The following is a 49,659-nucleotide window of genomic DNA, read 5'->3' as shown; positions in this document are numbered from 1 at the left end:
CGGTCTGAGCCCCCTCCACCCCTCCCCCCCCCCCCCCCTCCCCCCTCCCCCCCCCCCCCCCACCCCCCCCCCCCCCTTCCCCCCCCCCCCCCCCCCCCCCCCCCCCCCCCCCCGCGGCTCTGCTCGCGTCAAACGCGCTCTTCAGCGCGCCTACGCGGACTTTCGGCTGTCGCGCGGATGCACCGCGATGTTCATGGCGCCGGAGCGAAGGACCGCCAGCCTCTCGGCCAGCACCTCCTCGAGCTCCTCGCGGGTGCGCCGCTCCATGAGCATGTCCCAGTGCGTACGCGCAGGCTTGCCCTTCTTTTCCTCGGGGCCGTCCCCGTCAACAAGGAGTGCCTGGCTTCCGCAGACCTTGCACTCCCACTCCGGCGGAATTTCCGCCTCGACCGAGAACGGCATCTCGAAACGATGCCCCTTCTCGCATGCGTACTCCACCGCCTGGCGCGGGGCCAGATCGATGCCGCGGTCGGTCTCGTAGCTGGTCACCACGAGGCGCGTGCCGCGAAGAGCTCGCTCACTCATGAATCGTGCCTCCCGGGCTTGTCGCCCACAGGACAGGTGTCGCTGTCGTCGTCATCCGGTCAACGTCCGGTCGGCGGTAAAGATTCCCGTTGCGGGTCATGCGTCGCCCGTCGTGCCGCCCCTTGTTCTACCCACCAGTGCCCGGTTTGTCACATCTGGCAGCAGATGTCACCCAGCGTCTTAGCTATTTGAGCACGCAGTAACGGTCCGCCTGGCAGGCCAAAGGCGTACACTACCGGCCTTTCACTTCCGCGTCTAAATCCGGTCCGGTACGGGGTTGCCCGCGGCGGCCACCGCGCGCCGGACGGGAACCCTCGCGAGCAGGACGAATCCCAGCACGAAGAAGATCACCAAAGAGATGATGGCATCCCGATAGCTGCCGGTCAGCTGATACGCGAGTCCGAACACCAGTGGCCCCAGCCAGCTCAGCCCCCGGTCGCTCATCTCGTACGCGGAGAAGTACTCCGCCTCCTTGCCCCGAGGCACCAGATGGGAGAACAGCGAACGCGACAGCGCCTGGCTGCCGCCCAGGACCAGCCCGATCGCCGCGGCGAGGACGAAGAACCACGCAGGCGCACCGGCCGGCAGGAAGTAGCCCGCCGCCAGGATCGCCGTCCACACGGCGAGCGAGCCGAGGATCGTGCGCTTCGCTCCGTGTGTCCTCGCCAGCCTGCCCATGCCGAGCGCGCCTGCCACCGCGAGCACCTGGACCAGCAGCACCGCGGTGATCAACGTGGTCTGGTCCAGCCCGAGCTCCTCGGAACCGTAGACCGATGCCTGCGAGATGACCGTCTGCACCCCGTCGTTGTAGACGAGGTACGCGAGCAGGAACGAGAGCGTCAGAGGGTGCCGGCGCATGTCCTTGAGCGTGGCGATCAGCTGGCCCCAGCCCGAGCCGACCGCTCCCTCACCGCTCGCGGAGACGCGCCGGTCCCGCAGCCGGCGCAGCGGTACGAGCGTGAAGGCTCCCCACCACAGGCCCGCGGACGCGAGGCAGATGCGTACCGCCTCGCCCTCGGACAGACCGAACGACTCGTGGCCGGAATACACGACCAGGTTCAGCAGCAGCACGAGGGCGCCCGAGGTGTAGCCGAAGGCCCACCCCCGGGAGGAGACCGCGTCGCGTTCGTCCGGCTCGGCGATCTGCGGGAGATACGCGTTGTAAAGGACCATCGACACGGCCAGCGCGGCGTTCGCGACGATCAGCAGGAACGCGCCGAGGAGATAGCGGTCGCCGTCCAGGAAGAACATCCCCGCCGTCGCCGCCGAGCCCACGTACGCGGACACCGCGAGCAGCGGCTTCTTGCGTCCGCTGCGGTCGGCCGCCGCTCCCGCGAACGGCATCAGCAGCACCGCGAGCACCACCGACACCGACACCGCGTACGGGAAGACGGAGCCTGCCCGCACCGGAATCCCCAGGGGATGAACGAATCCCTCCGCGTCCGCGGCCGCCTTCGCCACCGAGGTGAGGTAGGGGCCGAGGAACACGGTGAGCACGCTCGTCGAGTACACCGAGCATGCGAAGTCGTAGAAGTACCAGCCGCGTTGCTCGCGTCTGCGCTCTTCGGTGCCGCCCGTGCCCTCCGTGCGGTCCGCGGTGCCGGCGGTCATCCGCGCCCCCTCGTTCGTCCTGTTCACAGGCGCGCGCCGGGTCAGACCCACACTCCCCGGTCGGTCAGTACCGTGCGCAACGTCTCCAGATGATCGGTCATGATGCCATCCACGCCAAGGTCCAGGAGCGCGGCCATCCGCTCGGCGTCATTGACGGTCCAGACATGGACCTGGAGCCCCCGTGCGTGGGCGGTCCGGACGAACCGGCGGTCGACCAGGCGGATGCCGCCCTGGGACTCCGGTACCTGGGCGCACACCGCGCCGCTGCGGACCACGGCCGGGATGCCGAACGAGGCGAGCCGGAGGCCGAGCACACCCCGCACCCCGTAGGAGGTGGCAAGGCGCGGACCGGTCAGACGTGCTGCCCGTGACACCCGCCCCTCGGAGAACGAACCGACGCACACCCTGTCCCAGGCGTCGGTCCTGCGGATCAGATCCACCAGTGGTACCAGCGCGGACTCCGCCTTCAGGTCCACGTTCCAGCGGGCGTCCGGGAATTCCTCCAGGAGTTCCTCGAACAGGGCCAGTGGCTCACGGCCCGCGACCCGGGCCCGGCGCACCTCGCTCCAGGGCAGTGCCGCGATCTTCCCCCGGGCGTCGGTCACCCTGTCCAGCGTGCTGTCGTGGAAGGCGACCAGGCGCCCGTCCGCGGTGGTGTGCACATCGGTCTCGAAGTAGCGGAAGCCGAGGCCGGCTGCCCGGCGGAAGGCGGCCGCGGTGTTCTCGATGCCGTCGGCGGTCCCGCCGCGGTGGGCGAACGCGAGCGTGGCCGGGTGGTCCAGATAGGGGTGGCGTATGCGGGTCACTGCCGCAGTATCGCCCGTTCGGGTGAAGCGCCGGCGACCACGGTGCTGCCACCGGCAGCCCCGGGGATGGCGAAGACCCGCAGGAACAGCTGCGCCAGCGGCCCGATCGCCAGCGCGTAGGCCACCGTGCCCACCCCCACCGAACCGCCGAGCGCGAATCCGGTGGCCACGACCGCCACCTCCAGCCCGGTGCGCACCAGCCGGATCGACCGGCCGGTGAGACGGTGCAGACCCGTCATCAGGCCATCGCGGGGGCCGGGACCGAACCGCGCCGAGATGTAGAGGCCCGTCGCCGCGCCGTTCAGCACCACACCGGCGACCAGCAGGGGAATCCGCACCGCCAAGTGCCGCAGATCCGGTACGACGGCCAGCGTCGCGTCCATCGCGATGCCGATGACGAACACATTGGAGACAGTCCCGAGCCCAGGGCGCTGGCGGATCGGGATCCACAGCAGCAGCACCACCGCACCCACGGCGATCGACACCATGCCGATGGAGATCCCGGTCCGCTCGGACAGCCCCTGGTGCAGCACGCCCCACGGTTCGAGCCCGAGTCCGGCGCGCACCAGGAGCGCGGAGCTCACCCCGTAGAGGGCCAGGCCGATGTACAGCTGCAGCAGTCTGCGGGTGAGTTGCGCGGACACGATGGCGTCCCCCTGTAGTGGTAGTGGACCGATGCATGACACTCTGTGGCTACGGAACAATCCGCAACCATGGCCAATTCGAGGAAGGTGGACTGACTTCCATGTCGCAGTGGACCTCGGCAGTGGGGGCGGCGCAGCTCGCCCGGCAGCTCACTTCCCAGCAGCCGCGCCCGGCCGGCCCCGGCACCCGCAAGCCGCCCGCGTATCGTGCGCTCGCCGACGGCATCCGGCTGCTCGTCCTCGAAGGCCGGGTGCCCGTCGCCGCCCGGCTGCCCGCCGAACGCGAACTGGCGCTCTCGCTCGCCGTGAGCCGCACGACCGTGGCCGCCGCCTACGAGGCACTGCGCACCGAGGGATTCCTCGAGTCACGCAGAGGAGCCGGCAGCTGGACCGCTGTGCCCGCGGGCAATCCGCTCCCGGCCCGCGGACTCGAACCCCTGCCCCCGGAATCGCTCGGCTCCATGATCGATCTGGGCTGCGCGGCGCTTCCGGCCCCCGAGCCATGGCTGACCAGGGGGTTCCAGGGAGCACTCGAGGAACTGCCGCCGTACGCCCACACCCACGGCGACTACCCCGCGGGTCTGCCCGCGCTGCGTCAGATGCTCGCCGACCGCTACACCGAGCGCGGCATCCCGACCATGCCCGAACAGATCATGGTGACCACCGGTGCGATGGGCGCGATCGACGCCATCTGCCACCTCTTCGCCGGCCGTGGCGAGCGCATCGCCGTCGAATCCCCCTCGTACGCCAACATCCTCCAGCTGATGCGCGAGGCCGGTGCGCGCCTGGTGCCCGTGGCCATGGCCGAGGGCCTGAGCGGCTGGGACCTGGCCCGTTGGCGCCAGGTGCTGCGCGACGCCGCGCCCCGGCTCGCCTACGTCGTCGCCGACTTCCACAACCCGACCGGCGCGCTCGCCGACGAGGAACAGCGCCGCGGACTGGTCGAGGCGGCCAAGTCCGCGGGCACCGTCCTCGTCGTCGACGAGACGATGTCCGAGCTGTTCCTGGACCCGGACGTCGAGATGCCCCGGCCGGTCTGCGCCTTCGATCCGGCGGGCTCGACGGTGCTGACCGTCGGTTCCGCCAGCAAGGCGTTCTGGGCGGGCATGCGGATCGGCTGGGTGCGGGCCGCCCCGGACGTCATCCGTTCCCTCGTCGCGGCCCGCGCGTACGCCGACCTCGGCACACCCGTGCTGGAGCAGCTGGGAGTCAACTGGCTGATGCGCACCGGCGGTTGGGACAGCGCAGTCGCCGTGCGCCGAGAGCAGGCCCGCGACAACCGCGACGCTCTCGTCGCCGCCGTCCGCAGGGAGCTGCCGGACTGGGAGTTCGACGTGCCGCGCGGCGGTCTGACGCTGTGGGTGCGCACGGGCGGTCTCTCCGGCTCCCGCCTCGCGGAGGTCGGCGAACGGGTCGGCGTCCGCGTGCCGTCCGGTCCGCGCTTCGGCGTGGACGGCGCGTTCGAGGGCTATGTGCGGCTGCCGTTCACCGTGGGAGGTCCGGTGGCGGACGAGGCGGCCGCCCGCCTGGCATCGGCGGCGCGGCTGGTGCGCACGGGCGCGTCGACGGGCACGGAGGCGCCCCGCACTTTCGTGGCGTAGGGCCTCTCCTGCCGATCGGGCCGGGCCCGTGGCGCACACGGTGCGCACGGACCCGGCCCGAGGGGAGCAGGGGAGGGTCAGCCTTCGGCAGGGACCACCATGGCGGACTTCGCGGTCGAGGACACCGGTTCGTCGGCGGGCGCCTGCTCGTTCTCGTCCAGCCGGGCGGGCAGCAGGTCCAGCACCGCCTGCCGGTGTGCCGCGCTCGTCGCGTCGTCGAACGGGTCCGGCGTCGCCGGCACCTGGAGCCTGAGGACGGGACCGGTGCCCAGACGGGCGTACCCGCGGCCGGGCGGGACATCAGGTGTCGGTGTGGTGGGCGGCTTCGTGCCGAGGACGGTCTCGATCCGGTCGTAGTCGACGGGGCCGAGGACGACCCGGGCCCGGGTGTGCGTCCGTACCGTCTCGGTAAGGGCGTCGATGCTGTCGAACTGCTCGGCCACGACGACCGTGACGTGTGCCGCGCGACCGTGTCGCAGCGGCACCTGGAGCATTTCCTGCGGGTCCATGTGCCCGTCCGCTGCAGCCAGATGGCCGAGGACGCTCGGCCGGTCCACCAGGATCCACAGCGGCCGTTTGGTGTCGTCGGGTGCCGGGTGTCCGGACTGGCGGGCCCGGTTGGCCGCGATCAGCCGCCGCTCCGTCTCGTGCGCCGCCCACTCCAGGCTCGACAGTGCGCCGGTGAGCCCGGACTCCACGGCCAGCACGCCGGCCCGCCCGGTGAGGAAGGCGAACTCGCCTGCGCCGCCGCCCTCCACGACCAGCACGTCGCCGTGCCGGAGTGCCTGCACTGCGATGGAGCGGAGAAGTGTCGAGGTGCCGCTGCCGGGCTCGCCGACGGCGAGCAGATGCGGCTCGGTGGAACGGGGACCGGTGCGCCAGACGACCGGCGGCACCTGCTCCGTCTCCTCCGCGGCGGTGACGGGAACCGTGAGCCGCACGGTGTCCTCGTCGGTGAATCCCAGCACGGTCTCACCGGGGGAGGTGACGAACTGCTGGGCGGCGATGGCCGTCGACAGGGCGGGCAGGACGCTCATGACGAGCTGGTTGCCCTCCTCGTCCCAGCGGAACCGGTATTCGCGGCCACGCCCCGTCTTGGCGTGCAGCAGCTGCTCGATACGGTCGCGGGACGCGGCATCCGAGTCGGTGAACCAGGCCGGATACTTCACGAGCAGCCGGGTGAGCCGGCCGTCGCCGTCGAATTCGTACTCGCTGAAGACCTTGCTCCACTCCCCGCCGTGGGCGAAGAGCGGAGCCGGGTCGCCGTCCGCCGTGAAGTACGACACGAGAGCGTCGTACAAGGCCTGCAGCCGGGCGGTCTCCGCGTCGTTCGGGCCGGTCTTGACCGGCTCCCTGGCGCGGCCCGTCCAGGCGGCCGCGGCCATCACCGTGATCAGGGCCAGGAGCGGCCCGTACGGAATGAGCGCGACCGCGAGGACGCAGGCCGCCACGGAGAACAGGGTGGGACCACGCCGTTCCTTGGGAGTGGCGGCCCACTTGCTCCGGGCCATGGCGGCCAGCTTCCGCAGACCACGGGTGATCGTGATCAGCGGATGGAGGACATCCGTGGCGCTGTCGGCGGCCGTGCGCGCGATCTCGCGGCTGCGAGCGATCTGTGCGCTGCCGCTGGTCAGAATGCGGGGGAGTGGTCGCCGGGCCACATCTGTCTCCTGAAGTGCTCGTCGGTTTCGAGGGGCGTCAGAACTTGATCCCGCCCAGCAGCCCGGCGAGGCTCGTGGTGCCTGCCGTGATGCTCGGCGCGATCGCGGTGCCCGCGAGGAAGAAGCCGAAGAGCGCGGAGACGAACGCGTGGGACGCCTTCAGCCCGTCTTTTCGGCAGAAGAGGAAGACGATGATGGCGAGCAGGACGACGCCTGAGATGGACAGGATCATGAGGTTCTCCTGGGTGAGGGGACATTCACCTTGAGTTATCCCATCCTTACTGATGGTATCTATACGACAAAAGGTGCAAAAGAGTGAATTATCGTTGATTTCACTGCACTGGCCGACAGTTGTGCACCGTTCGGCGGGCAGAGACGGTGTCGGCGCCGCACAGTGCCTCCGGCCACCGGCCCGACAGTGCATCCGTTGCCTCTGCGCGGTCCCGGCATGCCAGGCACCTGGCAGTAACCTGTCGGTTCACTCGTACGGCTGCTCCTGCCGTGCGGCCCAGGTCAACGTGGTGAAAGGCGGTCCGTCCGATGAGCGAAGTCCCGGACTCCGAAGTGATCGAGCTCGCGACCAAGGTCTTCGACCTGGCGCGTCAGGGGGAGACCGAGACGCTCGCCGCGTACCTCGACGCCGGCGTCCCGGCGAACCTCACCAATGACAAGGGGGACACCCTTGTCATGCTTGCCGCCTACCACGGCCACGCCGCCACGGTCGAAGCCCTGCTCGCCCGCGGCGCCGAGGCGGACCGGGCCAACGACCGCGGCCAGACGCCTCTTGCCGGCGCGGTCTTCAAGGGCGAGGACGCCGTCATCCGCGCGCTGCTCGCCGGCGGCGCCGACCCGCAGGCCGGAACTCCCTCCGCTGCGGATACCGCGCGGATGTTTGGGAAGACAGACCTCTTGGAGCTGTTCGACGGCCGCTGAGCGGCCGTCGAACACACTGCGACCAGCCACGACGACGTCGCCGGCCGATGGGGCACCCGCCCGCGGGCGGTGATGCGGCCCCCGCCTCCCGGCCCGCCGGGCCGAAGCGGAGGAGGGAGCCGTAAATGTGGTCGCGGTGGCGAAATGCGTGGGTCATCATGACGTCAGCCCTGTCCCGGACCTCATCACACCGGGAATTCCCCTGGGGCCACCGAAGAGAGGCAGAGGAAGATGCTCACCAACAAGCAGAAGACGCGTAAGACGACGGGCGGCCCGACATGCTGCTGCGCGGCCTAGGCATTCCAGTCCCCGGTCGCGTCGACAGCTTGATGTGAGGCTCTCCCCATGTTCGATCCAGTCATAGCGCCGAGCGGCACACTGCTCGGCCTGCTGCAGAGGGGCCGCGGCGACGGCACGCTCCACGCGCTCGCCGCTCCGCGCGCCGAAGCGCTCGCCGCCCTCAACCACTGCGTGCTGAACGACCCCCGCCACGACTGGCAGGTCGAGAACCGCTCCCTCTACTACGCACGCCTGTACCTCGACCTCCACGGCTCCCTCGTGGAGATCGAACGGCACCTGTGCGACACCGACGACCACCTCGACGCCGACGAGGCCAGGACCGGCCTCGCCCTCGCGGTGCTCGGGCACCTCGCCTCCTACGGGCGCGGCGACGCCCTCGCCCTGCTGCGGCGCTACGCCGCGAGCGGCGCCAACTGGGCATGGGCGCTCGACGAACTCGCCCTGCGCGACGACGACGCCGGCCTGCGCTCCCTCGCGACCCCGATCCTCGCCAGATTCCCCATTACCGCCGAAGGCGACGCGGAACTGGCCGTCGCCGTGCGCGACGCCTTCGAACCCCGGCCGTGGCGGCTGTGGGCGGAGGACGAGCGCGCATCCGTCGGCGGGCGGGTCCGCGCCGCACAGGAAGCCGGCTCCTTCGACCGCTGGCAGCGCCAGATGAGGCCGTCCGGCCCCCGGCCGGGCTGGAGCGTCCAAGCCGTCCTCGACTGGGCCGAACAGGGCCTGGAGCGCGGCAGCGCACTGCACGTCCCCGCGGCCCGTTGCCTCAGCGCCGTCGCCGGACCGGAGGACCGCGCCGAGATCGTCGGCGCCGCCCGCTCCGGTCCCGACGGAGCCCGTTGCGCCGCCCTGCACTATCTCGCCGAAGCCAAGGACCCCGTCGTCCTCGACCTGATCGAAGCGGCCGTGGCGGACGGCTCGCGCACCGTCGCCGACGCCGCGATCGCCTCGTTCGAGCGGATGTGCGGCGAGGAAGCCGTCGAACGGGCGCGGGGCTGGGTGCACCGGCCGGACGCCCTCGGCGCCTCCGCCGCAGGCGTCCTCGCCTGCCGAGGCATCGCGAAGGACGCCCCGCTCGTCCTCGGTGCGCTCCGCGAGACCGTTCGCGCCGACGGCCCGGACGCGCCCTTGCTCTGGACACTCGTCGACGGCGCCGGACGACTCGGCATCGCCTGCGCCGCACCCGTACTGCGCCACGTCTACCGTGAGACGGCCTCCTCACATCTGAGGGGCCGGGCCGCCCGGGCGCTCGCCGCCACCGACCCCTCCTTCGCCAACGGCTTCGCCGTCGAATGCCTCTGGGACTGCGAGGAGACGACCAGAGAAGTCGCCGCACGCCACGCCGAGACCGGCGATGTGCGCGTGGCCGACCGACTGCGCAGGCTCGCCGCCGATCCCGCCGAGGAGGCGGAGGTGCAGACCGCCGTACGCAGCAGGATCGGGCCCGACATGCCCGCTGTGTGACGACTCGGAGCGATCGGGCCGGGCGTGGCAACAAAACGCTCATGGGACGTTCCCCGGAGGGAAAGATCCTCGTTGGCGCAGCCACCCCGGGCCCGACGACAACACGGGTATGCGTGTCGTCATCGTCACCGAATCCTTTCCGCCCGACGTCAATGGTGTGGCGCACTGCGCCCTGCAGACCGCCCGGCATCTCGCCGCCCGCGGTCATGAGCCGCTCGTCATCGCCCCGGCCGCGGCCGGGGCCGACAGCGCCGACCTCCACGCGCCCTGCCCGGTGGTGCGCGTGCCTTCACTCCCGTTGCCCGGCTATCCGCAGGTACGGGTAGCCCTCCCCAGCCGGCGGGTGGCGGCGGCGATCACGGCGCACCGCGCCGACATCGTGCATCTCGCCAGCCCCTTCGTCCTCGGGGTGCGCGGGATGGCGGCCGCCGCCCGTCTCGGCCTGCCCGCCGTCGCCGTCTACCAGACGGACCTGGCGGGATACGCCCGTACCTATGTCGGAGCGGGCGAGGGCACCGCCTGGCGGCGGATCAAGGCCGTGCACGGGGCCGCCGACCGTACGCTCGCACCGTCCACCGCCGCCCGGCGGGACCTCGAGGAGCACGGTGTGGAGCGCGTGCGCCTGTGGCCGCGCGGGGTGGACACCGCCCGCTTCCGGCCCGCTCTGCGCGACGACGCACTGCGCCGGGAACTCGCCCCCGGCGGCGAACTGATCGTCGGCTACGTCGGCCGCCTCGCCCCCGAGAAACATGTCGAACTGCTCGCCGGAGCCTGCGCACTGCCGGGGGTGCGAGTGGTCGTCGTCGGCGACGGCCCCAGCGAGACCTCCCTGCGCGGCGCCCTGCCCGGTGCCGTCTTCCTCGGCCGCCGGACCGGGGACGACCTCGCCCGGATCTTCGCCTCGCTCGACGTCTTCGCCCACACCGGACCGTACGAGACGTTCTGCCAGACCGTGCAGGAAGCCATGGCCAGCGGCGTCCCCGTCATCGCGCCCGCCGCCGGCGGGCCGCTCGACCTCGTCGACCACGGGCGCACCGGACTGCTCGTCGAGCCGCACCGCACCGACACCGTGCGCGACGCCGTCGCGGCACTGGCCGCCGACCCCGCCCTGTGGTCCTCGTTCGCGCACGCCGGGCGCGCCGCGGTGGAAGGCCGCACCTGGGCCGCGGTCGGCGACATGCTCCTCGACCACTACGCCGATGTCCTCGGCGCGCGGACGGTGGTGGCGGCATGAGCGGGCTGCGCATCGTACGACTCGCCAACTTCGTCACCCCGTCGTCCGGCGGACTGCGCACAGCCCTCGACCAGCTGGGCCGCGGCTACCTGGCTGCCGGGCACGAGCCCGTACTGGTCGTGCCCGGCGACCGGCACACCGACGGGCACACCCCGCAGGGCCGCGTCATCACGCTGCCGGGACCGGAGATCGTCGGAACCGGCGGATACCGGGTGCTCGCCGGACGGCGAGGCCTGCGCCGGCTGCTGGAGGACCTCGCGCCCGACCGGCTCGAGGTCTCCGACCGCACCACCCTGCGCTGGACCGGCGAATGGGCACGGCGGCACCGCATCCCGTCGATGATGGTCTCCCACGAGACCGCCGACGGAGTGCTGCGCACCTGGGGAATGTCCGAGAGCGTCGCCGCCCGCGCCGCCGACCGGCTCAACCGCCGCAGCGCCTGGGCCTATTCGAGGATCGTGTGCACCACCGAGTGGGCGGAACGCGAGTTCGTGCGCATCGGCGCGCGCAACGTGGTGCGCGCTCCGCTCGGCGTCGACCTCCAACGGTGCCGGCCGGGTCGGCGCAGTCTGGTGCTGCGCGCCCGGTACGCCGCCGGAGCACGCACCCTGCTGCTGCTCTGCTCCCGCCTGTCCGTGGAGAAGCGCCCCGGGACGGCCCTGGACGCGCTCGCCGCACTGCGCGAACGGGGTGTGCCGGCGACCCTGGTCGTCGCCGGCGACGGTCCGCTGAAGGCGTCGCTCGTGCGCAGGGCGGCGGCGGAGCGGCTGCCCGTCCAGTTCCTCGGCCACGTCGGCGACCGCGAGTCCGTCGCCGACCTCCAGGCCGCGGCGGACATCTGCCTGGCACCCGGCCCGGCGGAAACGTTTGGCCTCTCCGCACTGGAAGCCCTCGCCTGCGGCACCCCGGTCGTGGGCAGCGCATCGTCGGCGCTGCCCGAGGTGATCGGCGATGCGGGCATGGCAGCGGCGGACTCGGGGCCGGACTTCGCCGAGGCGGTCCTCGACCTGCTCGGCCGGCCGGAGTCCGACCGCCGAGAGGCGGCCAGGGCGAGGGCCGAACTCTTCGACTGGCAGAGCTCGGTGACGGCCTTCCTGGCCGCCCATGAGGCACTGCCCGTGCGGGAGAGAGCGCCGGAACCGGGGGTCCAGGCATGACACCGACGCACCCCGTCGCCGTACCGGCCACGTCCACGGACGACGACACGGGGACGAGGCCCACTGGCGGCACGGGCTCGCCGCGTCCCGCGGCGCGGGCACTCGGAGGTGCGCAGGGGCCCGTGCGTTCGCCCGACGCCGACGCCGACGCCGACGCCGACGCCGGGGCGACCGCGGCCCCCTGCGTCGGCGGGGACACGGCTGACACGAGCACCACCCCGTGCTCGGGCGACCGTGGCGTGCCGGTCGGCAGGGAGCACGGAGGCGGGGCGCCAAGCCCGTCGCGCCCCGTGCGCCGCCTGCCCGCGCAAGCGCGGCCGGCCGCGGCGTCGCGCCCCGCTCCCCTCCGCTTCGCCGCGCTCGGGGACTCGCTCACCGAGGGCGTCGGCGACCCCGTCGACGGCCGATGGCGTGGCTGGGCCGCGTTGCTCGCCGAGGGGGTCGGGAGCGCGGAGCAGCCCGCCGTGTTCCTCAACCTCGCCACCAGCGGCGCGCTGAGCCATGACGTCGCCGAGACCCAGGCTCCCCGGGCCCTCGGCTTCGGGCCCGACATCGCGTCCGTCGTCGTCGGCGTCAACGACACCCTCCGGCGCACCTTCGACATCGGCGTACTCACGCGGCGGCTCGACGACGTCTGCGCGCAGCTCACCGCACGCGCCACCGTGCTGCTCACTGCCTGTCTGCCCGATCCCGGTGCCATGTTCGCCCTGCCCGCGCCGCTCGCCCGACCGCTTGCCAGACGGCAGCGCGCCGTGAACGCCGTCGTCCACGCACTCTCCGACCGCTACGGCGCCGTCCACCTGCACGCCGCCGATCCGGCGTGGGTCGCCGACCGCTCCATGTGGAGCGCCGACCGGCTCCACCCCGGCGAGCGCGGACACCGCATGCTCGCCCGCTCCTTCCACGAACTGCTGGCCGCCCGCGGCCTCGTCCTCGGCGCGCCGCCGTCCGCCGAACCCGACCGTCCGCGCCCCACCCGGACCGAGGCACTGATGTGGCTCGCCACGGCAGGCACTGCCTGGGTGGCACGCCGCTGCACCGACCTCGTCCCCCAGCTCGTGCGGCTCGCGGGCGACGAGGTGCAGCACTGGGCCCGCGGCACCAGCGCCCGGCTCGACCGCTCGGCCGAGACCGCGCTGTCCGCCGCGCTCGCCGCCGTGTCGCTCGACCCTCCGCTCGCCCGCATCGGGGCAAGAATGGGGGAATGAGCGGGCGCTGGGAGTTCTGGATCGACCGTGGCGGTACCTTCACCGACATCGTGGGCAGACGCCCCGACGGTCGGCTGGTGACCCGCAAACTGCTCTCGCACAACCCCGAGCGGTACCGTGACGCGGCCGTCGCGGGCATCCGGCTGCTGCTCGGCACGCCGTCGGACGCACCTGTTCCGGCCGACCGGGTCGCCTCGGTGAAGATGGGCACCACCGTCGCCACCAACGCACTGCTGGAGCGCCGCGGCGAGCCGACCGTACTCGTCATCACCGAAGGGTTCGGGGACGCGCTGCGCATCGCGTACCAGAACCGGCCGCGGCTCTTCGACCGGCGCATCCTCCTCCCCGAGGCGGTGTACGACCGGGTCGTCGAGGTCCCCGAGCGGGTCGACGCGCACGGCGGCATCGTCCGGCCGCTCGATCTCGCCGCTGTCACCGACCAGTTGGCCGCGGCACGTGCGGAAGGCTTCTCCAGCGCCGCCGTCGTCCTGATGCACGGCTACCGCCACCCCGAGCACGAGCGGCGCATCGCCCGCGCCGCCCGCGACCTCGGCTACACACAGGTCAGTTGCTCGCACGAGGTCAGCCCGCTGATCAAGCTCGTGCCCCGCGGCGACACCACCGTCGTCGACGCCTATCTCTCACCGATCCTGCGCCGGTACGTGGACGAGGTCGCCACCGAACTCGACGGCATCCGGCTGATGTTCATGCAGTCCAACGGCGGGCTGCGGGAAGCCACCCACTTCCGCGGCAAGGACGCCGTGCTGTCCGGTCCCGCGGGCGGAGTCGTCGGCATGGCCCGTACGTCCGAGCAGGCAGGACACGGGCGCGTCATCGGCTTCGACATGGGCGGCACATCCACCGATGTGTCGCACTACGCCGGCGAGTTCGAGCGCGAGCTCGGCACACAGGTCGCGGGGGTGCGGATGCGGGCGCCCATGATGAGCATCCACACCGTCGCCGCGGGCGGCGGCTCCGTCCTCCACTTCGACGGCCGCCGCTACCGCGTCGGTCCCGACTCCGCCGGTGCCGTGCCCGGCCCCGCCTGCTACCGCCGCGGCGGACCGCTCACCGTCACCGACGCCAACGTGATGCTCGGCCGCATCCAGCCCGACCACTTCCCGGCCGTGTTCGGTCCTGACGGCGACCAGCCCCTCGACGCCGCCACCGTACGGGAACGCTTCACGGCACTGGCCGAGGAGGTCTCCCGGGAGAGCGGCGCACGGCGCACCCCCGAGCAGGTCGCCGCGGGGTTCCTGGAGATCGCCGTCCTCAACATGGCGAACGCGGTGAAGAAGATCTCCGTCCAGCGGGGCCATGACGTCACCCGCTATGCGCTGACGTCCTTCGGAGGCGCCGGCGGCCAGCACGCGTGCGCCGTCGCCGATGCACTCGGCATCGACACGGTGATCGTCCCGCCGCTGGCCGGCGTGCTGTCCGCCTACGGGATCGGCCTCGCCGATGCCACCGCCATGCGGGAACAGTCTGTCGAAGCCCGCCTCGACGAGGACACCGTTGCCCGCGTCCGCGCCCTGTGCGACGAACTCGCTGCCCGTACCCGCGCGGAACTGCGCGCGGACGCCGTCCCCGACGCGGCGATCACCACCCGTTCCTGGGTGCTGCTGCGCTACGCCGGTACCGACGCGAGCCTGCCCGTACCGCTGGAGGGGGCCGAGGCGATGCGGGCGGCCTTCGAGCGGGTCCACCGCACGCGGTACGCGTTCACGATGGACAAGCCGCTGGTCGTGGAAGCCGTGTCCGTCGAGGCGGTGGGCACGGCCGGGGAGCACGGGGACACGGTCGTCGAGGAGGGCCGTGCCCAAAAGGAGTCGGGGCCGCGGGCACATGTGGAGATGTTCGTCGACGGCGGGCGGCGCGACGTCCCTCTGCACCGGCGCGCCGGTCTGCGCGCCGGGGACGAGGTGACGGGTCCGGCGGTCGTCGCCGAGGCGGACGCCACGACGGTGGTCGACCCGGGGTGGCGGGCCACCACGGGCGACGCGGGCCACCTGCTGCTGGCCCGCGTACTGCCGAGGCCCGGACGGGTCGCGGTCGGCACCGACGTGGACCCCGTGCTCCTGGAGGTCTTCAACAACCTCTTCATGGCGATCGCCGAGCAGATGGGCGTCCGTCTGGAGAACACCGCCCACTCCGTCAACATCAAGGAACGGCTCGACTTCTCCTGCGCGCTGTTCGACGCGGACGGCAACCTGATCGCCAACGCCCCCCACATCCCCGTCCACCTCGGTTCGATGGGCGAGTCGATCAAGGAGGTGCTGCGCCGTAACAAGGACGGGATGCGGTCCGGGGATGTGTACGCGATCAACGATCCGTACCACGGCGGGACCCACCTGCCCGATGTGACCGTCGTGACACCGGTGTTCGACGCGGACGACCTGCGTTTTCTCGTCGCCTCACGCGGGCACCACGCGGAGATCGGCGGGATCAGCCCCGGTTCCATGCCCGCCTTCAGCCGCACGATCGACGAGGAGGGCGTCCTCTTCGACAACTGGCTTCTTGTACGGGACGGTCGGCTGCGCGAGACCGAGACACGCGCCCTGCTCACCGGCGCACGCCACCCGTCCCGGGCACCCGACACCAACCTCGCCGATCTGCGCGCCCAGATCGCCGCCAACGAGAAGGGCATCACCGAACTCCGCCGGATGGTCGACCAGTTCGGACTCGACGTCGTCCAGGCCTACATGCGGCATGTGAGGGACAACGCCGAGGAGTCCGTGCGCCGCATCGTCGCGGAGCTCGACGACGGGGAATTCCGCTACGAGACCGACAGCGGCGCGGTCATCCGGGTCGCGGTCTGTGTCGACCGCGAACAGCGCAGCGCCGTCATCGACTTCACCGGCACGTCCGCTCAGCAGCCCGGCAACTTCAACGCGCCCACATCGGTCGTCATGGCCGCGGTGCTGTACGTCTTCCGGACGCTCGTCGGCGAGGACATCCCCCTCAACAGCGGCTGCCTCGAACCGCTCGAGGTACGCGTGCCCGAGGGCTCCATGCTCGCCCCCTCGTACCCTGCGGCCACCGTCGCGGGCAACGTGGAGACCTCCCAGGCCGTCACAGGGGCGCTGTACGCGGCACTGGGTGTGCAGGCGGAGGGCTCGGGCACGATGAACAACCTCACCTTCGGGAACGACCGCGTGCAGTACTACGAGACCGTGGCGAGCGGTTCGGGCGCGGGCGACGGCTTCGACGGCGCGGACGCCGTGCAGACACATATGACCAACTCGCGGCTCACCGACCCCGAGGTACTGGAGTGGCGCTACCCCGTACGTGTGGACTCGTTCGCCGTACGCGACGGCAGCGGGGGAGCGGGACGGTGGCGCGGGGGTTGCGGGGTGGTGCGGAAGATCCGTTTCCTTGAGCCGATGACGGTGGCGCTGCTGACGGGACACCGGCGGGTCGCGCCGTACGGGATGGCGGGCGGCGGGCCGGGCGCACTCGGCGAGAACAGGGTGGAGCGCGCCGACGGCAGCACGGAGCCGCTGGCGGGCGTCGACTCCGTCGACGTCGGCCCCGGGGACGCCCTCGTGGTGCTCACCCCGGGAGGCGGCGGCTACGGCACACCCGGGGAACGAGGGACGTCCGCGACCGGGTGACTGAGGGCGGCGGGGACGGAACGGGGGAGGCCGGCGCAGCCGGCGCTCAGCCCACCGGGACGAAACGCACAGGTGTGCCGGGCACCGCCTGCGCCGCGGCTGCGAGATCGCGCCCGTCGACCACTCCCACCACCGGATAGCCACCGGTCGTGGGGTGGTCCGCGAGAAACACGACCGGCCTGCCGTCCGGCGGCACCTGCACGGCACCCAGCACCATGCCCTCACTGGGCAGTTCGCCGGGCACTGCCCGATCCAACGCCGGTCCGTCCGTCCGCAGGCCGATACGGTTGCTCGCGGACGAAACGCGGTAGCCGGGCGCGGCCAGCGTGCCGAGAGCGGCGGCGGTGAACCAGTCGTGGCGTGGTCCGAGCCGGATCCGCAGGACCAGTTCCGCGGGCGGCGCGGGCCACGGCACCTGGACATCCACTCGGCCCGGCCGACCCGCGGCCGCACCCAGCGGCAGCACGGCACCGTCCGTCAGCGGGTCGGGCCCGAGACCCGAGAGAAGGTCGGTGGACCGGCTGCCGAGGACCGCTTCGACGGCGATGCCGCCGCCGAAGGCGACATAGCTGCGCAGGCCACGGACCGCGGGACCCAGCTCCAGTACAGCGCCGGCCGGCATCCGCACCGGAGAACCCCACGCCGCCGGTCGGCCGTCGACGGTGACCGCGCACGGCGCACCACCGACCGCGACCGTGACCGGACACCGCGGCCGCACCGCACACCCGTTGAGCGTCGTCTCCAGCACGGCCGCGCCCGAGGGATTGCCCACGAGACGGTTGACGAGCCGGGCGGCCGGCGCGTCGAGGGCGCCGGAACGTGGCACCCCCAGATGCGCATGGCCGGGCCGGCCCGCGTCCTGCACCGTGGTCAGCGCACCGGACCGCACGACCGCGAAGGCCCGGTCGGTCATCGTTCCTCCGGTACGAAGCGCACCCGCGTCCCGGGGGCCAGCAGCGCCGCGGGCTCGCGTGCCGGGTCCCACAGCACGGCGTCCGTGGTGCCGATGAGCTGCCAGCCACCCGGGGAGGAGCGCGGGTACACCCCGCAGTAGCTCCCTGCCAGGGCGAGGGATCCGGCCGGGACCGCCGTGCGAGGAGTGGCGCGACGGGGCACCGACAGCTCCTTCGGCAGCCCGGTCAGATAGCCGAAGCCGGGCGCGAACCCGCAGAACGCCACGCGGAATTCGGCCGCCGCATGCAGACGCACCGCCTCGTCCGGTGTCACGCCCCACAGTTCGGCGACCTCCGCGAGATCGGGACCGTCGTAGCGGACCGGGATCTCGATCTCGTTCCCGCTGCGCGCGTCGGGGTCCCGTATCTCCCAGCCGGCGAGTTCGCGTGCCAAACCGTGGGGATCGTCGATGCCGTCGAGCAGCACCGTCCGCGCGGCGGGCACGATCTCCCGGACCCGAGGCAGCAGGCCGGCGGCCCGTCTGCGCAGCAGCTCGGCGTGGAACGCGCCGGTCTCCTCGCCATCGTTCAGTTCGACCAGCAGTGCCTGCTCGCCCACCGGCAGGGCACGAAGTGCCGGCCTGAGCGACCGCCGGCCGGCGGCCGGGGATGCGGAGGTCATACGAAGGCCTCCACACGGACCCCGGCGGTCTCCAGCTGCTGCCGTACCTGACGGGCGAGCGCCACGGCACCCGGGGTGTCTCCGTGCAGGCAGAGCGAACGGGCGCGGACCGGGACCGAGCGGCCGCACCTCGCGGTGATCACCCCGAACCGGGCCATGCTCACCGACCGCTCCACCACGGCCGCCGCGTCGCTGATCACCGCGCCGTCCTGCCCGCGCGGCACCAAGGTGCCCTCGGCGGTGTACGCGCGGTCCGCGAACGCCTCGGTGACCACGGGCAGTTGTGCCTTCTCCGCGTGGGAGTGCAGCTTCGATCCGGGCAGTCCGAGCAGCGGCAGCCGCTCGCCCGAAAGCAGCACGCCCTCGACGACGGCGGCGGCCTGCTCCTCGTCATGCACGACGCGGTTGTACAGCGCGCCGTGCGGTTTGACGTAGGAGACCCGGGTCCCGGCCGCCCGGGCGAAAATCTCCAAGGCACCTATCTGGTAGGCGATCTCAGCCGCCAGCTCATCGGGCGGGACGTCCATGGAACGCCGTCCGAAGCCGGCGAGATCGCGGTACGAGACCTGGGCGCCGATCCGCACCCCGCGAGCGGCGGCGAGCTCGCACACCCGACGCATGGTGGACGCGTCCCCCGCGTGGAATCCGCAGGCCACATTGGCGCTGGTGACGACGGAGAGCAGCTGCTCGTCGTCGGTCAGCCGCCAGCGGCCGAATCCCTCGCCCAGATCGGCGTTGAGGTCGATGGACGCCCAGGTCACTGTCTTCTCCTGTCCGGTCAGGCCACTCGGTACTGCTCGTCGCGGGTGTCCGTGAGGAACATCCGGCCGGGCGCATGGGTGAGGGCGAACGGCGGACGCGAGGCCATCACGGCCGCCTGCGGAGTCACTCCGCAGGCCCAGAAGACGGGAACGTCCCCCGGCTCGGCATCCACCGGATCGCCGAAGTCGGGCCGGCCGAGGTCCCGGATCCCGAGTCCCGCCGGGTCCCCTATGTGCACCGGATCGCCGTGCACCGAAGGCATCATGGCACTGCGGGTGATCGCCGCAGGAAGATGCCCGGCCGGAACGGGACGCATGGACACCACCATCGGGCCGTGCAGCCGTCCGGCGGTCCGGCAGAGCCTGTCCGTCGTGTACATCGGGACATTGCGGTCCTGTTCCACATGGCGCAGTGGAACGCCGGCCGCCCGCAGCGACCACTCGAAGGTGAAGCTGCACCCGAGGAGGAACGTCACCAGATCCGCGCGCCAGTGGGCGGTGACGTCGGTCGGCTCGGCGACCAGCTCACCGTGCTCCCAGACGCGGTAGAGCGGCAGATCGGTGCGCAGATCCGCGCCCTCGGCCAGCACTGTCGTCCAGGACCCGGCGTCGGTGACGTCCAGCACAGGACAGGGCTTCGGATTGCGCTGGCAGAAGAGGAGCATGTCGTAAGCCCAGTCGGCCGGCAGGGAGACCAGGTTGGCCTGGGTGTGACCCGCGGCCATCCCCGACGTCGGCACCGACAGTCCGTTGCGGAACCGCATCCGTGCCTCGGCCGCCGTCCACCTGTGCGGCTCCGTGTCCACCTCGGCCGGCGGTCCGGCGCCGACAGCAGCCGGCGGTCGGACGGCCGTCCCGCTCACACCAGCTCCTTGCCGCGCGTCTCGGGCAGCCCGACCAGGGCGAGCACCGCGATGCCGTAGCCCGCCGCACCGAGGACGAGTGCTCCGCCCACGCCCCAGCTGTCGGACAGGAAGCCGACCAGCGTGGGCAGGAAGGCCCCCACGGCCCGGCCGCTGTTGTAGGTGAATCCCTGGCCCGTGCCGCGGACCGCGGTCGGATAGAGCTCGCTGAGGTACGAGCCGAATCCGCTGAAGATCGCGGACATGCAGAAGCCGAGCGGGAAGCCGAGGACGAGCAGCAGGCCGTTGGCCCCCGAGGGGATGTTGGTGTAGGCGAGGATTCCGGCCGCCGACAGGATGGCGAACAGCGTGATGTTGCTCTTCCGGCCGATGCGGTCGGTCAGATACCCGCCGGTGAGATAGCCGATGAAGGCGCCCGATATCAGGAACGTCAGATAGCCGCCCGTACCGACGACGGTGAGCCCGCGCTCGGTCTTGAGATACGTCGGGACCCAGGTCGCGAGGGTGTAGTACCCGCCCTGCACACCGGTCGACAGCAGCGTGGCGAAGAGCGTCGTGCGGAGCAGATCCTTCTGGAAGATCGCCGAGAACGAACCGCGCTCGGTGCTGGTCCGGCGCTGTTCCGCGGCCTCGGGCGCATCGCTCACATTGCGCCGCACATAGATCACCAGCAGCGCCGGCAGTGCGCCCGTCCAGAACATCACGCGCCATGCGGTGTCGGCGTCGAGGAACTGGAACACGAGGGTGTACACGATGACGGCCAGCGCCCAGCCGGCCGCCCATGCGCTCTGCACCGCGCCCAGCGTGCGTCCGCGGTGCTTCGCCGTCGCGTACTCGGCGACCAGGATCGCGCCGACCGCCCACTCGCCGCCGAAGCCGAGGCCCTGCAGCGCGCGGAAGACCAGCAGCGTCTCGTAGTTGGGCGCGAAACCGCACAGGACGGTGAACACGGCATAGGTGATGACCGTGATCATCAGCGCCTTCACCCGGCCGATGCGATCGGCGAGGATGCCGGCGAGCGCGCCGCCTATCGCCGAGACGACCAGCGTGACCGTGGTGAGAAGTCCGGTCTGTCCGTTGTCGAGGCTGAAGTACGCCGAGATCGCCACCATGCTCAACGGCAGGGTGAAGTAGTCGTACGAGTCGAGGGCGTACCCCCCGAACGCGCCGCCGAACGCTCGGCGGCCGCGCGGGCCGAGGGAACGCAGCCATGCGAACGCGCCGGTGTCCTGCGGCAGTTCGTCGTGGACCTGCTGTGCCTGGGTCGTCATCTGCACCTCGCTGAGGGGAGGGAGTGCCTTGGGGTGTGGGGGGAGAAGCGGATGTGCGGGCCGAGCGGTGAAGCCAACGTAGGGGATTGTTGAACGATCCGACAAGGGGCGCGTTGAGTCGTTCCTGCTTCTACGATGGATTCCGCGCGCCGGTGTGAGCGGACCGGCGAGGGAGAGAGGGTGTTGTGGGGATGACGGAGCCCGTGGCCGGTGGACTGGCCGACGACCGCCCGCTGTTGGGGCGCACGAGCACGGCCGAGCGGGTCGCGGACATCCTGCGCACCCGGATCGCCGAGGGCTACTTCCCGCCGGGCGAACGGTTGTCGGAGGACAGCATCGGCAAGGCGCTCGGCGTCTCGCGCAACACTCTGCGCGAGGCCTTCCGCCTGCTCACCCACGAACGCCTGCTCGTCCACCAGCTCAACCGCGGCGTCTTCGTGCGCATGCTCGCCGTGCAGGACGTCGAGGACATCTACCGCACCCGGCAGCTCGTCGAATGCGCCGTCGTGCAGGGTCTCGGCGAACCCCCCTACGTCCTGGACGAACTCGACGCCGCCGTCACCGGCGGCGAACGCTCCGCGCACGACCGCGACTGGAAGGGAGTGTCCACGGCCAACATCCACTTCCATCGCGAACTGGTCGCCCTCGCGGGCAGTGCCCGCACCGACGAGCTGATGCGCAGCGTCCTCGCCGAACTGCGCCTCGCCTTCCACGTCGTGGACGACCCCCGCGGACTCCACCAGCCCTACCTCGTGCGCAACCGCCAGATCCTGGAAGCCCTGCGCGCCGGCGAGCGCACCAAGGCCGAGCAGCTGCTCGCCGACTACCTCGAGGACTCGCGCACCCAGCTCGTCGAGAGCTACGCCGGCCTCGTGGCGGGGGGCGACCAGGACGGAGCGTGACCGGCCGGTCGCTTCTGCGCCGTTTCGACCGTTGTCGGTGCGAGGACCTAATCTGTGCACCGTGACTTCGCCTGCCCCGACGGAATTCGTTCCGCCCCAGCTCAGCGCGGGGCCGCGGCCCGCGCTGGGCCCGGCCGCCGACGAAGGGCTGGCGCGGCGGCTCCGCGCGCTCGCATGCACCGCCCCGCTGCACGACCTCGACGCCCGCAAGGCGAACCTCGCGGGCGAGTACACGGTGTACGCGATGGCCGAGGTCGCCCTCACCGCCATCGACCTCGTCACGCTGAACATGGACTTCGACACCGGGGCCGACCACGACCAGATAGTGTCGAGACTCCTCCCGCGCGTCGCCGCCCAGGCCCCCGCCCGCCCGCAGGCCGAGCACGAGCGCGTCGCCCGCTGGGTCCTGGAGAACCTGATCAACGTCGGCAGCGTGGACCGCGGGTTCCGCGCCGTCTACGGCACCTTCGGCACCGACGGCGTCTACACCCGGCGCGACTACGACTTCAAGCTGATCGAGGAAGTCCCGGGCTACGGCGGCACCGTCTACCTCCGCACCACCGACGAAGCGGTCAACGTGCTCGTCGGCGCCCTCGACACCGACGTCACCAGTGCCCAGATCGCGGCCGAGGTCAAGCTGGAGGTCCTGATCAGCCGGGGCCGCCTCGCCGACGCCCAGCTCGCCGCCGAACAGGCCCGATACCGCACCGTCCAGTACTCCGAGACCCTGCGCCGCACGCTGGAGGCCACCCGGCGCAACGTGCGCGCGGTCGACTGGCTCAACGCCGTCCCCGACATGATCGCCGAGGCACTCGACCATGTCGCCGACCGCTACCGCCACGAGAACGCCATCCTGACGAACATCCGCAAGGCCCGCGACGAGGCCGAGGACCCCGAGCACAAGCGCCGCGCGGCCGAGCTCGTCGACATCGTCAAGGACTGCATCCGCCGCCACACCCAGCTCCAGTCCCGGCTGCTGGAGGCCGGTCCCCTCTTCCGCGCCGAACAGGACCGCCAGGCGTTCGCCCGACCCACGGCACGGAGCGGGCTCGACCTGTACGGCCAGCTCGTGGCGCCCCTGCTGCCGCTGCCCCTGGAGTCGGCGACAAGGGTCACCGACGCCTTCTTCGCCCGCGGTAGCGGGCTGCGCACCCCGCCGTCGGTCCGGGTCGGCGACCTCGTCGACCTGCTGCTCACCCCGCCCCTGGAGCGCGAGCACCTCGGCGCAGAGATGCCGGAGCCCGACCTGATCGCCACCCCGGACGACAGCCGCTTCAGCGAGGAGCAGCTTGCGAGCGCGATGGAGCTGCTCGACCTGGAGCACGACGCGCCCCGCCGGCTGTCCGGACTCCTCGCGGAGGCCCGTCGGAGCGACCCGGAACTGCCCTATCTCGTCGCCCTCCTGGCCGTCCACGCGGCGAGCCCTCCGGTCGGTACTGCCTACCGGCAGGGCGAACAGCGACTGCTGTTCGCCGTCGACGACGGCACGGTGCTCGACGACCCCGAGTTCGGCGGTGCGGACCTGATAGTGGGCACGGCGCTGCTCGACGCGGCGGGCATGGCCGCGGCCCGGACGGAGGGGCCGTGATGCCTCCCCTCCCCGCGCACCCGCACCTTCCCACCCCCACCCCACACCGCCAGGAGCACCCCCAGTGAGCGACCAGCACGCCGAGCACACCGGCGCGTGGAGCGAGCAGGCCGCCCCCACGGGGCCGCCGAGCGGACCCGTCACCGCGGTCGCCGCCCCCACCGTCACCCCTGCGGATGCCGCGGACGCCGCCCGTCTCGTCTCCTTCGGGCTGCAGCCCAAGCTGCTTCCCGCGCGCGACGCCGAATACGCCGAACTGCTGCGTCGCTACCGCGAGGACACCCCCTTCGCGCGCCTCGCCGACGCCGTCGCCACTGGCCTCGGCCTGGTCGTGCTCGAAGTCTCGCCCCGCGCCGGCATGGCCGTCACCGCCGCCGAGGACTCCGTCTTCGCCGTCCGCATGGGCGACTACGCCCGCCGGGCCGCCTCCGACTCCGCCGACCGGTTCCTGCACGGGCTGGCCCACCTCGCCGTCGCCGCCATGTCCTTCCCCCGCCCCGAGGACCTCGCCGACGACGGTTACATCGGCCGCATCACCGTCAACGGCGTCGACGCGTTCGTCCGCCAGGCCTGCCGCCGACTGGAGGAGCGTGCCGACGAGGTGGGCGAGAACACCGACCCGGCCACGGACGCCCCCGGACTCGAGGCCGCCTGGCGGGTGTACGCCCGCCGCAGCGCGACCGGCGCCACCAAGGACGCCCGTCGGCTCGCCGGTTCCACCACCGGCATCGTCGGCAAGGCCGTCGCCTTCCTCACCGACTCCGGGTTCCTCCAGCGGACCGGTGACGACGCCGGAGGCGCGTACCGCACCACCGCCCGATACCAGCTGCAGGTGCGCGACATGGCGGGCAGCGCCGCCATGGCCGAGCTGCTGGAGCTCGGTGTCGTCCCTGTCAGCGACGGCACCGCCACGCTCGTGGCGCCGCCCGACGGTGACGACCTCGAGCTGGCGGCCGACGCCGGCCTGCCGTTCCACGCCTAACCGCTCGACAGAGCCAGCCGAAGACTGAGAGTCCGCCGCCATGTACGAGTTGTCCCGGGTCCGCCTCTACTCCATCGGTCCTGCCGGTGCGCGCTACGCCGACACCGTGCTCGACCTGCGCGGAGTCGGCGAGCCCGTGCCCAACCCCGCTCCCGCGCAGGCGGAGTTCTTCGAGGAGGAGCCGGTCGGCCCGCCGCGCCGACCCGCGCCCGCGGGCGTGCTCTTCCTCGAGAACGGCGGCGGCAAGTCCGTCCTGCTCAAGCTGATCTTCTCCGTGATGCTCCCCGGCCACCGCAACACACTGGGCGGCGCGAGCTCCGGCGTGCTGCGCAAGTTCCTGCTCGCCGACGACTGCGGACACGTCGCCCTGGAATGGCAGCACACCCTGACAGGTGAGCTGGTCGTCGTCGGCAAGGTCAGCGAATGGCGCGGCCGCCAGGTGTCGAACGACCCGCGCAAGTTCGCGGAGGCGTGGTACTCCTTCAGGCCCGGCCCCGGACTCGGCCTCGATTCCCTCCCCGTGGCCGAGTCGACGGCCGTGCGACCGCCCGTCGAGGGGGCCTCCGGTGCCCAGGGCCGACGACGCACCATGAAGGGCTTCCGCGACGCGATCACCGAAGCGGGGAAGGCCTATCCGCACCTCGACGTGTACTGGGAGGAGATCCACGACCGCTGGAACGAACACCTCGGCGACGTCGGTCTCGACCCCGAACTGTTCCGCTACCAGCGCGAGATGAACGCGGACGAGGGCGAGGCCGCCGGCCTCTTCGCGGTGAAGAAGGACTCCGACTTCACCGACCTGCTGCTGCGGGCCGTGACCGACACCCGTGACACCGACGGTCTCGCCGACCTCGTCAGCGGCTTCGGCAACAAACTCGGCCGCCGCGCCGAGCTCACCGCCGAGCGCGACTTCACGGCGGGCTCCGTCGACCTCCTCGGCCGCATCGTCGAGGCCGCCGAAGCCCGCGGCCGGGCGCGTGACATCCATGCGGGTGCCGAACGCCGAACCCGCACCCTGGCGAGCAGGCTCGCCGCGCGCGCCGCGGACGAGCGGGTGCGAACCGCCGACCTCGCCCAGCAGGTCACCGCCGCCGCGCACACGGTCACCGAGGCCGAGCATGCCCGCGGACGCAGCTCCCTCGTCGCCGCCGAACTGGCCTACCGCCACGCCTCCCTGGCCCTGACCGTCGCCGAGAAGGGCGCGGCCGCCCAGCGTCGCGAACTGATCGACGCGCGCACCCTGCACTCCGCCTGGCAGGCCGCCGAGGCGGTGCTGCGCCACCGCGCCGCCGGTGACCGGTCCGCCCGCGTCGCCGCCGCCATCCGCGAGGCCGAGCGCGACGCCGCACCCGCTCTGGCAGCGCGCGCCAGGGCGGCCGCGGACCTGGTCCGCGTCCTGCACTCGGCCGCCGAGGACGGCGAGCGGGTGGCCAACGAGGAGGAGGAGCGTTCCACCGCCCTCCAGGAGGCGGGGGAGGCCGCCCATCGGGACGCCACCGCCGCGGCCACCGAGGCGCAGCGCGCCCGGAGCGAGATCGGCCATCTGCGCCAGCGTCTCGCCGAGGTCGAACAGGAGACGGCCGAAGCGGTACGGGCCGGATGGCTCGACGACTCCGCGCCCGACGCCGATCCGGCACGCGCCGCGCTCGCGGCCAGCGACGCGGAGAAGACGGCGGTCGCCGCATGGGACGCCGCACGCGAGGCGGCCCGGAGTACGGCAGAGCGCGCGAAGGCTGCGGCAGCGGCGGAGTCCCGCGCCGAACTGGCCGCCGCCCGCGCCGCGGACGCCGCCCTGGCGGCGGAGAACGCCCACGAGGCGGAGCGCCGCGCCGCCCAGAGCCTCACCGAGGACGAGCGGCTCGCGGACCTGCTGAGTCTGCCGGCCACGCCCGCCCCGCACGCCACGGGGACGACGGTCCCGGCCCCGCGAGGCCCCGGCAGCGCGCCGGCGTCGTCGGCCGGCGAGCAGCGCTCGGGCGAGGACGCGCACGCGGCCGACCCCACCGGGTCCGCATCCGTGACGGATGCGGCGCCCGGCACCGCGGAGACGGGTTCCGGAGCCGACGGCGCCCACCCCGCGGACGGCGCGCCCTTCGCACCCACCGCGGGCGGCGGCGCACCGGCGGCCCCGTCCGAGGACGGCCGACCCGCCACGCGTGTCCACGGCACCGGCGCCCCGCGCCCCGATGCCGACCGCCCTCTCGGTGTCGAGGAGCTCGACGGATTCGCCGACGAACTGCGCGAGTTGCTGGACCGTTCCGTAGCCTCCGCCGAGCGGCAGCTCTTCGACCTGCGTACTGCCGCCGCCGACGACTCCCGCATCCTCGGCGCCCTCGGTGACGGCGGACTGCTGCCGCCGAAGCCGGATGTGCTCGCCACGGTCGAGTATCTGGGCGAGCACGGCATCCCGGCGCTGCCCGGCTGGCGTTACCTCGCCCAGTCCGTCGACCCGGCCGATCACGCTGCCGTGCTGGCGGCACGGCCCGAGCTCGTCGACGGTGTCGTGATCACCGACCCCTCCTCCCACGCCCGGGCCCGCGAGGTGCTCGCGGGCGCCGCGCTGCTGCCCCGTTCCGCGGTGGCCGTCGGCACCGCCGCCGCGCTGCTCGCCCCCGTGCCCGCCGCCGGCACCGGTACGGACGGGGACGTGTTCCTCGTCCCGCCGAACCCCGCCATGCACGACGAGCAGGCCGCCGACGAGGAGCGGCACGCCCTCCGGGCCAGGGCCACCGCCCGTGACGAGGAGATCCGTGCGCTCGCCGCCCGCCTCGCCGCCGACCGGACCCTCGCGGCTCGTCTCGCCGCCTGGCGCGACGACTGTCCGCAGGGCATGCTCGCCGAGCTCGCCGAGAGCGCAGCCACCGCCCGCACCGTTGCACAGGAGGCGCAGGAAGCGCTCGACGAGGCCCGGACGGCACGTGCCGAGGCGGACGAGGCCGCCACCGATGCCGCGCGGGTACGCGACGAGCGACAGGAGGCCGCCCAGCGCGCGCGGCGCGTGGCCGACGCCCTGGCCGGACTTGCGTTCCGGCTGCGCGAGCGCGCCGGCTGGCAGGCGAAGCTGCGCGAACTGGCGGACGACGCGGCCGAGTCCGAGGCCCGCGCCGCCGTCTGCCTCGAACGCGCCAAGGCCGCCGACGAGGACCGCCGCGCCGCCCAGCGCGCCGGAGACGACGCCCGTCGTACCGCCCGCGCACTGCGCGCCGAGCGCGCCGAGATCGCGGGCGCACCGGAGCACGTCGCCGACCAGGAGGCCGACGCGCCCCGCTCGTCGCTGCCCGCGCTCCGCGAGGCGTACCGCGCTGCGTCCCAGCTGTACGAGAAGGTCGGGGTCGGCGCCGACCTCCGCGCCGAACAGGCCCGCGCCGAGAGCGACGAGAGCGCCGCGCTGGCGGAGCTGGACCGGCTCACCAACAAGGTGCGCACCCGTGCGGCCCAGCTCCTGGAGGGCACGGACGGCGCCGACGGCCCCTCCCGCCAAGCGGCCGCGGCCAGAGCCGAATCCCTGGTGCAGATGCTGGAGTCGCGGGCCTCCGAGGCGAGCGAGAAACTCGGCCGCCTACGGGGCGAGGCCGAGCGGCTCGCGCCCGCCGACGGGCAGGCCCACACCGAACTGCCCGAGGACCTCGTCCCTGCCGACGCCGAGCAGGCACAGACTCTGCTGCGCACGGCGAGCGGCGAACTGGCCGCGCGCACGGAGGCGTTGGAGACGGCACGTGCCACGCATTCCGCGCTGCTCCACGCACACCGCGCCGCCGAGGACGCGGCCGGCGGCTTCGACGAGACGGCCGCGCTGCTGCGCGATCTGCTCCGTGACCATCACCACGACGACGAGTCGGCAGCGGCCCCGGAGCCGTACCCCGGCACGCTGGAGGAGGCCCGCCACACGGCCGCCGAGGCCCGCCGTTCGCTGCGTGGGTGCGCGGCGGACCTGTCCGCCGCCGAATCCGCAGTACGGGAGGCGAGCGATGTGCTCGTACGGCATGCCAATGCCACCCGGTACGAGCAGGTGCGCACCCCCGCGCGGCAGCAGATCCGCGAACTGCCGGCCGCCACGCTGCCGGAGCACGCGGCGAAGTGGGCGGAGGCGTTCGCGCCGCGGCTGCGGGTGCTCACCGACGAACTGGCCCAACTGGAGCGCAACCGCGACACGATCGTCGACCGGCTGCGCGGCCTGGTGGAGTCGGCGCTGGCGACGCTGCGCTCGGCCCAGCGGCTGTCCCGCCTGCCCGAAGGACTGGGGGAGTGGTCCGGGCAGGAGTTCCTGCGCATCCGGTTCGAGGAGCCGGACCAGGCGTCCCTCGCCGAGCGTCTCGGCGAGGTCGTCGACGAGGCGACCCGCGCCGCCGTGAAGAAGAACGCGTCGGCGGCCTATGGTGAGGGCCGCCGGGACGGCATGTCCCTGCTGCTGCGCGGAGTGCAGGCAGCGCTGGAGCCCAAGGGCGTGGCCGTGGAGATCCTCAAGCCGGACGCGGTGCTCCGCGCCGAGCGGGTCCCGGTCGGGCAGATGGGCGACGTCTTCTCCGGTGGACAGCTGCTCACGGCCGCCATCGCGCTGTACTGCACGATGGCCGCCCTGCGAAGCAACGACCGCGGACGTGACAAGCACCGGCATGCGGGCACGCTGTTCCTCGACAACCCCATCGGCCGGGCCAACGCCACGTATCTCCTGGAGCTCCAGCGGGCGGTGTCGGATGCGTTGGGCGTCCAACTGCTGTACACGACCGGCCTGTTCGACACGACGGCACTCGCCGAGTTCCCGCTGGTCATCCGGCTGCGCAACGACGCCGACCTGCGGGCAGGGCTGAAGTACATCAGCGTCGAGGAGCACCTGCGTCCCGGACTCCCGGCAATCGACCCCGCGGGCGAGGCGGTCCACGGGGAGATCACGGCCACGAGGATGTTCAAGCGGGCCGCTGTCCCGGGACAGGCCACGGAGCCTGCCGTACGTGCGGCCGGGCCGTCGAAGGCGGAGCCGGAAGGATGAGCGGCCGCGCAGTGACGTGAGCAGGATCTGCCGGTCCCCGAAGGCCGCGGACCTGGTGCGCGGCACGCGCGTCCCGCGGGTGTCTCGGGTCAGGCGCGCGACAGCCTGCCCGCGCCGCGCCTCCGTATCCGCGACACCTCGCGGGCCGCGGCCCGCGCAGCCCGCCTGGTGCGCCGGCGCTCCCGGCGCAACTGCCGTGCCGTGCTGCTCGGTACGGACACCACACCATGGCGTTGGTTCCATACCTGTCGCGTGACCCAGACGTCCAGCACGGCCCAGGTGGCGACGACGGTGCTCGCCACGCTGCTGAGCACCGTCGGGAACGCCAGCCACGATCCCGTCACGGAGAAGAGGAAGGCCGCCATCGCCTGAATCATCGTCAGCGAGGTGATGATGACCGCCCGGACCGCCGCCGTACGCACCGGATCCGCCATGCGCCGTCTCACGGCCGGCTCCTCGAACCAGAGCCGGCGGGGGATGTGCGCCTCGTCGCCCGGCTGAGTCTGTGCCCGAACCTGAGTCTGTGCCCGAATCTGAGCCTGCGCCCGAATCTGCGAAGGCACCGTCGGCGCCGCCGACTCCGATGCCGCGACCGAACGCACTGTGGCCGCCGTCCCGTCGCGTCGCTCGTCCGTGTCCATGGATCCTGTCACTCCCCACCGGTGTCCAACATCAGGTTGGCTGCCCGGAATCCGCCGTTCTACTCCGGCTCGCGGACCGAATGGCGACTACCACCGCCGAAGACGGCCGCAGGCGATGCGTGGCGACAGTGAACCCGCGAGGCTCCTTGTACGTATTGACGAGTGACGCGGCGCGAAGATTCCCCCGAAGACCTGTGCGAGCTCCGCGGGCGCAGAGTTCCGGCCATCTGCCGTGGTCCGAAAAGCGGTGGCCACGGCAGTGCTGCCGCACGCCTGGGAACGCCAACTCCCCGAATACCAGGACATCCCATGATCAAGGTCACGTCCGACGGCCGAAATTCGTCCGGACAGGCCTTCGAGTTGTCTGTGTGACAGTAGTAGGCTCACGCCGTTTGCTGACGGAACACCCGCCGAACCGGAACGGGTTGAGCAGGGGGAGGCCATGCGCTTTCGCGGGAAGTCCATCCGCCGGAAGATCGTGGCGTTGCTGCTGGTGCCGTTGCTCTCCCTCACGGCACTGTGGGGATTTGCGACCGTGCTCACCGGCCGGGAGGCGAACCAGCTCCTCGACGCAGGCGCGGTCGCCGAACAGATCGGTGCTCCCGTCGAGGACGCCGTGGACGTGCTGCAGAAGGAACGGCGTCAGACCCTCGTCTACCTCGCCGACCGCCGCGCCTCCGACGCCCAGCCCGCCCTGCGCATCCGGCGCGAGGAAACCGACCGCGCGCTCACCGTGCTCCGTACGAACGCGGACAGGTCCTCGGTGCGCGACGACATGACCTCCGAGTCGTCGCAACAGCTCACCGGGCTCCTCGACGCGCTCGAAGGGCTCGCGGCGCTGCGCCGCTCGGTGGACACCAGCACTGTGTCCCGAGCCCAGGCACTCGAGTTCTACAACCGCCTCGTCGACCCCTCCTACGCCTTCCTGCTGACCGTGCACGCTCTCGACGACGCCGGGATGGAGCGCGAGGGCCGTGCGCTCGTCGGACTCCTCCGTGCCCGGGAGATGCTCGCACGGGAGGACGCGCTGATCCGGTCCGCGCTCACCGCGCGAAAAGTCACCGGCCAGGAACTGCGCACCCTCGCCGACCTCGTCGCGCACCGCGAGCTGTACTACGAGGTCAACCTGGAGAGCCTGCCCGCCAAGGAACGCCAGATTTTCCAGCAGTACTGGCGCAGCCCCGACACGGCACCCCTGCGCGACGCCGAGGAACGTCTCGTCGACGCGGGCCCCGCCGACAACACCCCCGCCTCCGAGGGCGAGCGCTGGCAGGAGTCCGCCACCGCGGTTCTCGACGATCTCGCCGTTGAGAGCCAGGAGGCCGGCGACCGCTACGAGGACCGCATCGAGCCCGCCGCTTACAGCGTTTTCGTCCGCGCGGGTGTGGCCGGGGTCCTCGGCTTCCTCGCTCTGCTCGTGTCCGTGATCGTCTCCGTGCGCATCGGCCGCGACCTCGTCCGGGACCTGTCGCGGCTGCGCAAGGAGGCGCACGAGGTCTCCGGCGTGCGGCTGCCGAGTGTGATGCGTCGCCTCGCGGCGGGCGAGCACGTCGACGTCGAGACCGAGGCGCCACGGCTCGAGTACGACAAGGACGAGATAGGCCAGGCGGGCCAGGCGCTCAACACCCTTCAGCGGGCCGCCGTCGAGGCCGCCGTGCAACAGGCCGACATGCGCCGAGGCGTCTCCGAGGTGTTCGTCAACCTCGCCCGCCGCAACCAGGTCCTGCTCCACAGGCAGCTCACGCTCCTCGACGCCATGGAGCGGCGCACGGAGGACACCGAGGAGCTCGCCGACCTGTTCCGGCTCGACCACCTCACCACCCGTATGCGCCGCCACGCCGAGGGGCTGGTGATCCTTTCCGGCGCGGCCCCGTCCCGGCAGTGGCGCAAGCCGATCCAGCTGATGGACGTCGTGCGCGCCGCGGTCGCGGAGGTCGAGGACTACGAACGCATCGAGGTGCGCCGGCTGCCGCGCATCGGGGTCGGCGGCCCCGCCGTCGCCGACCTCACCCATCTGATCGCCGAACTCCTGGAGAACGCCACGGTGTTCTCGCCCCCGCACACCGGGGTGCAGGTCCACGGCGAACGCGTCGCCAACGGGTTCACCCTGGAGATCCACGACCGCGGACTCGGTATGGCACCCGACGCTCTCCTCGACGCCAACCTCCGCCTCGCCGAGACACCCGAGTTCGAGCTCTCGGACACCGACCGGCTCGGCCTCTTCGTCGTCAGCCGCCTCGCCCAGCGCCAGAACGTCCGCGTCTCGCTGCAGCAGTCCCCGTACGGTGGCACCACTGCGGTCGTGTTCATCCCCGCCGCACTGCTCACCGAAGCGCCCGAGACGCAGGGCACCGGTTTCCGGCTCGACCGCAAGAGCGACAGCCCCGCCGGACGGCGTGACCAGGGCAGGCTCGCCCTGTCGAAGGTGCCGTCCGGGCCGGCCGGTTCACCGCTGCTCGACGGCCCCGTCGAACTGGAGGCCCCCGTCGGCATGCTGGGCGCGGAGGACCGTTCACCGCGCGGCGGCCGCGACCGTTCCTCGCCGGGTGACCGCGAACTGCCCGGTATCGCCGACGATCCGCTCGCCGACCTGGAGGACACGGAGAGCGAACGCGGCGGCATCTTCCGCTCCCGCAGCCGCCGCGAAGGCCCGGCCGCCCGCCGCGAGGGCCCCGCCGGCCGTCACGAAAGTCCGGCCGGCCGTCGGGACGCCCCTGCCGGGGACCCGCACCACCAGGTGCCGCCGCAGCGCTCCGAACGCGTCGCCGGCCCCTTCCCCCTGCCCCGCCGGAAGCCGCCGACACTCGTCGCCGACCACGGTCGCCGGGTCGACGACCAGGCCACGGCCGGTCGTCACCATCCCGCCCCGGACAACGGGCGCGGTGCCGACCCGGTGCCGTTCGCGCGCACCAACCCGCGCGCAGATGCACCCGCGCCGCCCGCCGCGCCCATCCCGCTCGCCTCCGGCCCCACCCCGCTCGCCCCCGTCCGCCGGGACGGCGGACGGCCGGGACGTCAGAGCGCCGCACCGACACCCGGCGCGGGCGACGCACAGCAGACTTCGCCACCGACCGACCGTGCTTCGACACCCGGCACCGCGACGCCACCACCGCTCGGCGGACTGCCACGCCGGGTCCGGCAGGCGAACCTTGCCCCCCAGCTCAGGGGAGCGGCCACCAGGGCCGCGGAACAGGCGGCCGACGCGGCCGCCGCGAACGAATTCGAGCGGGACGCTGACGAGGTCCGCAACCGCATGGCCTCCATGCAGCGCGGCTGGCAGCGCGGTCGCCTGCGCAACGCCGAGGAAGCCGAGACCGACCACGGCACGGACGACCAGGCCACCGGCTCCGGCAGCACCGCACCAGGAACGACATCCGAGGGGGACGGTCGATGACCGCACCGCACGCCGCAGCATCCAGCGCCAACGGCGCCCAGTTCGCCACCAGGGGTTCCGGCGAGCTCAACTGGCTCCTCGACGAGCTGGTCGACCGGGTCTCCACCATCAGCAAGGCGCTGGTGCTCTCCAGCGACGGCCTTGCGACCGGCACGTCACGGGACCTGACCCGCGAGGACAGCGAGCATCTCGCCGCTGTCGCCTCGGGATTCCACAGCCTCGCCAAGGGCGTCGGGCGCCATTTCGACGCCGGCCAGGTCCGCCAGACGGTGGTGGAGCTCGACGAGGCGTTCCTCTTCGTCACCGCCGCGGGCGACGGCAGCTGTCTGGCGGTCCTCGCCGACGCCGACTCCGATGTGGGCCTGGTCGCCTACGAGATGACGCTCATGGTCAAGCGGGTCGGCGCCCACCTCGTCACCGCACCACGGACCGGTCCGGCCGCCGGGGGGTGAGCGGCTGCCATGAGTGACTCGCTGCGCCACAGTCGCACGTCACACCACTGGATCGACGCGGACGCAGGCCCCGTGGTCCGCCCGTACGCCATGACGCGCGGCCGCACCGGCCACAACAGCCGTCACCGGCTCGATCTGATCGCGCTGGTCGTACCGGATGCGGCGACTGCCGACCCCGGCCGGGACCAGACGTTGTCCCCCGAGCACGTCGAGATCGTCGAACGCTGCGGTGGCACACCCCAGTCCATCGCCGAGCTCGCCGCCGGACTCGACCTGCCGGTGGGCGTGGTGCGGGTGCTGGTCGGCGACCTCGTCGACGACGCACTCGTCCATGTAACCCGTCCCGTACCGCCGGCCGAGCTGCCGGACGTCAGCATTCTGCGCGAGGTGATCAATGGTCTTCGGGCGCTCTAGCCGCCGGGCGGCACCCATGGAGCCGGTAACACTGAAGATCCTGGTGGCGGGCGGCTTCGGCGTCGGCAAGACCACCCTGGTCGGCGCCGTCAGCGAGATCAAACCGCTGCGCACCGAGGAGACGCTGAGCGAGGCCGGCCGGCCCGTCGACGACCTCTCCGGTGTCGAGGGCAAGACGACGACCACGGTCGCCATGGACTTCGGACGGATCACCCTCCGCGAGGACCTGGTGCTGTATCTCTTCGGCACCCCCGGCCAGGACCGGTTCTGGTTCCTGTGGGACGAGCTGGCGCAGGGTGCGCTCGGCGCGGTCGTCCTCGCCGACACACGCCGTCTGGAGGACTGCTTCGCCGCCATCGACTACTTCGAGCGGCGGGGCATTCCCTTCGCGGTCGCCGTCAACAGCTTCGACGGGGCGGGCCGCTTCCCGGCCGAGACCGTGCGCGCGGCGCTGGACCTCGACGCCGAGGTGCCGCTGCTCATCGGCGACGCACGGGAGCGCGAGTCCGTGAAGGAGATCCTCGTCGCGGTCGTCGAGCACGCGCTGGCTCGCGTCGACCAGATGCGCGAGCCCGCCGCCACCTGAAGAGGGCAGCACACGGGACACGGCCCGTACCCCCACCGACTGGGGTACGGGCCGTGCGTCTCACACAGTCAGCTCCGGCCGGCGTCCTCCTCCCAGCCGAAGCTCTTCTCCACGGCCTTGCGCCAGTTGTGGTATTCGCGTTCGCGGACCTCCGCGTCCATCCGCGGCGACCACTCCACATCGCGCTGCCAGTGGGTCTTGAGCTCCTCGAGGTCCGACCAGACCCCGGTTGCCAGCCCGGCCGCGTACGCAGCGCCCAGGCACGTCGTCTCGGAAACCTTGGGCCGGATCACCGGCACCGCCAGCACATCCGCCTGATGCTGCATCAGCAGATGGTTGGCAGTCATGCCGCCGTCGACCTTCAGCGTGGTGATCCGCACACCGGAGTCCTGGTACATCGCGTCCACGACCTCGCGGGTCTGCCAGCTCGTCGCCTCCAGCACCGCACGTGCCAGATGCGCCTTGGTCACGTACCGGGTCAGCCCGGTGACGACTCCGCGCGCGTCCGAGCGCCAGTAGGGGGCGTAGAGGCCGGAGAAGGCGGGGACGATGTACGCGCCGCCGTTGTCGTCCACGCTCGCGGCGAGCGTCTCGATTTCGCCGGCCGACCGGATGATTCCCAACTGGTCGCGGAACCACTGCACCAGCGCTCCGGTGATGGCGATCGACCCCTCCAGGCAGTAGACCGGGTTCTCGTCACCGATCTTGTAACCGACGGTGGTGATCAGCCCGCTCTTCGAGGGCACGGGCCGCTCGCCGGTGTTGAGCAACAGGAAACTGCCGGTTCCGTACGTGTTCTTGGCCGTGCCCGTGTCGTAGCAGGCCTGCCCGAAGACGGCGGCCTGCTGGTCGCCGAGCGCGGAGGCCACCGGCACGCCGGAGAGCTGGCCGACGGCCGTGCCGTACACCTCGGCGGACGAACGGATCTCGGGAAGGACGGCCTCGGGGACGTTCATCGCCGCAAGGATGGCCGGATCCCACTGGAGGGTCTGAAGGTTCATCAGCATCGTGCGTGAGGCGTTGGTGACGTCGGTGACGTGCACGCCGCCGTCGGTGCCGCCGGTGAGGTTCCAGGTGAGCCAGGAGTCGATGGTGCCGAAGGCGATCTCGCCGCGCTCGGCCCGGGCCCGCAGCCCGGGGATGTTGTCCAGCAGCCAGGCCGCCTTGGGCCCGGAGAAGTAGCTGGCGAGCGGCAGTCCGGTGGCGTCGCGGAAGCGGTCCTGCCCGTCGGAGCCGCCGAGTTCGTGGCAGAGCGAAGCGGTCCGGGTGTCCTGCCAGACGATGGCGTTGTGCACCGGCTTGCCGGTCGCACGGTCCCACAGGACCGTGGTCTCCCGCTGGTTGGTGATGCCGAGCGCGCTGAGCTGCTCGGCCCGCAGTCCGGCCTTGGCGATCGCGCCCGCCACGACGGCCTGAACCTTGGACCAGATCTCGGTGGCGTCGTGCTCCACCCAGCCCGGCTTCGGGAAGATCTGGCGGTGTTCGCGCTGGTCGACGGCGACGATCGCGCCGTCCTGGTTGAAGATGATGCAGCGGCTGGACGTGGTGCCCTGGTCGATTGCGGCGACGAACCTGTCGGTCATGACGTCCCCTTACGTCCCCTTGTCGATGCGGCCGACGGCCTCAGAAAGCTACGGTGAAGATCAGGCCCGCCAGCACCCCTCCGATGACGGGCCCGGCGACCGGCACCCACGCATAACCCCAGTCCGACGTCCCCTTGTTGGGGATCGGCAGCAGAGCGTGCACGATACGCGGGCCGAGGTCGCGTGCCGGGTTGATGGCATAGCCGGTCGGCCCGCCGAGCGACAGACCGATGCCGACGACCAGCAGTGACACCAGGAGGATGGAGATGCCGGAGCCGTAGATACCGGCTTTCTCGCCCGCGATCTGTCCCACGCTGATGCCCTGGTTCCTCCCGAAGGCGAGGATCGGCAGCACCAGACCGATGGTGGCGATGACCTCGGTGAGCACATTGGCCCACGGCTTGCGGATCTCCGGTCCGGTGGAGAAGATCCCGAGCGTCGGCTGCGCGTTCTTGATGTCGTTGTTCGCCTGGAACTGGGCGAAGTAGACGAGGTAGGCGAGCACGGCGCCGATCATGGCGCCCACCATCTGCGACGCGATGTAGAGGGGCACCTTGCTCCACTCGCCGGTGTCGATGGCGATGCCCACGGTCACGGCCGGGTTGAGATGCCCGCCGGACAGCGGCGCCGCGGTGTAGGCCCCGGCCAGCACGCCGAAGCCCCAGCCGAAGGCGATGGCCACCCAGCCGGCGGCCCTTGCCTTGGAGTGGTGCAGGGTCACGGCGGCGCAGACGCCCGCGCCGAAGAGGATGAGTATCGCGGTGCCGATGACCTCACCGGCGATGATGTCTCCGTTGCTCATGGCTGCTCCTTTGCCCTGGCCCGGAGCGTCGGCCCCGGACCTTTGTGCAGGGTGCGTGCTCCATGGCGTTCCATGGCTGCGGGATCCGGAGGCAGGGGTTTCCCCTTGCCCGCCCGGTTCCCGCGACGAGCGTGGTGAGCGTGCCGAAGTGCGGCGATGCCGACGAGGAGGCAGTTTTCCCCTGCCGTGAGGGTGCGTCAAGGTCGCGGACAGCACGTGCAGTTCACGGAGGGTGCTGGACACGGCGGGCCGGAACGTCAAGCCCGGCACCCGTCGCCGCGGTGCTCTCAGCGGACGGCGACCACGGCCGAACCGTGCCCGAACAGGCCCTGATTCGCGGTGATCCCCACGCGGGCGCCGGGTACCTGCCGTTCCCCTGCTGCGCCGCGCAACTGCCAGGTCAGCTCGCAGACCTGGGCGATGGCCTGAGCAGGGACGGCCTCGCCGAAGGAGGCGAGCCCGCCACTGGTGTTCACCGGGACCCGGCCCCCCGGCGCCGTGACCCCGGCCCGTACGAGTGCGACGCCCTCGCCTTCCTTGCACAGCCCGATGTCCTCGTACCACTGCAGTTCCAGCGCCGTGGACAGGTCGTAGACCTCGGCCAGCGACAGATCCTCCGGGCCGATACCGGCCTCCTCGTACGCGGCGAGCGCGATCGACGCACGGAACGAGTGCGGGGGAGGGGGCACCGCGGCCGAGGAGTCCGTCGCGATGTCGGGCAGGTCGAGCACATCCCTCGGATAGACCGGCGTCACGGTGGACACCGCACGGATGCGTACGGGATCGGGCGCTCCGTGCCGTCGGGCGAAGTCCATGCTCGACAGGACGAGCGCGGCCCCGCCGTCGGAGGTCGCGCAGATGTCCAGCAGCCGCAGCGGATCGGCGACCACCGCGGATGCCGCCACCTCGTCGGCCGTCACGGCCTTGCGGTAGCGGGCGTAGGGATTGAGCGCGCCGCAGGCGGCGTTCTTCACCTTGACCAGTGCGAAGTCCGCCGGTGTGTCCCCGTGCAGTGCCATGCGGCGGCGCGCGTACAGGCCGAAGTAGGCCGGATTCGTGGCGCCGAGCGCCCGGAAGCGCAGCCAGTCGGGATCGTCCGGCCGCTCCCCGCCCGCCGGAGCGAAGAAGCCCTTCGGCGCCGCGTCCGCGCCCACCACGAGCACCACGTCGGCCTGCCCGGCGAGGATCTGTGCGCGGGCGGTGGCGATCGCCTGGGCGCCCGATGCGCACGCCGCGTAGACGCTCGTGACTCTCGCTCCCTGCCATCCCAGCGCCCGGGCGAACGTCGCCCCCGCCACGTATCCCGGATAGCCGCCGCGCACCGTGTCGGCCCCGACCACCGAGCGCACCTGCCGCCAGTCCACACCGGCGTCGGCGAGCGCCTCGCGCGCGGCGGCGGCCCCGTACGTGACGAAGCTCCGCCCCCACTTGCCCCAGGGGTGCATCCCGGCACCGAGGACCGCCACGTCGCCGCTCGTCCCGCTCATGACGCCGCCAGGGGACGCCACTGCCAGGTGGTGCGGACGGTGCCGTCACCGTCGTCGAGCACCCCCGGTACGACTTCGACCTCGGCACCGACGGTCAGATCCGCCGGGCGGACACCGGGCGCGGCCTGGCCGAGCACGATCATTCGCTCGGCCGCGAGCTCGACGGCGACGAGGGTGAACGGCTCCCATGCGGCGTCCGGGTCGCAGACGTACGGCGCCGGTGGCCGGTAACGGCTGTCGGTGTACGACCAGACGCGGCCGCACCGGGACAGGGGCACCTCGTCGAGCTCGGAGCCCTGGCAGCCAGGATTGCGGCAGAACGTGTCCTCGCGCGGGAAGAACACCGACGAGCACGCCCTGCACCGCGTGCCCAGCAGCCGGAACTCCTCTTCACCACTGTCCTCGGTGAACCATCCGGCCACCACGGGTGTGCGTGTCACGGCCCCTCCCGGCACAGCAATCTGACGCTACGTCAGAAGTCTGCCATGCCGGGGCCCGGCCGTCAGCGGTTCAATGCCAGCCACTTGGCGGCGATCTCCGCCAGTTCGTCGTCACGGCCCGCCAGCATCATCCGGATCATCTGCACGTCGCCCCGCAGCGACCAGGCAGGATGCCCGAAGGTGGCCGGGTTGTTCTTCTCGATGAAGAAATGAGCCGGCCACGCCGTGCCGTAACCGATCAGCGGCAGGGCGGCCGCATACCGCTTCCGCCCCCGTGCCAGGCCGTACGCGGTCACCGCGAGCCCCGTCAGCGTGCCCGTCAGATGCACCCAGCGGGTCGCGGCCCGCGAGTGCATCGCCACGTAGTAAGGCCAGAACTCCTCATACGAATCAAACGTCTGCTGCGCCATGACCGCACCGTAACCGCGGCACGCGCCCACGTCAGCCCGTGCGGTGCCCCGAGACCGAGCGCCGGGCGACCGGGAAGTCGAAGTAGGTGTCGGGGAACACCTCCGGCTTGTGCGTGAAGTGCCACCACTCCTCCGGCAGATTCACGAACCCCTCCGCGGCCAGAGCACCCAACAGCCGCTGCCGGTTGGCGTGCTGCACGCCGGTGATCCGCGGATCGTCGGTGTGCGACAGAGTGTCGAAACAGTCGTAGCCCGTACCCATGTCCACGGAACTGTCCGGGAAGCGCTCGGACTGCGGCTCGTAGCACGGGGTCAGCCCCTCGCCCGGCACATACGGCCTGGCCCGCAGGGCAGGCAGCTTCACGATCGTCAGATCCACGGTGCTGCCACGGCTGTGCCCCGACTTCTCCGCGATGTAACCGTCCGCGAACAGGCGCGACTTGTCGACCCGCGGATAGAACTCCTGCTTCATCGCCTCGTCGTCGAGATCCTTCGCCCACCGTACGAAGTGGTCGACCGCCCGCTGCGGCCGGTAGCAGTCGTACACCTTGAGCGAGTACCCCTGCCGCAGCAGCTTCGACTGGGCCCGGTGCAGCGCCTCGGCCGCCGGACGCGTGAGGATGCACAGCGGTTGGCGATAACCGTCCACGGGCTCCCCGACGAAGTTGTGCCCGCTCGTGTAGCGCATCTCCTGAATGATCGTCGGCGCCACGGACCGCAGCGCGACGAACTCCCGCGGAGCCTTCGGTTCTGGTGTCGCCCGGGCGACGGGAGCGGCCGACGTGACGGTGAGCAGGCCGGCGGCCGCGACGGTCAGAGCACGCAGTACGGAACCAAGTCGAGTCATGCGCACACCGTTTACCACCTTCCGCCCGGACGGGAAAGAGTGATCGGATACAGTCCGCGCGTGTCCATGCCCTCCCACTGCGGCCACTGCGGAACGCCGTACGGCTCCACGTCCGAGTGGCCCCGCACCTGCCCGGGCTGCGGCGAAACCGCCTACCGCAACCCCCTTCCCGTCGCGGTCGCACTGCTGCCCGTACGCGACGCCGACGGCACCGGACTCGTCGTCATCACCCGCACCATCGAACCCGCGTACGGCGGCATCGCCCTGCCCGGAGGATTCATCGACCACGGCGAGGACTGGCGCCACGCCGTCGTCCGGGAACTCGCGGAGGAGACCGGCATCCGGGCCGCCCAGCAGGACGTGCGCCTCGCCGACGCCCTCAGCTCACCGGCCGGACATCTCCTGCTCTTCGGCCTGCTGCCCGAGCGGGCGGCGGACGAACTGCCGGCATCCCGGCCCACCGACGAGACCGAGGGCTGGCACCTGCTGCGCACCCCGCAACCGCTGGCCTTCCCGCTCCACACGATCGCCGCGCGCAACTGGTTCACCGGCACCTACGCACGGCGCTGAGTACCGCCGACCGCCGACCGCCGCCCTCAGACCTGCCCGCGCACCCGTACCGGACCCTCCACGGGCATCCGGCCCTCGTCCGTCACCCGCTCCACCACCACCCGGCCGTCCGCAAGACGCGTCGCATACCGCTCGATCTCCGACAGCGCCCAGCCGTCCCCCGCGTCACGCACCACCAGACCGCCGCCCTTGCGTCCCGCGGCCGGCGCCCACACCTCCAGCTCCGTCCGGCCGTCCTCGCCCCGCACCGCCAGCACCGAACCCGCCCGTGCGAGCACCGGGATCCGGGACAGCGGCGCGTCCACCAGCACCTGGCCGGGGCCGTCGTAGGCGACACCCGTCGCCGTGTCGTACCAACGGCCCCGCGGCAGCCGCACCGCACGCCGGTCCGCGCCCGGTTCCAGCACCGGGGCCACCAGCAGCGCATCCCCCAGCAGAAACACGTCCCCGCAGTCGCGCAGCACCCGGTCACCCGGACTGCCCCACCACAGCGGACGGACGAGAGGCGCACCGGTCAACCGGGCCAGATGTGCGAGACCCACGAGATACGGATGCAGTCGTTCCCGCTCCCGCAGCGCCGCCCGGGCGTGCGCGAGCACCTCCGGGCCGAACTCCCAGGGCTCCCCGGCCGCGGTGCCCCGCACGGTGTGGGTGTGGAACAGGGGCAGGAACGCGCCCAACTGCAACCGCCGCAGGTACAGCTCGGCGGATCCGCCGTCGCCCCCGTCCGCGGACCCGGCCCCCGAGAAGGGCACCCCGCACACCCCGAGACCCAGCACGCGGGACAGCGAGGCACGCAGCCCGGGCCAGCCGGCCGCACGCGCATCGCCGAAAACCCCACCGGACGCACCGCCGGACCACGCGCCGCCGTACCGCTGCACCCCCGCCCAGCCCGACGAGGAGGCGAGGAACGGCCGCTCGTCGGGGCGCAGCCGGCACATGCCCTCATACGCCGCGCGCAGCATCGCCAGCCCCTCGACGTTGTGCGCCTCCCGGTGGTCCCCGCCGCGGCCCTCCACCGCATGCCGCGCGGAACGAGGCAGCGCCATACCGTCGAACACCGGCGCACCACCGGCTTCCTCACCCGCCTCGTGCCAGGCACCCGAGAAGCCCTGCTCCGGCAGTCCCTCGTACAGACCACCCCACCACGCACGGGTACCCGGATCGGTGAAATCCGGGTGCACCCGGTCACCCGAGGCGGCCACACCCATCACCTCGGCGCCGCGTGCGTCGCGCACATACGCACCGGAACGGGCCCCGGCCTCGTACACGTCGGCGCCTCGCCGGACCGCCACCGAGGGAGCGACGACACGGACCAACCGCACACCCTCCTCACGCAGATCCTTCGCCAGCGCGGCCGGATCGGGGAAGCGCTCCCGGTCCAGGCCGAACGGCTCCGCCGCATCGTCCGGCCCTTCGAGATGCACGACCGCAAGCGGCAGCCCGTGATCCCGGTAGTCCCTCACCAGCCGCCGTACCGCCTGCTCGTCGGCCAGACCCTCACGCCGGTGGTGCAGCCCCAGCGCCCACGCCGGCGGCAGTGCCGGCGCGCCCGTGAGCCGGACGAAACTGCTCAGCGCGCGGGCGGGCGTACCCACCGCCACCCAGCAGCGCAGCGGGCCGCCGTCCACACGCATCTCGACGGTCCCCGGCCGGTCATGGCCGGACCCGGCACCCTCCGTGCCCTCCCGCACGGTGACCCGGCCGTCCCACGTCGTGTCGTGGAACGCCAGATGTGTCCCGGCATCGGCCACCACCATCTGCACCGGCATCGCGAACTGGGAACCAGCCGCGTCCGGCCCTCCGCCGCTGCCCGGGCCACCGTTCCACAGCCGGTACGTCCCCTCCCGCAGACGCGGCCCTGCCGCCCGGTCACCCAGTCCGAACACCCGTGCGTCAGCGGGCACCTGGCTGCGCAGCACCCACCGTGCCGGGCCACCACCGGCCGGCTCCCACCAGCGCGGCGGCTGGTCCCGGCGCAGCACCACACCGCCCGGTGTACAGAACTCCACGGCGCCGTGCCGCGACACCTCGACCGTCAACCGTTCCGACACCACCCGCCAGCCGCCGTCCTTGTCCGGCTCCAGCCCGGCACGCGGATCCGGCTCCGGCGGGTGACCGGCGAGCCCGTACGACGGCAGCGGCTCCGCACCGTCCCAGCCGAGGAACACCGCACCGCCCGCCGTCACCACGATGCGCAGCTGGGACCGTGCGAACCGGACCACCCCGCCGCCCGGCAACGGGTCCGCTCCGGTCGACGCCCCCGGCACTCTCGCCCGCTCGGCCCCCCGGGCCGGCAGCCCCAGCGCATCGGCCCGGTACCGGCGCCACGCGGAACGCGCCATCCGCAGCCCCCGCACCGAGCCGAGATTCCTCACCGAGCGCACCAGGTCACGAGCATCCATGCAGCTCACCCTGCCATCCCCACGATGGACCAGGGGCTCTGTTCAACTGCCGTTCACCCGTGGTGAGAGCACATATTCGCCGCGCCGACCATGGGTGGGGAGCCCTGGTGCGAAAGACGATCACATGGCATCGTCCGTGTCAGCCCGCGTCCGCGCACACCCCGCACGTACGCGGGTACGCGCAGACACCGCGCACAGACCGCGTAGAGACAGCCCGGGAGCCCGCACCATGACCTCAGCGAACCCTGCCCCGCTCTGGCAGCCCGACTCCGACCGCATCGCGGCCGCCCACGTCACCCGATTCCAGGCATGGGCCGCAGAGCACCACGGAGCACCGGCCGAGGGCGGCTACCAGGCGCTGCACCGCTGGTCGGTGACCGAGCTCGAGACCTTCTGGCAGGCCGTCGCCGAGTGGTTCGACATCAGGTTCACCACCCCGTACACCCGCGTCCTGGCCGACCGGTCCATGCCCGGAGCCCAGTGGTTCCCCGGAGCCACCCTCAATTACGCCGAGCACGCCCTGCGCACCGCCGAGGACCCAGCTCGGTCACATGAGCCCGCGCTCCTTCATGTGGACGAGACACATGAGCCCACGCCGATCAGCTGGTCCGAACTCCGCCGCCAGGTCGGCGCCCTCGCCGCCGAGCTGCGCACCCTCGGAGTACGCCCGGGCGACCGCGTCAGCGGCTACCTCCCCAACATCCCGCAGGCTGTCACCGCGCTGCTCGCCACCGCGGCCGTCGGCGCCGTGTGGACCTCCTGCGCGCCCGACTTCGGCGCGCGCAGCGTCCTCGACCGCTTCCAGCAGGTCGAACCCGTCGTCCTGTTCACCGTCGACGGCTACCGCTACGGCGGCAAGGAGCACGACCGCACCGAAACCGTCGCCGAACTCCGCCGCGAACTGCCCACCCTGCGCGCCGTCGTCCACATCCCCCTGCTCGGCACCCCCGCCCCCGACGGCGCCCTCGAGTGGTCCGCGGTCACGGCAGGCACAGCGGAACCCGAGTTCGCCCAGGTCCCCTTCGACCACCCCCTGTGGGTGCTGTACTCCTCCGGCACCACCGGCCTCCCCAAGGCCATCGTCCAGTCCCAGGGCGGCATCCTGCTGGAGCACTACAAGCAACTCGGCCTCCACTGCGACCTCGGCCCCGGCGACCGGTTCTTCTGGTACACCTCCACCGGCTGGATGATGTGGAACTTCCTCGTCTCCGGACTCCTGACCGGCACCACCGTCGTCCTGTACGACGGCAGCCCCGGCTACCCGGACACCGGCGCCCAGTGGGCGATCGCCGAGCGCACCGGTGCCACCCTCTTCGGCACGTCCGCCGCCTACGTCATGGCCTGCGCCAAGGCGGGCGTCCACCCCGCCCGCGACCACGACCTCTCCCGCATCGGCTGCGTCGCCACGACAGGTTCCCCCCTGCCGCCCGACGGCTTCCGCTGGCTGCACGACGAGGTGGCCGACAACCTGTGGATCGCCTCCGTCAGCGGCGGCACCGACGTGTGCAGCTGCTTCGCCGGTGCCGTCCCCACACTCCCCGTACACATCGGCGAACTCCAGGCCGCCTGCCTCGGCACCGACCTCCAGTCCTGGGACCCGCACGGCAAACCGCTCATCGGCGAGGTCGGCGAACTCGTCGTCACCAACCCCATGCCGTCCATGCCCATCCGGTTCTGGAACGACCCCGACGGCAGCCGCTACCGCGACAGCTACTTCGAGATGTATCCCGGCGTCTGGCGCCACGGAGACTGGATCACCATCAGCGAGTCGGGCTCGGTCGTCATCCACGGCCGCTCCGACTCCACCCTCAACCGCCAGGGCGTACGGATGGGTTCGGCCGACATCTACGAGGCCGTCGAACGCCTTCCCGAGATCCGGGAATCACTCGTCATCGGACTCGAGGAACCCGACGGCGGCTACTGGATGCCGCTCTTCGTGCACCTCGCCGAAGGCGCCGCACTCGACGACGGCCTCAGGGACCGCATCAAGCGGACCATCAGGGAACAGCTCTCTCCGCGGCACGTCCCCGACGACATCATCGAGGTCCCCGGCGTGCCCCACACCCTCACCGGAAAGCGCATCGAAGTCCCGGTCAAGCGCCTCCTCCAGGGCACGGCGCTCGCGAAGGCGGTCAACCCCGGATCCGTCGACAACCTCGAACTCCTGCGTTTCTACGAGGAGCTGGCCCGCACCCGGAAGTAGCGCACCGGTCCTCGGGCGCCGCGTTGCCGCGCGTCCGAGGACTGCCCGGGCCGCCCACCCCGACCGGCGTTGTCAGTGCCACCACTTACCGTGAGTGAGCAGTGACCAACAGCGCACAGGGGGAATCGACATGGCGCACACCAGCAGGACCAAGCGGCCCGCCACCCACGCATCGATGCGGCGCTCCCTGCGCCGGGAAGCACCGAGCACCGTCGGCATCCTCGCCGACGCCCAGGACTTCAGCGCGATGCGCCGCTACCGCAGCTTCACCTTCGACGACCACAGCATCTATCTACGCCAGACCGAGCAGCTGCTCAAGGCGCTCGCCACGCAGCAACTGCACACCACGATCGCCCTCTTCGACCCCGAGGAATACGCCGAGTTCTGCACGGAGGCGGGAATCGACGCGGACACCGCCGCGGCCCGCAGCCGCTTCATCGCGGAGCTCGCCGGCCGCGGAGCCACTCTCGCGTACAGCGGCCGCCCGTTGTCCGACGTACTGCCGCAGCTCATCGACAAGGCCGTCCGACAGGCCACGTGGGAGTACGCCACCATGCTGCTCGCCGACCTCGGGATGTGCGCGGACTGCGGACAGGACATCGGACGCTCCGCATTCGACCGGGCGTCCGGGATCCTGATGCGGCTCCTCGAAGTGGCCGGCCCGGGCACCCACCACCTCGTCTGCAGCGTCCCCGGACCCGACGAACAACTCCTCGCGGTGCTGCACGCGCAAGGCTCCGACAGCACGTCCGCCCGGCTCGACGCGGGCGAGGGGGCCGAGTTCGTCACCGTCCTCGCCGTGGGCATCGCCCGGGAAACCACCGGTGGCATCGTGCTGCGCACCAGCAGCCCCGGCACCGCGGACCACCTCCACGGCTGGCGCCTCGACCACGGTCGGCTCGTCCCGCTCACCGCCGGAGAGGTGTTCAGCGCCTACTGCACCGACGCCGCCACCGGCGAACCGCTCTCACCCGAACCAGGCGTGGACTACTGCGCCGGCTTCCCCGTCACCACCGACGATCCGGACACCCACCACTGATGCCGAAGGGGGCTTCCCGCCACCGGCGGAAAGCCCCCTTCCCCACACCTGCCGTGCGGCTACTCGCCGGACAGCACCGCCTGCGCGGCCAGCCGCGCCTCCTCGGCGGTGTCCGCGGCGCGTGCGGCGGCCGCGGCACGCTCGCACTGGGCGAGCGTGTACTTCGCGAGGGTTGCCCGGACATAAGGAATCGACGCGGCGCCCATCGACAGCGACGTCACACCCAGACCCGTCAGCACACAGGCGAGCAGCGGATCGGCGGCAGCCTCACCGCACACACCACAGCTCTTGCCCTCGGCCTTCGCGGCCTCGGCCGACAGCGCCACGAGATCCAGCAGAGCCGGCTGCCACGGATCCTGCAGACGCGACACCGCACCGACCTGACGATCCGCGGCGAACGTGTACTGCGCGAGGTCGTTCGTGCCCAGCGAAAGGAACTCGACCTCCTGCAGGATCGAGCGCGCCCGCAGTGCGGCGGACGGGATCTCCACCATCGCACCGAACTTCGCCTGCAGCCCCGCCTCACGGCACGCGTCCGCGAACGCCTTCGCGTCCGTACGGTCGGCGACCATCGGCGCCATGACCTCGAGATAGACGGGCAGCCCCTGCGCCGCCTTCGACAGCGCGGACAGCTGGGTCCGCAGCACCTCGGGATGGTCGAGCAGAGTGCGCAGCCCCCGTACGCCGAGCGCCGGGTTCGGCTCGTCGGCAGGCGTCAGGAAGTCGAGCGGCTTGTCGGCACCCGCATCGAGCACCCGCACCACGACACGGCCCTCGGGAAACGCCTCGAGCACTTGCCGGTACGCCTCGACCTGCTTCTCCTCCGACGGAGCCTGCGCACTGTCGTCCAGGAACAGGAACTCGGTACGGAAAAGCCCGACACCCTCCGCCCCCGCATCGACCGCCGCCGGAACATCCGCAGGACCGCCGACATTCGCCAGCAGCGGCACCTTGTGCCCGTCCGACGTCGCACCGGGCCCGCTCGAAGCGGCGAGCGCCGCTTTGCGCTCAGCCGCGGACCTCTCCATCTCCGTCCGCTTCTCCTCGCTCGGCTCCACGAAGATCTCGCCCGTGCTGCCGTCCACCGCGATCAGCGTGCCCTCGGCCAGCTCCCCGGCGCCCGGCAGCGCGACAACGGCAGGCACCCCGAGTGCCCGCGCCAGAATGGCGCTGTGGCTCGTCGGGCCGCCCTCCTCGGTCACGAACCCGAGCACCAGGGCGGGGTCGAGCAGAGCGGTGTCCGCCGGCGCCAGATCGCGAGCGATCAGGACGTACGGCTCGTCGCTGTCCGGCACACCCGGCATCGGGACCCCGAGCAGCCGGGCGACGATCCGGTTCCGCACGTCGTCCAGGTCCGCGACCCGTCCGGCGAGGTACTCACCGGCACCCGCCAGCAGCGCGCGGTACGCGGCGAACGCGTCGTACACCGCGCGCTCGGCCGTACTGCCGACGGCGATACGACGATCGACGTCCGCCATCAGCTCCGGGTCCTGCGCCATCATCGCCTGCGCCTCGAGCACGGCCTGCGCTTCGCCGCCGGCCAGATTGCCCCGAGCAATCAGGTCGGCGGACACGGCCTCGACGGCCTTCCGGGCGCGGCCCTGCTCGCGCTCCGCGTCCTGTGCAGGGATCTGCTTGGCCGGCGGCTCGAGAACCGCCGTGCCCATGTGCCGCACCTCGCCGATCGCCACACCGTGGCTCACGCCGACGCCTCGCAGCGTTGTCTCCATTTCACCGTCTCCGATTGAGCGACGACCTGTGCCGCCGCGGTGGATGTCCAGCTCGCCGTCACCGGCGGCGGTCACTGCCAGCCGAAGAGGCTGTCGCCGGCCTTTACGTCGCCGTCCTCACGAAGATCGGAGAGGGAGTCGGGAGTGGCCTCGAGCGCGACGACGGGGCAGATGGGCGACTTCCCCGCGGCCTCGACGGCGGAGGGGTCCCAGCGGACGACGGCCTGCCCGCGCTGCACCGTGTCGCCCTTGTTGACGAGCAGCTCGAAGCCCTCGCCGTTGAGCTGCACGGTGTCGATGCCGAGATGCGTCAGCACCCCGTGCCCCTCGCCGTCGACGACGACGAAAGCGTGCGGGTGCAGCGACACGATGATGCCGTCGACGGGAGAGACGGCCTCCGAAGCCCTGCGCTCGGGATCGATCGCGGTCCCAGGACCGACCATCGCACCGGAGAACACGGGATCGGGCACGGCCGCGAGCCCGATGGCCCGTCCGGCGAGCGGGGACGTCACGTTGGTCATGGGGCCTCCCATGGGCGGTATGCGTGCGGCGCCGTCACTGCTAGTACCTGACGACGCACTGTTCAGCAGCGTAAGTCATATGAAGTCCTAGTTCCGCCTGAGATCTACCAGTTGACGGACCTAGGGGAGCACCGGAAACGATTTGCCTCGTCTACGGGCGACCTGTACTGTCGTACCCCTGCCTGACCCCAACGCGACGTTGAGTCGAGGGTCGGCAGCGACTGTCAAGCCGAGATCCTAACTGGTCTAAACCACTGCTGTCCGCAGGGTGGTGGTCAGGGGGACCGAAAAAGCCTGATAGAGTTTGGAAACACCGAAGGGAAGCGCCCGGAGAGCCTCGTGAAAAAGGCTCGAAGGAAGCGTCCGTTCCTTGAGAACTCAACAGCGTGCCAAAAATCAACGCCAGATATGTTGATACCCCGTCCATCTTCGGATGGTCGAGGTTCCT

General features: G+C 71.9%; 39 protein-coding genes. 18 read left to right on the top strand and 21 right to left on the bottom strand.

Features of this window, described 5'->3' with window-relative positions:
* Nucleotides 1-150: 150 nt before the first annotated feature.
* From AC067Z_RS27860 to yczE, 4 genes are all read right to left on the bottom strand, one after another.
* Nucleotides 151-525 carry an RNA polymerase-binding protein RbpA gene (locus AC067Z_RS27860; protein WP_026278069.1) on the bottom strand — a complete coding sequence of 125 codons (375 nt, stop codon included), beginning with the start codon at nucleotides 523-525 and terminating at the stop codon, nucleotides 151-153.
* A 255-nt stretch (nucleotides 526-780) separates the two neighbouring features.
* Complete coding sequence (locus AC067Z_RS27855) at nucleotides 781-2,136, bottom strand: MFS transporter (protein ID WP_478792370.1); 1,356 nt, start codon at nucleotides 2,134-2,136, stop codon at nucleotides 781-783.
* 41 nt (nucleotides 2,137-2,177) lie between these two features.
* Nucleotides 2,178-2,942, bottom strand: a complete 765-nt coding sequence (locus tag AC067Z_RS27850) for a glycerophosphodiester phosphodiesterase family protein (protein WP_478792369.1) — start codon at nucleotides 2,940-2,942, stop codon at nucleotides 2,178-2,180.
* Nucleotides 2,939-3,586, bottom strand: a complete 648-nt coding sequence (gene yczE / locus AC067Z_RS27845; RefSeq protein ID WP_478792368.1) for a membrane protein YczE — start codon at nucleotides 3,584-3,586, stop codon at nucleotides 2,939-2,941. The genes AC067Z_RS27850 and yczE overlap by 4 nt, the downstream gene beginning before the upstream one ends.
* A gap of 101 nt (nucleotides 3,587-3,687) precedes the next feature.
* Between yczE and AC067Z_RS27840 the strand changes: the two genes are divergently transcribed.
* Nucleotides 3,688-5,187, top strand: coding sequence for an SCO1417 family PLP biosynthesis transcription factor (locus tag AC067Z_RS27840; protein WP_478792367.1), 1,500 nt, complete (start codon nucleotides 3,688-3,690; stop codon nucleotides 5,185-5,187).
* Nucleotides 5,188-5,264: 77 nt separating this feature from the next.
* Here the strand turns inward: AC067Z_RS27840 and AC067Z_RS27835 are convergent, their stop codons facing one another.
* Nucleotides 5,265-6,848 (bottom strand): hypothetical protein, encoded by a 1,584-nt coding sequence (locus AC067Z_RS27835; RefSeq protein ID WP_478792366.1) that lies wholly within the window; start codon nucleotides 6,846-6,848, stop codon nucleotides 5,265-5,267.
* A gap of 37 nt (nucleotides 6,849-6,885) precedes the next feature.
* On the bottom strand, nucleotides 6,886-7,080 hold the full coding sequence (locus AC067Z_RS27830) for a hypothetical protein (protein ID WP_478792365.1): 195 nt from the start codon (nucleotides 7,078-7,080) through the stop codon (nucleotides 6,886-6,888).
* Between the two features lie 308 nt (nucleotides 7,081-7,388).
* On the opposite strand from AC067Z_RS27830, the gene AC067Z_RS27825 reads away from it, so the two are divergent.
* The 6 genes from AC067Z_RS27825 (at nucleotide 7,389) to AC067Z_RS27800 (ending at nucleotide 16,758) form a co-directional block, all read left to right on the top strand.
* Nucleotides 7,389-7,781 carry an ankyrin repeat domain-containing protein gene (locus tag AC067Z_RS27825; protein WP_478792364.1) on the top strand — a complete coding sequence of 131 codons (393 nt, stop codon included), beginning with the start codon at nucleotides 7,389-7,391 and terminating at the stop codon, nucleotides 7,779-7,781.
* Nucleotides 7,782-8,126: 345 nt separating this feature from the next.
* Nucleotides 8,127-9,545, top strand: coding sequence for a HEAT repeat domain-containing protein (locus tag AC067Z_RS27820; protein ID WP_478792363.1), 1,419 nt, complete (start codon nucleotides 8,127-8,129; stop codon nucleotides 9,543-9,545).
* A 109-nt stretch (nucleotides 9,546-9,654) separates the two neighbouring features.
* Nucleotides 9,655-10,779: a glycosyltransferase family 4 protein gene (locus AC067Z_RS27815; protein ID WP_478792362.1), complete on the top strand. Its 1,125-nt coding sequence runs from the start codon at nucleotides 9,655-9,657 to the stop codon at nucleotides 10,777-10,779.
* Complete coding sequence (locus AC067Z_RS27810; protein WP_478792361.1) at nucleotides 10,776-11,936, top strand: glycosyltransferase; 1,161 nt, start codon at nucleotides 10,776-10,778, stop codon at nucleotides 11,934-11,936. Before AC067Z_RS27815 ends, AC067Z_RS27810 begins: the two co-directional genes overlap by 4 nt.
* Nucleotides 11,933-13,144 (top strand): SGNH/GDSL hydrolase family protein, encoded by a 1,212-nt coding sequence (locus AC067Z_RS27805; protein WP_478792360.1) that lies wholly within the window; start codon nucleotides 11,933-11,935, stop codon nucleotides 13,142-13,144. Before AC067Z_RS27810 ends, AC067Z_RS27805 begins: the two co-directional genes overlap by 4 nt.
* Nucleotides 13,141-16,758 carry a hydantoinase B/oxoprolinase family protein gene (locus AC067Z_RS27800; protein WP_478792359.1) on the top strand — a complete coding sequence of 1,206 codons (3,618 nt, stop codon included), beginning with the start codon at nucleotides 13,141-13,143 and terminating at the stop codon, nucleotides 16,756-16,758. The genes AC067Z_RS27805 and AC067Z_RS27800 overlap by 4 nt, the downstream gene beginning before the upstream one ends.
* 46 nt (nucleotides 16,759-16,804) lie before the next feature.
* Here the strand turns inward: AC067Z_RS27800 and AC067Z_RS27795 are convergent, their stop codons facing one another.
* From AC067Z_RS27795 to AC067Z_RS27775, 5 genes are read right to left on the bottom strand one after another with little or no spacing between them, the layout of a single operon-like run.
* Entirely contained in the window at nucleotides 16,805-17,671 is an 867-nt protein-coding gene (locus AC067Z_RS27795) for a 5-oxoprolinase subunit C family protein (protein ID WP_478792358.1), read from the bottom strand.
* Nucleotides 17,668-18,333: a 5-oxoprolinase subunit PxpB gene (gene pxpB, locus AC067Z_RS27790; RefSeq protein ID WP_478792357.1), complete on the bottom strand. Its 666-nt coding sequence runs from the start codon at nucleotides 18,331-18,333 to the stop codon at nucleotides 17,668-17,670. The genes AC067Z_RS27795 and pxpB overlap by 4 nt, the downstream gene beginning before the upstream one ends.
* The gene (locus AC067Z_RS27785) at nucleotides 18,330-19,094 is read right to left on the bottom strand and encodes a LamB/YcsF family protein (RefSeq protein ID WP_478792356.1); all 765 of its coding nucleotides are present in this window, start codon (nucleotides 19,092-19,094) and stop codon (nucleotides 18,330-18,332) included. The genes pxpB and AC067Z_RS27785 overlap by 4 nt, the downstream gene beginning before the upstream one ends.
* Nucleotides 19,095-19,111: 17 nt before the next feature.
* Nucleotides 19,112-19,957 (bottom strand): putative hydro-lyase, encoded by an 846-nt coding sequence (locus AC067Z_RS27780; protein ID WP_478792355.1) that lies wholly within the window; start codon nucleotides 19,955-19,957, stop codon nucleotides 19,112-19,114.
* Nucleotides 19,954-21,228, bottom strand: a complete 1,275-nt coding sequence (locus tag AC067Z_RS27775; protein ID WP_478792354.1) for an MFS transporter — start codon at nucleotides 21,226-21,228, stop codon at nucleotides 19,954-19,956. The genes AC067Z_RS27780 and AC067Z_RS27775 overlap by 4 nt, the downstream gene beginning before the upstream one ends.
* Nucleotides 21,229-21,419: 191 nt before the next feature.
* Here AC067Z_RS27775 and AC067Z_RS27770 point away from each other — a divergent pair, with 191 nt between their 5' ends.
* The 4 genes from AC067Z_RS27770 (at nucleotide 21,420) to AC067Z_RS27755 (ending at nucleotide 29,687) form a co-directional block, all read left to right on the top strand.
* Complete coding sequence (locus tag AC067Z_RS27770; RefSeq protein ID WP_478792353.1) at nucleotides 21,420-22,130, top strand: GntR family transcriptional regulator; 711 nt, start codon at nucleotides 21,420-21,422, stop codon at nucleotides 22,128-22,130.
* A gap of 61 nt (nucleotides 22,131-22,191) precedes the next feature.
* The gene (locus tag AC067Z_RS27765; protein ID WP_478792352.1) at nucleotides 22,192-23,718 is read left to right on the top strand and encodes a hypothetical protein; all 1,527 of its coding nucleotides are present in this window, start codon (nucleotides 22,192-22,194) and stop codon (nucleotides 23,716-23,718) included.
* A 64-nt stretch (nucleotides 23,719-23,782) separates the two neighbouring features.
* Nucleotides 23,783-24,700, top strand: coding sequence for a hypothetical protein (locus AC067Z_RS27760; RefSeq protein ID WP_478792351.1), 918 nt, complete (start codon nucleotides 23,783-23,785; stop codon nucleotides 24,698-24,700).
* A gap of 40 nt (nucleotides 24,701-24,740) precedes the next feature.
* Nucleotides 24,741-29,687, top strand: coding sequence for a coiled-coil domain-containing protein (locus AC067Z_RS27755; RefSeq protein ID WP_478792350.1), 4,947 nt, complete (start codon nucleotides 24,741-24,743; stop codon nucleotides 29,685-29,687).
* Between the two features lie 89 nt (nucleotides 29,688-29,776).
* On the opposite strand, the gene AC067Z_RS27750 is transcribed toward AC067Z_RS27755, so the two are convergent.
* Nucleotides 29,777-30,220 carry a hypothetical protein gene (locus AC067Z_RS27750; RefSeq protein WP_478792450.1) on the bottom strand — a complete coding sequence of 148 codons (444 nt, stop codon included), beginning with the start codon at nucleotides 30,218-30,220 and terminating at the stop codon, nucleotides 29,777-29,779.
* Between the two features lie 550 nt (nucleotides 30,221-30,770).
* Between AC067Z_RS27750 and AC067Z_RS27745 the strand changes: the two genes are divergently transcribed.
* Genes AC067Z_RS27745 through AC067Z_RS27730 form a run of 4 tightly spaced genes read left to right on the top strand, consistent with a single transcriptional unit; the run spans nucleotide 30,771 to nucleotide 35,174 of the window.
* The gene (locus AC067Z_RS27745; RefSeq protein ID WP_478792349.1) at nucleotides 30,771-33,722 is read left to right on the top strand and encodes a sensor histidine kinase; all 2,952 of its coding nucleotides are present in this window, start codon (nucleotides 30,771-30,773) and stop codon (nucleotides 33,720-33,722) included.
* Nucleotides 33,719-34,174, top strand: coding sequence for a roadblock/LC7 domain-containing protein (locus AC067Z_RS27740; protein WP_478792348.1), 456 nt, complete (start codon nucleotides 33,719-33,721; stop codon nucleotides 34,172-34,174). The genes AC067Z_RS27745 and AC067Z_RS27740 overlap by 4 nt, the downstream gene beginning before the upstream one ends.
* A gap of 9 nt (nucleotides 34,175-34,183) precedes the next feature.
* The gene (locus AC067Z_RS27735; RefSeq protein ID WP_478792347.1) at nucleotides 34,184-34,588 is read left to right on the top strand and encodes a DUF742 domain-containing protein; all 405 of its coding nucleotides are present in this window, start codon (nucleotides 34,184-34,186) and stop codon (nucleotides 34,586-34,588) included.
* Nucleotides 34,569-35,174 carry a GTP-binding protein gene (locus tag AC067Z_RS27730; protein WP_478792346.1) on the top strand — a complete coding sequence of 202 codons (606 nt, stop codon included), beginning with the start codon at nucleotides 34,569-34,571 and terminating at the stop codon, nucleotides 35,172-35,174. Before AC067Z_RS27735 ends, AC067Z_RS27730 begins: the two co-directional genes overlap by 20 nt.
* A gap of 68 nt (nucleotides 35,175-35,242) precedes the next feature.
* Here the strand turns inward: AC067Z_RS27730 and glpK are convergent, their stop codons facing one another.
* The 6 genes from glpK to AC067Z_RS27700 all read right to left on the bottom strand — a co-directional run bounded on the left by glpK (nucleotide 35,243) and on the right by AC067Z_RS27700 (nucleotide 40,743).
* Nucleotides 35,243-36,757, bottom strand: a complete 1,515-nt coding sequence (gene glpK / locus AC067Z_RS27725; RefSeq protein ID WP_478792345.1) for a glycerol kinase GlpK — start codon at nucleotides 36,755-36,757, stop codon at nucleotides 35,243-35,245.
* Between the two features lie 40 nt (nucleotides 36,758-36,797).
* Nucleotides 36,798-37,559: an MIP/aquaporin family protein gene (locus tag AC067Z_RS27720; RefSeq protein WP_478792344.1), complete on the bottom strand. Its 762-nt coding sequence runs from the start codon at nucleotides 37,557-37,559 to the stop codon at nucleotides 36,798-36,800.
* 287 nt (nucleotides 37,560-37,846) lie between these two features.
* Nucleotides 37,847-39,046, bottom strand: coding sequence for a lipid-transfer protein (locus AC067Z_RS27715; RefSeq protein ID WP_478792343.1), 1,200 nt, complete (start codon nucleotides 39,044-39,046; stop codon nucleotides 37,847-37,849).
* Complete coding sequence (locus AC067Z_RS27710; protein ID WP_478792449.1) at nucleotides 39,043-39,471, bottom strand: Zn-ribbon domain-containing OB-fold protein; 429 nt, start codon at nucleotides 39,469-39,471, stop codon at nucleotides 39,043-39,045. Before AC067Z_RS27710 ends, AC067Z_RS27715 begins: the two co-directional genes overlap by 4 nt.
* A 77-nt stretch (nucleotides 39,472-39,548) precedes the next feature.
* Nucleotides 39,549-39,896 carry an Mpo1-like protein gene (locus AC067Z_RS27705; RefSeq protein WP_478792342.1) on the bottom strand — a complete coding sequence of 116 codons (348 nt, stop codon included), beginning with the start codon at nucleotides 39,894-39,896 and terminating at the stop codon, nucleotides 39,549-39,551.
* Between the two features lie 31 nt (nucleotides 39,897-39,927).
* A complete protein-coding gene (locus tag AC067Z_RS27700; protein ID WP_478792341.1) occupies nucleotides 39,928-40,743 on the bottom strand; it encodes a M15 family metallopeptidase in 816 nt (271 codons plus the stop codon).
* Nucleotides 40,744-40,809: 66 nt separating this feature from the next.
* On the opposite strand from AC067Z_RS27700, the gene AC067Z_RS27695 reads away from it, so the two are divergent.
* Nucleotides 40,810-41,313: an NUDIX domain-containing protein gene (locus AC067Z_RS27695; RefSeq protein WP_478792448.1), complete on the top strand. Its 504-nt coding sequence runs from the start codon at nucleotides 40,810-40,812 to the stop codon at nucleotides 41,311-41,313.
* A gap of 26 nt (nucleotides 41,314-41,339) precedes the next feature.
* Here the strand turns inward: AC067Z_RS27695 and AC067Z_RS27690 are convergent, their stop codons facing one another.
* Nucleotides 41,340-43,718, bottom strand: coding sequence for a glycoside hydrolase family 31 protein (locus AC067Z_RS27690; RefSeq protein ID WP_478792340.1), 2,379 nt, complete (start codon nucleotides 43,716-43,718; stop codon nucleotides 41,340-41,342).
* Nucleotides 43,719-43,947: 229 nt separating this feature from the next.
* On the opposite strand from AC067Z_RS27690, the gene AC067Z_RS27685 reads away from it, so the two are divergent.
* A complete protein-coding gene (locus AC067Z_RS27685) occupies nucleotides 43,948-45,921 on the top strand; it encodes an acetoacetate--CoA ligase (RefSeq protein WP_478792339.1) in 1,974 nt (657 codons plus the stop codon).
* 130 nt (nucleotides 45,922-46,051) lie between these two features.
* Entirely contained in the window at nucleotides 46,052-46,960 is a 909-nt protein-coding gene (locus tag AC067Z_RS27680) for a hypothetical protein (RefSeq protein WP_478792338.1), read from the top strand.
* A 59-nt stretch (nucleotides 46,961-47,019) separates the two neighbouring features.
* Here AC067Z_RS27680 and ptsP read toward each other — a convergent pair whose 3' ends face one another.
* Nucleotides 47,020-48,690 carry a phosphoenolpyruvate--protein phosphotransferase gene (gene ptsP / locus AC067Z_RS27675; RefSeq protein WP_478792337.1) on the bottom strand — a complete coding sequence of 557 codons (1,671 nt, stop codon included), beginning with the start codon at nucleotides 48,688-48,690 and terminating at the stop codon, nucleotides 47,020-47,022.
* A 71-nt stretch (nucleotides 48,691-48,761) separates the two neighbouring features.
* Nucleotides 48,762-49,211: a PTS sugar transporter subunit IIA gene (locus AC067Z_RS27670; protein WP_478792336.1), complete on the bottom strand. Its 450-nt coding sequence runs from the start codon at nucleotides 49,209-49,211 to the stop codon at nucleotides 48,762-48,764.
* Between the last annotated feature and the right edge of the window lie 448 nt (nucleotides 49,212-49,659).

It is taken from the genome of Streptomyces sp. NPDC043812, assembly GCF_056436245.1.
This window is presented reverse-complemented; position numbering and strand designations above follow the sequence as displayed.

What these genes read in the sequence shown, in the direction of transcription:
- AC067Z_RS27860 (WP_026278069.1), bottom strand. Translation starts at nt 525, where the DNA reads ATGAGTGAGCGAGCTCTTCGCGGCACGCGCCTCGTGGTGACCAGCTAC.
- AC067Z_RS27855 (WP_478792370.1), bottom strand. Translation starts at nt 2,136, where the DNA reads ATGACCGCCGGCACCGCGGACCGCACGGAGGGCACGGGCGGCACCGAA.
- AC067Z_RS27840 (WP_478792367.1), top strand. Translation starts at nt 3,688, where the DNA reads ATGTCGCAGTGGACCTCGGCAGTGGGGGCGGCGCAGCTCGCCCGGCAG.
- AC067Z_RS27830 (WP_478792365.1), bottom strand. Translation starts at nt 7,080, where the DNA reads ATGATCCTGTCCATCTCAGGCGTCGTCCTGCTCGCCATCATCGTCTTC.
- AC067Z_RS27825 (WP_478792364.1), top strand. Translation starts at nt 7,389, where the DNA reads ATGAGCGAAGTCCCGGACTCCGAAGTGATCGAGCTCGCGACCAAGGTC.
- AC067Z_RS27820 (WP_478792363.1), top strand. Translation starts at nt 8,127, where the DNA reads ATGTTCGATCCAGTCATAGCGCCGAGCGGCACACTGCTCGGCCTGCTG.
- AC067Z_RS27815 (WP_478792362.1), top strand. Translation starts at nt 9,655, where the DNA reads ATGCGTGTCGTCATCGTCACCGAATCCTTTCCGCCCGACGTCAATGGT.
- AC067Z_RS27810 (WP_478792361.1), top strand. Translation starts at nt 10,776, where the DNA reads ATGAGCGGGCTGCGCATCGTACGACTCGCCAACTTCGTCACCCCGTCG.
- AC067Z_RS27805 (WP_478792360.1), top strand. Translation starts at nt 11,933, where the DNA reads ATGACACCGACGCACCCCGTCGCCGTACCGGCCACGTCCACGGACGAC.
- AC067Z_RS27800 (WP_478792359.1), top strand. Translation starts at nt 13,141, where the DNA reads ATGAGCGGGCGCTGGGAGTTCTGGATCGACCGTGGCGGTACCTTCACC.
- AC067Z_RS27795 (WP_478792358.1), bottom strand. Translation starts at nt 17,671, where the DNA reads ATGACCGACCGGGCCTTCGCGGTCGTGCGGTCCGGTGCGCTGACCACG.
- pxpB (WP_478792357.1), bottom strand. Translation starts at nt 18,333, where the DNA reads ATGACCTCCGCATCCCCGGCCGCCGGCCGGCGGTCGCTCAGGCCGGCA.
- AC067Z_RS27775 (WP_478792354.1), bottom strand. Translation starts at nt 21,228, where the DNA reads ATGACGACCCAGGCACAGCAGGTCCACGACGAACTGCCGCAGGACACC.
- AC067Z_RS27770 (WP_478792353.1), top strand. Translation starts at nt 21,420, where the DNA reads ATGACGGAGCCCGTGGCCGGTGGACTGGCCGACGACCGCCCGCTGTTG.
- AC067Z_RS27755 (WP_478792350.1), top strand. Translation starts at nt 24,741, where the DNA reads ATGTACGAGTTGTCCCGGGTCCGCCTCTACTCCATCGGTCCTGCCGGT.
- AC067Z_RS27745 (WP_478792349.1), top strand. Translation starts at nt 30,771, where the DNA reads ATGCGCTTTCGCGGGAAGTCCATCCGCCGGAAGATCGTGGCGTTGCTG.
- AC067Z_RS27740 (WP_478792348.1), top strand. Translation starts at nt 33,719, where the DNA reads ATGACCGCACCGCACGCCGCAGCATCCAGCGCCAACGGCGCCCAGTTC.
- AC067Z_RS27735 (WP_478792347.1), top strand. Translation starts at nt 34,184, where the DNA reads ATGAGTGACTCGCTGCGCCACAGTCGCACGTCACACCACTGGATCGAC.
- AC067Z_RS27730 (WP_478792346.1), top strand. Translation starts at nt 34,569, where the DNA reads ATGGTCTTCGGGCGCTCTAGCCGCCGGGCGGCACCCATGGAGCCGGTA.
- glpK (WP_478792345.1), bottom strand. Translation starts at nt 36,757, where the DNA reads ATGACCGACAGGTTCGTCGCCGCAATCGACCAGGGCACCACGTCCAGC.
- AC067Z_RS27720 (WP_478792344.1), bottom strand. Translation starts at nt 37,559, where the DNA reads ATGAGCAACGGAGACATCATCGCCGGTGAGGTCATCGGCACCGCGATA.
- AC067Z_RS27715 (WP_478792343.1), bottom strand. Translation starts at nt 39,046, where the DNA reads ATGAGCGGGACGAGCGGCGACGTGGCGGTCCTCGGTGCCGGGATGCAC.
- AC067Z_RS27705 (WP_478792342.1), bottom strand. Translation starts at nt 39,896, where the DNA reads ATGGCGCAGCAGACGTTTGATTCGTATGAGGAGTTCTGGCCTTACTAC.
- AC067Z_RS27700 (WP_478792341.1), bottom strand. Translation starts at nt 40,743, where the DNA reads ATGACTCGACTTGGTTCCGTACTGCGTGCTCTGACCGTCGCGGCCGCC.
- AC067Z_RS27695 (WP_478792448.1), top strand. Translation starts at nt 40,810, where the DNA reads ATGCCCTCCCACTGCGGCCACTGCGGAACGCCGTACGGCTCCACGTCC.
- AC067Z_RS27690 (WP_478792340.1), bottom strand. Translation starts at nt 43,718, where the DNA reads ATGGATGCTCGTGACCTGGTGCGCTCGGTGAGGAATCTCGGCTCGGTG.
- AC067Z_RS27685 (WP_478792339.1), top strand. Translation starts at nt 43,948, where the DNA reads ATGACCTCAGCGAACCCTGCCCCGCTCTGGCAGCCCGACTCCGACCGC.
- AC067Z_RS27680 (WP_478792338.1), top strand. Translation starts at nt 46,052, where the DNA reads ATGGCGCACACCAGCAGGACCAAGCGGCCCGCCACCCACGCATCGATG.
- ptsP (WP_478792337.1), bottom strand. Translation starts at nt 48,690, where the DNA reads ATGGAGACAACGCTGCGAGGCGTCGGCGTGAGCCACGGTGTGGCGATC.
- AC067Z_RS27670 (WP_478792336.1), bottom strand. Translation starts at nt 49,211, where the DNA reads ATGACCAACGTGACGTCCCCGCTCGCCGGACGGGCCATCGGGCTCGCG.